Here is a 55,729-nt window from a genome sequence, read left to right as displayed (position 1 = left end):
GATCCAGGGCCAGGACTTCTTCTTCCGGAAGATCGTCCGCAACCAGGGCGCCGCGCTGAACTCGCTCGCCGAGGACATCAAGAAGTTCCTGGCGCTCGGCACCGGCGGCGAGGAGCTGGCGGGCGCCCGCGAGCACCTCGCGAAGGCCGCCGTCGAGCTGGAGGCCATCGTCGGCCTGATGCTGACCGACCTCGCGGCCACCGAGCAGGACGTCAAGAACATCTACAAGGTGGGCCTGAACACCAGCCGCCTGCTGCTCGCCTCCGGTGACGTCGTGGTCGGCTACCTGCTGCTGAAGGGCGCCGCCATCGCCGCCGAGAAGCTGCAGACGGCCTCCGCCAAGGACAAGGCGTTCTACACCGGCAAGATCGCGGCGGCGAAGTTCTTCGCGGCCAACGTCCTGCCGGGCGTCACCCTGGCCCGCAAGATCTCGGAGGGCGTCGAGCTCGACCTGATGGAGCTGGACGAGGCCGCCTTCTAGTACGGCCCCGGTCCGGCCGCGCGCCGGAACACCGGTTCCGCATCCACTGATCGCAGACGTGGGCCCGCTCCTGTACCGGGGGCGGGCCCACGCACGTCGTTAAGGTAAGCCCATGAGCGCACCAGCCCGCTTCGACCGCGGCCACACCGACGACCTGATGTCCTTCCTGGCGGCGAGCCCGTCGCCGTACCACGCCGTGGCGAACACCGCCGAGCGGCTGGAGAAGGCGGGCTTCCGTCAGGTCGCCGAGACGGACGCCTGGGACGGTACGAGCGGCGGCAGGTACGTGCTGCGCGGCGGGGCGATCGTCGCCTGGTACGTCCCCGAGGGGGCCGCACCGCACACCCCCTTCCGCATCATCGGCGCGCACACCGACTCCCCGAACCTGCGGGTCAAGCCGCTGCCCGACACCGGCGCCCACGGCTGGCGGCAGGTCGCGGTGGAGATCTACGGCGGCCCGCTGCTGAACTCCTGGCTCGACCGCGACCTGGGCCTGGCCGGCCGGCTGACCCTGCGTGACGGCAGCACGGTCCTCGTCGACGTGAACCGCCCGCTGCTGCGCGTGCCGCAGCTCGCCATCCACCTGGACCGCGCGGTCAACAGCGAGGGCCTCAAGCTCGACAAGCAGCGTCATCTGCAGCCCGTGTGGGGGCTCGGCGACCACCTGCGCGACGGCGACCTGATCGCGTTCCTGGAGGAGGAGGCCGGCCTGGCGGCGGGCTCGGCGGCCGGCTGGGACCTCATGGTGCACCCGGTGGAGGCGCCGGCCTACCTCGGCCGGGACCGTGAACTGGTCGCCGGTCCCCGGATGGACAACCTGCTGTCCGTGCACGCCGGCACGGCCGCCCTGACCGCCGCCGCGTCCTCCGGCGCCGCGCTCGGCCACATCCCCGTGCTGGCCGCCTTCGACCACGAGGAGAACGGCTCCCAGTCGGACACCGGCGCGGACGGCCCGCTGCTCGGCTCGGTCCTGGAGCGCTCGGTGTTCGCCCGCGGCGGCTCCTACGAGGACCGGGCCCGCGCCTTCGCCGGCACCGTCTGCCTGTCCTCCGACACCGGCCACGCCGTCCACCCCAACTACGCCGAGCGGCACGACCCGACGCACCACCCGCGGGTCAACGGCGGGCCCATCCTGAAGGTCAACGTCAACAACCGCTACGCCACGGACGGTTCGGGCCGCGCGGTGTTCACCGCCGCCTGCGAGCGGGCGAACGTCCCGTTCCAGAGCTTCGTGTCCAACAACTCCATGCCGTGCGGCACCACCATCGGCCCGATCACCGCAGCCCGGCACGGCATCCGGACCGTCGACATCGGCGTGGCGATCCTTTCGATGCACAGCGCGCGTGAACTGTGCGGCGCGGACGACCCGTTCCTGCTGGCGAACGCGCTGGTGGCGTTCCTGGAGGACTGAGCCCGGCCCCGCCGCCGCGGCCCGGCGCCGCCGCTGAACACCCGTCACGGGCCGTCCCACACATGTTCGGGACGGCCCCGGGTACCCGAACGGCACCGGAGATTCCGGAACCGGAAGGGGAGGCGACGACAATGGGCCTCGGCGGTTGCATCATTCTCATCGCCCTGGGTGCCATCCTGACGTTCGCGACGGACTGGCACATGCAGGGAGTCAACCTCGACCTCGTCGGGATCATCTTCATGGCCGTCGGGCTCATCGGCATCGCCACGTTCAGCGGCATCGCCCGGCGCCGCCGGGTCGTGGTGCCCCCGACGCCGGTGGTCGAGGAGGAGCACCACCACCACCATCACGGCCGCGACGGCTACACCGACGGCTACGGCGTGTGAAGCTCTCCCCTGGTCAGGGGCGGCTTTGTGATGACCGCCCGGTGCCGGGGAACGGTCAGCGCATGAGATTCCTCGTACGCGACCGGCTCCTCGGCATCGGTGACGACTACTGGATCGAGGACGAGCACGGCCAGAAGGTGTTCCTCGTCGACGGCAAGGCCATGCGGCTGCGGGACACCTTCGAGCTGAAGGACGCCCAGGGGCGCGTCCTCATCGACATCCACCAGAAGATGTTCGCCCTGCGCGACACCATGGTGATCGAGCGGGACGGCGAAGGCCTGGCCACGATCCGCCGCAAACGGCTGTCCCTGCTGCGCAACCACTACCGGGTGTCCCTGGCCGACGGCACCGACCTGGACGTCAGCGGCAAGATCCTCGACCGTGAGTTCGCCGTCGAGTACGACGGCGAACTCCTCGCCGTGATCTCCCGGCGCTGGCTGCACGTCCGGGAGACGTACGGCGTCGACGTCGTACGGGAGGACGCGGACCCGGCGCTGCTGATCGCGGTGGCGGTGTGCGTGATCCACCTGGCGGAGAAGGAGCGCGAGGACTGAGCCGGGGCCACGGCCGGGTGGGGACCCCGGCCGTGGCCCCACCGCATTCCTCAGTGGCGTGGCGGTTCGAGTCCCATCACGCGGTCCTTCAGGGCCGGGAACTGCTCGCGGGTCGCCGCCACCTTCCCGGGGTCGAACTCCACCGTGAGGACCTCCTCGCCGGCACCCGCCTGGGCGAGCACCTCGCCCCACGGATCGACCACGATCGAGTGACCCGCCTGCGGAACTCCGGCGTGTGTCCCGGCCGTTCCGCAGGCGAGCACGAACGCCTGGTTCTCCACCGCCCGCGCCTGAGCCAGCAGCGTCCAGTGCGCCCGCCGCCGCTCGGGCCAGCCGGCCGGGATCACCAGCGTTTCCGCGCCCGCGTCGACCAGGGAGCGGAACAGCTCGGGGAAGCGCAGGTCGTAGCAGGTGGCGACGCCCAGGGTGGTGCCGGGCAGACGGACCGTCACCACGTCCCGACCCGCGCTCATCAGCACGGCCTCGCCCTTGTCGAAGCCGAAGCGGTGGATCTTTCGGTAGGCCGCGGCCAGCTCCCCGGAGGGAGAGAAGACGAGGGAGGTGTTGTAGAGGGGGCCGTCGCCCGCGGCGGAGCCGCCCTCGGATGCGGCGCGCTCCGGGATGGAGCCGGCGTGCAGCCACACCCCCGCGTCGCTCGCCGCCTTGGCCATCACCTCGTACGTCGGTCCCTCGAGCGGCTCGGCCTCCGTGCCGAACTCCTCGTAGGCGAAAGCGCCGGTGGTCCACAGCTCGGGCAGGACCACGAGGTCGGAACCGGCCTGCTCCCGGATCAGAGCGGCCGCCCGCCGCCGTCGGGAGGCCACCGATTCGCCCTCGTCCACGGCGATCTGGATCAGCGAGGCGCGCACACTACCACCGTCCTGGCATTCGAGTCGTCCATACAGGCCTACGATCGTCACACGAAAGCACTGCCGGGGTGCCTCGGAGCAGCGTAACTTGGGGGTCCCCCGCTCGAGCGAAGTCGAGAGCCGGGGGAGTGCCACGACACCCGCCGAGTGCAGCCACCGTCCGCCGGCAACGCCGCCACAACCTGCCCGTGTACCGACCGCCGAGGGGTCCCGTTCCGTGAGTCTGCATCCCACCCTCCAGCCCTACGCCGACGCCTGGACCCACTCCATCGAAGCGATATCCGAGCTGGTGCAGCCGCTCCCGGAGGCCGAGTGGAACCGGCGGACCCCGTGCCCGGGCTGGTCCGTCCGCGACGTGGTCTCGCACGTCATCGGCCTGGACTGCGAGATGCTCGGCGACCCGCGGCCCATCCACACCCTGCCCCGTGACCTCTTCCACGTCACCAACGAGCACCAGCGCTACATGGAGATGCAGGTCGACGTCCGCCGCCACCACACGGCGCCGGAGATGACGGCGGAGCTGGAGTACACCGTCATCCGCAGGAACCGTCAGCTGCGCAACGAGTCCCGCGACCCCGGCACCAAGGTGCGCGGCCCGATGGGCACCGAGATCACCCTCGAACAGGCGATGCGCACCAGGGCGTTCGACGTGTGGGTGCACGAGCAGGACCTGCGCGCGGCCCTCGCCCGCCCCGGCAACCTCGACTCCCCGGGCGCCCTCGTCGCCCGCGACATGCTGCTGGAGGCGCTGCCCAGGGTCGTCGCGAAGGACGCGAACGCGCCGCGCAGTTCCGCGATCGTCTTCGACGTGCACGGACCCGTCGAGTTCCTGCGCACGATCCGGGTCGACATCCAGGGCCGCGGCACGCTGGAGACCGCGCCCGCCCTCGGCCCGGCGGCCACCCTCACCCTCGACTGGGAGACCTACGTCCGCCTGTCCTGCGGCCGGGTGACCCTGGAGGCGGTGGCGGACCGGGTGAAGACGGAGGGCGACCCAGAGCTGACGACGGCCATCCTGCGGAACCTCAAGGTGACGCCGTAGCGGAACGCGGTCCGCCCCTGGGGCGGGGGCTGCTCGCTGAACGCCGGGACCGCTGGACGCGGGAGGCTCGCTGGACGCGGGGGGGGGCTCGCTGGACGTGGAACGCGTGCGGGTCACGGAGCCGGGCGTGCGGCGGCACCGGGGGTGCGATATTCCGGTGACCGGCGCCGGCCTGCTCACTAACGTGCTCCGCATGACCGACGACGACGGGCCGCCCCGGCTCACCCGCCTCACCTTCCACGGACCCCTCTCCGACGCCCGGGCGACGGCGATGGTCCGCCGGCTGGCCGCCACGCGGCCCCGGACCGTCCTGGACATCGGCTGCGGCTGGGGGGAGCTGCTGCTCCGCCTGCTGGAGGCCGTACCCGGGGCCCGGGGCGTCGGCGTGGACGTCAACGGCGAGGATCTGGCCCGCGGACGGCGGAACGCCGGGGCACGCGGGCTCACGGACCGCGTGGAGTTCGCCGAGGAGTCCGCGCTGGGCACCGGGCGCGGACCCGCCGACCTGGTGCTGTGCCTGGGCGCGAGCCATGCGCTGAGCACGGCCGCCTCCCCGGTCGCCGAGGCGCTGCGCGAGCTGCGGCGGCTGGTGTCCGAGAACGGGCGGGTGGTGCTCGGCGAGGGATTCTGGGAGCGCCCTCCGGCCCCGCACGAGCTGGCCCGGATGTGGCCGGAGGCGTCCGCGGACGACCACTGCGACCTGGGCACCCTGCTCGACCTCGCCGTCGAGGCCGCCTTCCGGCCCGAGTGGACGGAGACCGCGAGCCGCGAGGAGTGGGAGGAGTTCGAATCCGCGTACCAGGCGGACACCGAGGTGTGGCTCGCCGGGCACCCGGAGCATCCCTCGGCCGCCGCGGTCCGCGACCGCCTCGACCGGCACCGGGCCCAGTGGATGGCCTACCGGGGCGTACTCGGCCTCGCCTACCTCACGCTGGTCCCGGTGGCCGGCTGACACGCCTCCAGGAGGCGTCCGCGGGCCCACGCCGCCCCGCGCCCGCCGACCCGCAGCGGGTGGCCGCCGGGCAACCGGTTCACGCGGGCACGTGGACCGTCTCCACCCGGCTCGCCACCAGGCGCTCCCGCTCCCGGCGGGCGGCCCGGCCGCGCAGGCGCAGGATCTGGCTGACGCCGAGGACCTGCAGGACGAACACCGCGGAGAAGGCCACCGTGTAGTCGTCGCCGGTCGCGTCCAGCAGCACACCGACCGCGAACAGCGTCGTCATCGAGGCCATGAAACCGCCCATGTTGGTGATGCCGGAGGCGGTGCCCTGTCGCTCGGGCGGGTTGGCCGGGCGGGCGAAGTCGAAGCCGAGCATCGAGGCGGGGCCGCAGGCGCCGAGCACCGCGCACAGCACCAGCAGCAGCCACATCGGCGCGTGCTCGGCCGGGTAGGCGAGCGTCACCGCCCACACCAGCGCGGTCGCGGCCACCGTGCCCAGCGCCAGCGGCAGCCGGGCCGCGTGGTGCCGGGCCACGACCTGGCCGTAGACCAGGCCGATCACCATGTTGGACAGCACGACCAGGGTGAGCAGCTCGCCGGCCGTGGCGCGGCTGAGGCCCTGCGCCTGGACCAGGAACGGCAGGCCCCACAGCAGCAGGAAGACCATCGCCGGGAACTGGGTGGTGAAGTGCACCCACATCCCCAGCCGGGTCCCGGGCTCCCGCCAGGCCGCCGCGATCTGCCGGCGGACGTAGGCCGCGCCCTGGTGCGCGGACGGCGCGGGCTCGTGCCCCTCGGGGTGGTCCTTCAGGAACAGCAGCGTCAGAACGAGTACGACCGCACCGGCCAGCGCGCTGCCGGCGAACGCGGCGGTCCAGCCGACGCCGTGCAGCAGCCGGGCGATGACCAGGGTGGAGACCAGGTTGCCGGCCATGCCCACCAGGCCCGCGAGCTGGGCGACCAGCGGCCCGCGCCGGGCGGGGAACCAGCGGGTGCCGAGGCGCAGCACGCTGATGAAGGTCAGCGCGTCACCGCAGCCGAGCAGCGCGCGCGAGGCCAGCGCCATGCCGTAGGAGGGCGAGAAGGCGAAGCCGAGCTGGCCCAGCGTGAACAGCACCGCGCCGAGACTCAGCACCTTCTTGGTGCCGAGCCGGTCGACCAGCAGGCCGACGGGTATCTGCATGCCGGCGTAGACCAGGAGCTGGAGGATCGAGAAGGTCGACAGCGCCGAGGCGCCCACGTGGAAGCGTTCCACCGCGTCCAGGCCGGCCACACCCAGGGAGGTGCGGAAGATGACGGCGACGAAGTAGACCGAGACGCCGATCGACCACACCGCGACGGCGCGGCGGCCGCCCGGCGGGTCACCCGGCAGGGTGGCGCTGCTCATCGTGCCTCACCCCGCGCGAGGTGCGAGAACCAGCTCACGTGCCGGTGCACGACCCCGACGGCCGCCTCCGCGTCACCGGAGCTCAGGGCCTGGAGGATCTCCTCGTGCTCGGCGAGCGTCTTGGCGATCCGGTCCGGGTGCGAGTGCATGACGGCGACCCCCATCCGTAGCTGGCGGTCGCGGAGCTGGTCGTACAGCCGCGAGAGGATCTCGTTGCCGCCGCTGCGCACGATCTCGGCGTGGAAGCATCGGTCGGTCACCGCCGCGGCGGCGAAGTCACCGGCGGCGGCCTGCGCCTTCTGCTTCTCCAGCAGCTCCGCGAGCCGCTCCAGCAGGCCCGGCGACGCGGGTACGGCCTTGCGCGCCGCGTGCTCCTCCACCAGCAGCCGGGTCTCGACGACATCGGCGATCTCCTGCGCCGACACCGGCAGGACCAGCGCGCCCTTCTTCGGGTAGAGCCTGATCAGGCCCTCCATCTCCAGCCGCAGCAGCGCCTCCCGGACGGGTGTGCGCGAGACGCCCACCGCGTCGGCCAGCTCGCCCTCGGTCAGCAGCGTCCCGCCCTCGTAGCGGCGGTCGAGTACGCCCTGTTTGACGTGGGTGTACACGCGGTCGGCGGCGGGTGGTTGCTTCACGGGCGTTGCCATGGCCACAGGATAGATACAACACGTACTCAAGAGGGATCGCGTCCACCATGCGGACGTGACGGAAATCGCCCCCAGCGGCCGCACAACCTTCTGTGCTACTTACGTGTCACACTCGTGCGGCCCCACTCGCTCGCCACCTCAACTCGGCCGCATATCAGGGGCATTCCAGACAATCGGGGTATATCGCTTTGATTACCGGCATTACGGGCACCCGCGTCCGCAGAGCTGCCGCCGTCGCCATCACGGCTGGTGCAGTGCTCGCCACCGGCGCCCTCACCGCTGCGCCCGCGCAGGCCCTCACGACGCCCACCATCACCGCCAAGAGCGGGTACGTGATGAACAGCGCGACCGGGACGACGCTTTACAAGAAGTCCGAGAGCACCCACCGGCTCACCGCCTCCACCACGAAGATCATGACCGCGAAGGTCGTGCTCTCGCAGTCGAACCTGAACCTGGACACCAAGGTCACGATCAAGAAGGCGATCAGCGACTACATGGTCCGCAAGGGCTATCCGTCGTCCGCCCACCTGATCGTCGGTGACAAGGTCACCGTCCGTCAGCTGCTGTACGGGATGATGCTGCCGTCCGGCTGCGACGCCGCGATGGCCCTCGCCGACAAGTTCGGCTCCGGTACGACGGTCAACGCGCGCGTGAAGTCGTTCATCTCGAAGATGAACACGACGGCCAAGAGCCTCGGCATGACGAACACGCACTTCGACTCGTTCGACGGCATCAGCAACGGCTCCAACTACTCGTCCGTGAAGGACCTGACGCTGCTCGCCCGCAGCGCGATGAAGAGCTCCACGTTCAAGTCCGTCGTGAAGACCAAGTCGTACACGGCGAAGACGATCGCGAGCTCCGGCGCCACCCGCACGATGGGGACCTGGACCAACACCAACACCCTGCTCGGCTGGAACGGCGTGCTCGGCGTCAAGACCGGCTCCGGCACGGAGGCCAAGTACTGCCTGGTCTTCGCGGCCACGCTGAACGGCAAGTCGATCACGGGCGCCGTGATGACCGCGCCCTCGGCGACCGACCGCACGTCGGACGTCAAGAAGCTCGTCAACTACGCCTACGCCAGGATCAGCTGACCCTCGGACAGCGGAAGGGGGCCCGTCGCGCACACCCGCGGCGGGCCCCTTTCGCATGCGGGCCGACGCCGAGGGGGATGCCCCTACGGGAGCTGGTCGTAGGTTCTGAAGGTGTACGAGGCGTCGTAGGACATCAGGTTCCCGGTGGCCGCCGGTAGGCCGAGGCGTCTGCCGAGGAGCCCGGTCAGCGGTCCGCAGTGTTCGGGCGCGGGCGCCGTGAAGGTGTCGTCGTACGCCGAGAACTCGATCACCGGCGGATCCTGGGAGACCCTCCTCGATGGCCCCGACCGCTTCACCTGGAAGTCGACCGGCTCGCTCGCGCCTATGGCGCAACCGCGCGGCAGCGCGGGGCTCAGCAGCCGGAAGCGCAGGCTGAGCCCTCCGCTGTAGAAGTCCGACCGCCCGCCGTACTCCGGCCGTATCGCCAGGCCCTGACCCGGGGCGTGCTCGCCCGCCGGGGTGCCGGTCAGGCCGCCCGGCACGGCGGTCGGCGCGCTGTGCATCGCGCCCCACACCTGCCCGTTGGCGCCGTCCGGCAGAGGACCCTCGGCGTGCGTCATGGTGATCGGGGCCAGTGTCAGCGTGACCCTGCCCATGGTCAGCTTCGGCGCCGCCGTGTGCACTTCACATCTCCAGCGCGCCGGGTCCACGCCCTCGGGAAGCGCCGGGCAGTCGCCGAACCCGGTGGCGGACCGGGTGCCGGCGGCGGGCGCGGAGTGGGCGACACCCGATGCCCAGACACCGGCAACGCCCGCCAGGAGAGCGGCGGCGGCGACGGGGGCGGCGAGGCGGCGGACGAGAGAGGGACCGCGGCGAGCGGCAGTGGTTTCCGACATGTCACCAGCGTGCCGCCCGCGCCCCACTCGTCATATCGGTGACCTCCCCGGCCCGACCCGGAGGTTCCCCTGACACCTCGTCAGGGTGGGTGTCCAGCGGCCGTGACGACCCTGCCGGGTACCGAAAACCCTTTGTGAGGGCGGAGCCCCGCCACCTACTGTCGGCCCATCGACGTGTAGCTCAGCAGCAGAGCACCGGGCTCTCTACACCCGGAGGGCGCGGGGGCGGAACCCGCCACGTCGGCCATCGACGTGTAGCTCAGCAGCAGAGCACCGGGCTCGGGACCCGGAGGGCGCGGGGGCGGAACCCGCCACGTCGGCTATGAACGACGACGCTGAGCAGCAGCACCTTGCCCAGGCGAACCCCGGATACGCGGCCGGTCAGCTGGCCGCCGCCTTCCGCACGGCCGCCGTCCACCCGGACCCGGAGACCCGCCGGCGCGGCGCGGAACGCGGCCGCAGGTGGCGCGCCGTGCTGGACGGCATGGCGAACGGCCTGCTGACGATCGGTTCCCGCACGCCCGTCGCCGGCCTGCCCGCCTGGGTCACGCCCGAGGTGGTCCGGGGCGGCTTCGCCACCGGCGAGCCGAGCGCGGGCGGCCCGCTGCTCGACCACGAGATCGCCGCCGCGCGCCGCGCCGGCGTGCCCGAGACCCGGCGGGCGCTGTTCGCGCACTTCCTGACCGAGGACGGCCTCGCCCATCTCCACGGTCTTCTCGACAGCGGCCGTTACGAGGTGACCGTTCCCGAGGAGGCCGCGCTGCTCACCGTCGCCTGGCTGGTCCGTGCCGGGGAGCCGGCGGCCGCGCTCGACCTGGTGGAGGAGCTCGCGCCGTTCGCGGACCGGCTCCGCTTCGGCCCGCGGCCCTCAGACCGGCCCGCACCCCGGCCCGACGCCGTGCACCGCTCCACCGTCGCCGACGCCCGCGCGGCACTCGCCGCCCGCCGCCCCAGCACGGCCGTCGAGACACAGCGCGAGGCCCTGGCCGTCTGGCACCCCTTCGGCGACGAACTGCTGCTGCACTGGCTGGAGGTGACCGACGAGCAGGGAGACATACGCGTCCCCGGCCCCGCCGACCCGTGGCACGCCCGCTCCACCGCGCTGCTGCGCCGCTACCACGACCTCGCCCGGCGCCACACGCACTGCACCAAGCATCTGCGGCCCAAGGAGAACCTGGGCATCCTGCGCGCCGCGCTGGAGGAGGCCGTCGCCGCACGGGAGCTCGCGCCGCGGCGGTTCGGGCTGCTGCGGCACGCCGTCGCCTCCATGGTCCGGCGGCGCGGGCGTCCCGGCAGCGCCGAGCACACCGCCCTGCGCCGGCGGCAGGCCGCCCATGCCGCGCTGCCCTCCCACCACGCGCTGGCCGGCGTCGTACTGGGCCGGCTCTCCGGCCTGCCGCAGGACGGCGGGGTCGAAGAGGTGGAGCCCGTCGTGGCCCCGGTGAGCGAGCGGGAGGCGGGCGAGACGGGTGCGCCCGCGGGAGCGGTCGTCCCGGCCGCCGTGCGCCGGCCCGTCGAGGCCGCGCTCAGCGCGCCCGTCGCCACGCTCGTGGAACGCGGCGTCGTTCCGTCGGCGGAGGTCCTGGCCGAGCTGGTCCCCCAGCTCGTCGCCGCCACCACCGCCGAGGCCCACCCCGACCCGGCCCTGCGGTCGCTCGCCGCCGCGCACTACCGTGCGTTCCGCAACCGCCGCTCCCTGCTGCTGCTCGACCTCCAGCGGCAGGTGCGGGTGGAGGAACTGCCGTGGGTGCGGGCCGTCGCCGCCCAGCGGGCCGGCTCCGGGGCGGACGAGGCCGCGGCCGGGACGCTGCGGCAGCTCGGCGGCCTCGCGGTGCGCGCCTTCCCGGGCACGATCCTGCCCAACCCGCTGGTCCGCGAGCTGTCCGCGCTGGCCCGCCAGGCCGAGCTGGGCGCGCCCTTCGTGGAGGAACTCGCGGCCGACATCTTCATGGGCACGTTCACCCCGAAGTTCCTCACCGCCGCGCGCGTCGCGGCCGAACTCCTGGGCGGAGGCTCGCTGTACGAGCGGTACTACGCCATCGACTACGCGGCGGTGCGCAACCTCGCCGTCATCGAGGCGGCCGAATCCCTCCGCCGGTCCGGGGGTGTCCGTACGTCTCCCGGGTTCGCGGCGCTCTGCCGGCAGCGTGCGGCGGAGTTCGCGCCGGGCACGGGGCGGTCCGGCTCCTGGGTCGCGGGGAACGGCACGGTGATCGAGCAGGCGCAGATACTCACCACCCACAACCTGGCCACCCTGGTCCACCGGGTCGGCATCGATCCCGGGGCCGGCTGGGACCACGTGGCCCTGCGCTGCTTCGACACGGTGTGCCGACTGACCGGGCGTGTCCACCACAACCCGCGGCCGCTCGGCACCATAAAGGACGTCGCCTACGCCTGGCGGCAGATGGTGTTCCATCTGTCCCTGTGCACGCCGGACCAGCAGGGTCACACCCTGGACCGCGTCACCGAGGACTGCGCGCGGCAGCCCTGGCACATCGCCGGACGGCTCGCTCCGGCCCTCACCGGACTGCGTCAGGTCATGTCCGGCGAGGAGGCGGAGCGGGGCGCCGGCCGCCGGCTGCTGGGCTGGAGCACGGGCGGCCACTGGTTCCGTGAGGACCCGGCACCCGTGCCGCACCCGCGCTAGACGGCACCGGCTCCGTGCCCACGGCGGCCGGAGCCGGGGCGGAACGGGAGAGGGGGCGGTCGCGAGACGAAGTCGCGACCACCCCCCTCAGCGCTCGGGAACCGCCCGGGCGACAGCCGTCAGGCCCAGGTCATCAGCCGCTTCGGCTGCTCCAGGATCGCCGCCACGTCCGCCAGCACCTTGGAGCCCAGCTCACCGTCGACCAGGCGGTGGTCGAAGCTCAGTGCGAGCGTCGTCACCTGGCGCGGCTTCACCTTGCCCTTGTGGACCCACGGCTGGAGCTTGATCGCGCCGACAGCGAGGATCGCGGACTCGCCGGGGTTGAGGATCGGTGTGCCGGTGTCGACGCCGAAGACGCCGACGTTGGTGATGGTGACCGTGCCGCCCTGCATCGCGGCCGGCGAGGTCTTGCCCTCACGTGCCGTGGACACCAGCTCGCCCAGCGACTCCGCGAGCTGCGGCAGCGTCTTGGCGTGGGCGTCCTTGATGTTCGGCACGATCAGGCCGCGCGGGGTCGCGGCCGCGATGCCCAGGTTGACGTAGTGCTTGAGCACGATCTCCTGGTTCGCCTCGTCCCAGGACGCGTTGACGTCCGGGTTGCGCCTGATGGCTACCAGCAGCGCCTTGGCGATCAGCAGCAGCGGGTTCACCCGCAGGCCCTGGAACTCCTTGTCCTGCTTGAGTTCCTCGACCAGCTTCATCGTGCGCGTCACGTCCACCGTCACGAACTCCGTGACGTGGGGTGCGGTGAAGGCGGAGCCGACCATCGCCGTCGCCGTCGCCTTGCGGACGCCCTTGACCGGGATCCGGGTCTCGCGTGCGCCGTCGTGGGTCACGGCGGCGGGTGCGGCGGCCGGAACCGGTGCGGGGGTCTGAGTGACCGGCGCGGCGGTCTCGGCGGACTGCGGCGCCGCGGCCGCGTGCACGTCCTCGCGGGTGATCACGCCGTCCGGGCCGGACGGGGTGACCGTGGCGAGGTCGACACCGAGGTCCTTCGCCAGCTTGCGCACCGGCGGCTTGGCCAGCGGACGGTTCCGCTCGGGGACCGCCGGGGCGCTGTGGCCGTTCAGCTCGGCCTGGACCGCCTTGGCGGCGGCCGGGACGGTGACCTCCGGGCCCTTGCGCGGACGGCGCTTGGTGGAGGTGGTGGCCACGCCGTAGCCGACCAGGACCGGCTGGCGGCCCGTCGGCTCGGGCTCCGGTGCCTCGGGGGCCTCCGGTGCGGCGGCGGCCGTCTCCGGCTGCCCGGCGGGGGCCTCCGGTGCCGCACCGCCCGACACGTCCACCGTGATGATGGCCGTGCCCACGTCGACCGTGGTGCCCTCGGGGAAGCGCAGCTCGCGGACCACACCGTCGTAGGGGATGGGGAGTTCGACGGCCGCCTTGGCGGTCTCGACCTCGCACACCACCTGGCCGTCGGTGACCGTGTCACCCGGCTGGACGTACCACTTGAGGATCTCGGCCTCGGTGAGTCCCTCGCCCACGTCGGGCATCTTGAACTCGCGTACGGATGCTTCCGTCATCGTCGTCACGAACCCTCTCCTCAGTACGCCAGGGCACGGTCGACGGCGTCGAGCACCCGGTCCAGACCCGGCAGGTACTCCTCCTCCAGGCGTGCCGGCGGGTACGGGGCGTGGTAGCCGCCGACCCGGAGCACCGGGGCCTCCAGGTGGTAGAAGCACCGCTCGGTGATCCGGGCGGCGATCTCCGCGCCGGAGCCGAAGAACACCGGCGCCTCGTGGACCACGACCAGACGGCGGGTCTTCTCCACCGAGGCCTGGACGGAGTCGAAGTCCAGGGGGCTGACCGAGCGCAGGTCCAGCACCTCCAGCGACTTGCCCTCCTCGGCGGCCGCGGCCGCCACCTCCTGGCACAGCTTCACCATCGGGCCGTAGGCGGCCAGCGTCAGATCCGTGCCCTCGCGCACCACCTGCGCCTTGTGCAGCGGGCCGGGGATCGCCTCCGGGTCCACCTCGCCCTTGTCCCAGTAGCGGCGCTTGGGCTCGAAGTAGATCACCGGGTCGTCGCTCTGGATCGCCTGCTGCATCATCCAGTAGGCGTCCGACGAGTTCGACGGGGAGACGACCTTCAGTCCGGCCACGTGCGCGAACAGGGTCTCGGGGGACTCCGAGTGGTGCTCGACCGCGCCGATGCCACCGCCGTAGGGGATGCGGATGACGACGGGCATCTTGACCTTGCCCAGCGACCGGGCGTGCATCTTCGCGAGCTGGGTGACGATCTGGTCGTAGGCCGGGAAGACGAAGCCGTCGAACTGGATCTCCACCACCGGGCGGTAGCCGCGCAGGGCGAGACCGATCGCGGTGCCGACGATGCCCGACTCGGCGAGCGGGGTGTCGATGACCCGGCTCTCGCCGAAGTCCTTCTGCAGGCCGTCCGTCACCCGGAAGACACCGCCGAGCTTGCCGACGTCCTCACCCATGACGACGACCTTGGGGTCCGTCTCCAGAGCGCGCCGCAGCGACTCGTTGATCGCCTTGGCAAGAGCCATCTTCTCGGCCATCTCAGTGACCCCCCTCTGCGTCCGCGAACGACGCCTGGTAGGCGGCGAACTGGGCTCGCTCCTCGTCGACGAGCGCATGCCCGTCCGCGTACACGTTCTCGAAGATGGCGAAGTGGTCCGGGTCCGGCATGGCACGCACCGCTTCGCGCACTCGCCTGCCCAACGCCTCGGACTCGGCCTCGAGTTCCGCGAAGAATCCCTCGTCCGCGTGGTTTGAGGCCTCCAGGAACCGGCGCAGGCGCAGGATCGGGTCCTTCGCCTCCCAGGCCAGCCGCTCCTCGTCGCCCCGGTACCGGCTGGGGTCGTCGGAGGTGGTGTGGGCGCCCATGCGGTAGGTGTACGCCTCGACCAGGGTGGGGCCCTCGCCGTCGCGGGCGCGCTCCAGCGCCCACTTGGTGACCGCGAGGCAGGCCAGCACGTCGTTGCCGTCCACGCGCACGCCCGGGAAGCCGAAGCCCTGGGCGCGCTGGTAGAGCGGCACGCGGCTCTGCTTCTCGGTGGGCTCGGAGATCGCCCACTGGTTGTTCTGGCAGAAGAACACCACCGGCGCGTTGTAGACCGCGGAGAAGGTGAACGATTCGGCCACGTCGCCCTGGCTGGAGGCGCCGTCGCCGAAGTAGGCGATGACGGCCGAGTCGGCGCCGTCCTTGGCCACGCCCATCGCGTATCCCGTGGCGTGCAGCGTCTGGGAGCCGATGACGATCGTGTACAGGTGGAAGTTGTTGCCGTTCGGGTCCCAGCCGCCGTTGTTCACGCCGCGGAACATCCCGAGCAGGTTGGTGGGGTCGACCCCGCGGCACCAGGCGACGCCGTGCTCGCGGTAGGTCGGGAAGACGTAGTCGTCGTCGCGCAGGGCCCGGCCTGAGCCGATCTGCGCGGCCTCCTGGCCGAGCAGCGAGGCCCACAGGCCCAGCTCGCCCTGGCGCTGCAGCGCTGTGGCCTCGGCGTCGAAGCGTCGGGTGAGCACCATGTCGCGGTACAGGCCGCGCAGCTCGTCGGGGGTGATCCCGTCGACGTAGCCGTCGTACTCGGCGTTCTTGACCCGCTTGCCCTCGGGCGTCAGGAGCTGCACCAGCTCCGGGTCGGTGCTCCTCTGGGTGGTGCGGGTGGTGCGCTTGGTGCCGGTGGTGCCGGCCTTGCCTGCGGCGCTGCGTCGCGGCTTGCGCGCGGCACTGCTGTCCACGGTCACGTGTGCTCCTCCGTCGTTCCGGCCCCCGGGGTTGCCGGTAGGCCAGTGCGGCTCACCTGTTCTCGACCACCGGGCACGGGGTGGGTGCCACTCGGCCGGGAACAGGCGTGACAGGTGCCCCGGCGAGCGCCCTGCGACTTTTACGTTACCCAGTGCTCCACATATCTGTGAAACCCCTCCTGACCTGCGTTTTTGCTTGGATTTCCAAGTAAATCCGCAGGAGGCGGAAGGTCGCTGGTCACAGCCTTGCAGGAGGCCGGAGCAACGGCACGTTATCCCGGCGACCCCGGACACGGGAAGAGTCGACTTGTGACTCGTGCCTCGCGGGCGAAAGATGAGAATTCCGGATATGACTGTTGAGCGGTCTCATTATTCGAGACGGAAAGCTGGACATCCGACGGCGCGGTTCACCCCTGTGCGCCCTGTGACCAAATGCGATCGACGATGACTGGCTGTGACAAGCCGCAGCTCACAGGGTCTTTGCGTGCCCTAGCATCTGGCGCGTGCCGCGCTCATGTGTACCACCCCCTGTACCGCACGCGCCCCCTTTGGGCGCCCTGCTGCGCCTGTACGCCGCCGGTACCGCCCTCGCCTGCGAACCCGTCGACCAGGGCCTGCTGAACCGCGGCTACCGGGTGTGCACCACCCGCGGCCGTTACTTCCTCAAACACCACTTCGATCCGGACACCGCCGACCCGGCCGCCATCGAGCGCCGCCACCGGGCCACCCAGCGCCTCGCCGACCTCGGCGTCCCCGTGGCCCAGCCGCTCGCGCACCGCGAGGGCCGCACGGTCGCCGTCGTGGGCGGCCACGCCTACGCCCTGCACCCCTGGATCGACGGGCGGCACCGCCACGGCGGCCAGCTCACCCGTTCCGAGAGCGCACGCCTGGGGGCGCTCCTGGGAGCCGTGCACGCCTGTCTGGAGCGGGTGATGCCCCCCAAGGGGCGCACCCGCCCGGCGACCGGCCCGCATCCGGTCGAGAGCGCCGACCCGGCCGACACGTTCGCGCTGATCGACGAGCTGCTCGGCCACGTACGCCGCCACCGCCCCGCCGACGCGTTCGACGAGCTCGCCCGCCACCGGCTCCTGGAACGCCGTGCCCTGCTGGAGAGCCACGCCGGCCGGCGTCCGCCGCGCGGCGGCCCGGTCGGCTGGGTGCACGGCGACTTCCACCCCTTCAACCTGCTCTACAGGGACGACGGCCCGGCCGCCATCGTCGACTGGGACCGGCTGGGCGTGCAGCCCCGCGCCGAGGAGGCCGTGCGCGCCGCCGCGATCTTCTTCGTACGGGCCGCGGGCGCGCTCGACCTGCCGAAGGTGCGTGCCTACGCGCGCGCGTACCGGCGCGCGGCCCGCGCCACGCCGTCCGAGCTGGCGGCGGCCGTGCACCGGGTGTGGTGGGAGCGGCTGAACGACTTCTGGATGCTGCGCTGGCACTACGAGCGCGGGGACACCCGCGCGGACTGCCAGTTCCCGGCCGCCTCGGCGCTCGCGGTGTGGTGGACGCGCGAGTACGAGGCGGTGTGCGACGCGTTCGCGGGGTGAGGGGCCCCGGGGCGTGGAACGCCACGCGCGCGGGTGAGCCGTGGCCCGCCCGCGCGCGTGGGAGTGGTTCAGCCGGGGTGTCTCAGGGCGACACCGGGGCGGAGGGGGTGACGCCCCCGTCCGAGCCCTCCGTGGCACCGCCGTCGGTGCCGTCCGTGGTCCCCGCGTCCGTGCCGCCGTCCGTCGGGTCCGACGGCGGCGTGTCCGAGGGCTCCGGATCCGACGGCTCGTCGCTCGGGTCGTCGGTGGACGGCTGGGACGGGGTGTACGAGGGGGTGTACGACGGTGTCCCCCAGTTCGAACCGCTGCCGTTGTCCGTCTCGTTCTCGGTGGACGGGTCCGTGGGCTGGTCGGTGTTGTCGTCGGACGGCGACTGGGAGGCCGTCTCGTCCTTCGTGGCCTTGGAGTGGGTCGGCGTCGGCGTGGTCCCACCGCCGCCGCCGCCGTTGTTGTGGTTGAGCGCCAGCGCGACACCGGCCGCGATCGCGATCACGGCGAGCACGGCGAGGATCCACAGCTTGCCGCGGCCGCTGCCCCGGTTGCCGTGTCCCTCGAAGCCGCCGTCTTCGCCGCCCCCGTACCCGCCGGGCAGGATCGGCTGCGGGATCTGCGCGGTGCCGGCGCCGAAGTCACCGGGGTGCTGCATCACGGCCGTCCCCGCGAAGCCCGCCGCCGGCGTGTGCCGGCCGTCGTGCGCGGCCACCGGCCCGGTGTTCCAGGTGCCGGTGTGGCCGCCCTGCTCGTACAGCATCTGCAGGCCGTACTGGATCAGGCCGCGCATCTCCTCGGCGGTCTGGAACCGGTCGTCGGGCTCCTTGGCGAGCGAGCGCATGACCAGGCCGTCCAGCTCCGGCGGGCAGGCGTCGGAGGCCTCGGAGGGCGGGGTGGGGATGTCCTGGACGTGCTGGTAGACCACCGACAGCGGCGTCTCACCGGTGAACGGGGGCCGCAGGGAGAGGAGTTCGTACAGCAGGCAGCCGGTCGCGTACAGGTCGGAGCGGTGGTCGACGGCCTTGCCGAGCGCCTGCTCGGGGGAGAGGTACTGCGGGGTGCCCATCACCATGCCGGTCTGCGTCATCGTCGTCGACGCGCCGTGCAGCGCGCGGGCGATGCCGAAGTCCATCACCTTCACGGCGCCGTTGTTGGTGATGATGACGTTGGCCGGCTTGATGTCGCGGTGCACGATGCCGTGCTGGTGCGAGTAGGCGAGCGCCTCCAGCACCCCGGACACGATGATCAGGGCCTGCTCGGGGCCCGGCGCCTCGGCGTTGAGCAGCAGGTCGCGGATGGTGCGGCCCTCGACCAGCTCCATCACGATGTACGGCACCGACTGGCCGCCCACGACGTCCTCGCCGGAGTCGTACACGGCGACGATCGCGTGGTGGTTGAGTCCGGCGACCGACTGGGCCTCGCGCGTGAACCGGGCCTTGGAGACCGGGTCCTCGGCCAGGTCGGCACGGAGCAGCTTGACCGCGACCGTGCGGCCCAGACGGACGTCCTCGGCCGCGAACACCTCGGCCATGCCGCCCCGGCCCAGCCGGTGGGTCAGCCGGTACCGGCCGTCGCCGACGAGCCCGCCGTTGCCCCACATCTCGGGCGTCTCTGACATGCCGCCGCCAGTCGCCTCGGGGTCGGACGGGCCCTGGGCGCTGTGCGTCTGTGCCATCGGTCCTCGCCGTCGTTTCTGCCCGCGGTGCGCGCGGTGTTGTTACGGTCTCCGTCGGCCACGCTACAGCCTCCGCGTCCGCCTCCGGTCCGGAACCGGAACCGGAACGGGCCCGAGACGGACCGGTCATGAAACCCCTAGCACGCGCTCTCGTGCAAATTCTGTGCACTGCTCGTACGTCCGCTGTAACGCTTGCGCGACGCTTCTTTCGCGTACGGTCACGGAACGGGCACCGAGCTTGACGTGTCAGTGCCCTCGGGCAGACTTGGCCGGGAATGACACATTCGATCAAGGCATGTTCGCCCAGCGACGGCGCCGGACGGCCAGTGGGGGACGCGGAGAGATGAGCCAGGACGGCGCACAGGAGCGGTACGCGGGGCGGACGCTGGCCGGCGGTCGCTACCAGCTGCGCGACCTGCTCGGTCAGGGCGGCATGGCCTCGGTTCACCTGGCCTACGACACCGTGCTCGACCGCCAGGTGGCGATCAAGACCCTGCACTCCGAGCTGGGCCGGGAACAGGCCTTCCGTGAGCGGTTCCGGCGCGAGGCCCAGTCCGTGGCCAAGCTCACCCACACCAACATCGTCTCCGTCTTCGACACCGGCGAGGACGCGCTGGACGGCGCGACGATGCCGTACATCGTCATGGAGTACGTGGAGGGGCGCCCGCTCGGCTCGGTCCTCGACGAGGACGTCCGGCAGTCCGGCGCGATGCCCGCCGACAAGGCGCTGAAGATCACCGCGGACGTGCTGGCGGCGCTGGAGATCAGCCACGAGATGGGCCTGGTCCACCGCGACATCAAGCCGGGCAACGTGATGATGACCAAGCGCGGCGTGGTCAAGGTCATGGACTTCGGCATCGCCCGCGCCATGCAGTCCGGTGTCACCTCGATGACGCAGACCGGCATGGTCGTCGGCACCCCGCAGTACCTCTCGCCCGAGCAGGCCCTCGGCCGCGGTGTGGACGCCCGCTCCGACCTGTACTCGGTCGGCATCATGCTGTTCCAGCTCGTGACCGGGCGGCTGCCGTTCGACGCGGACTCCCCGCTGGCGATCGCCTACGCGCATGTGCAGGAGGTGCCGGTCGCGGCCTCCTCGATCAACCGCGCGCTGCCGCCCGCGGTGGACGCCCTGATCTCCCGCGCGCTGAAGAAGAACCCGAACGAGCGCTTCCCGACCGCCGAGTCCATGCGGGACGAGTGCCTTCGTGTCGCCGCCTCCCTGCAGGCGGCCCCGCCCAGCATCGTGCCGGGTGCCGGACCGACGCAGAGCGGCGCGGGCGTGGGCGCCACGGTGTTCCCGCCCATCGACCAGGCGGCCCCGGCTCCGACCGGCCCGGTGCAGACGCCGTACCAGCCGAACCCGTACGGCACCCCGGCACCCACCCCGGCGTACGGCTATCCCCAGCAGGGCGGCTACCAGACGCCCGCGGCGTACGGGCAGCAGTCGCCCTCGACCCCGCCGCCGTACAACATCACGCCCCAGACGGCCGTGCAGTCCTCGGGCGGGGGCGGCGGCAAGAGCAACAAGCCGGTGATCATCGGCTCGATCGTGGTGTCCCTCGTCGCGGTCGTCGGCCTGATCGTCGCGCTGACCCTGAACAGCGGAGGCACGGACGACCAGGGCGGCAACGACCCCAGCCCCTCGGCGTCGACCCACGCGGCGGGCTACCGGGGACCGGACACGTCGAAGACGGTCAAGGAGACCGACTGCACGGAGCCGGAGGAGTCGTACAACGACCCGAAGAAGATCGAGCTCCCGGACTTCCGGTTCAAGTACATCAAGTCCGTCAAGGAGTGTGCGGCGGCCGCGGGCTGGCGCGTCTCGACCAAGAACGTCGACGAGAACACCTTCGGCCAGGGCGCGATCATCGACCAGTTCCCGAAGGCCGGCACGGACGTCGACCCGAAGAACGTCGAGATCCAGCTCAACGTCTCGACGGGCAACCCCTGACAGCATCCGGCCGCTCGCGCGGCCACGTACGAAGGGCCCGGCGGAACACCGCCGGGCCCTCTGTCTTCCTGGGCGGCTCGGACCGCCCGGGCGGACTACAGGTACGGGCCGCCCGAACGGCCGCCCGCGCGCGGGTCGTCACCGCCCTCGTGGCCGCCCACACCCGGCGGCAGCGCCCGGCGCATCTGCTCCAGCTGGGCGCGCGCGGCCATCTGCTGGGCGAACAGCGTCGTCTGGATGCCGTGGAACAGGCCCTCCAGCCAGCCCACCAACTGGGCCTGCGCGATGCGCAGTTCCGCGTCGCTCGGGGTCGTGTCGTCGGTGAACGGCAGCGACAGCCGTTCCAGCTCCTCGACCAGCTCCGGCGCCAGACCGTCCTCCAGTTCCTTCACCGAGCTGCGGTGGATGTCCTTGAGCCGGGCCCGGCTGGCCTCGTCCAGGGGAGCGACCCGGACCTCCTCGAGCAGCTGCTTGATCATGCTGCCGATCCGCATCACCTTGGCCGGCTGTTCGACCTGGTCCGTCACCGGCGTCTCACGGGAGTCCTCGTCCCCGCCGCCGATCGCCATGCCGTCCTGGCCCACGACCAGGATCTGGGGATTCTCCGGCGACCGTTCGTTCCTCGGCATCTCCATGCCGCCATTGTCTCGCACGCCCTCACCTCATCACCGTGCTGCCCCCTCATGGGGCAGATCCACCCTTTAGCTCCGACGGCGCAATCCGGAATGCCCGTTCTGCACCACGATGTGAGGCTGGCTTGCGTCGATGTTCGACGAATGGGCTCCGGGAGGTCACCGCCGTGACTCCATGGCTGCGACTCACGCTCCGCCTCGTACCACTGCTGCTCGCCCTCGTGGCGGCGGTGCCGGTGTACGGCACCGCTCCCGCGTACGGCGCGCAGGCCGCGCCGCCGGACCCGCCCGCGGCCCGGCCCACCGTGCCGGCCACCCCGGCCGCTCTGGTCTCCGCCACCCCGGCCGCTTCGCACTCCGCGTCCCGCCCCCACGGCCACTCCGATCCGGCCGCCGAGCCGTCCCGGGCCGGGAGCAGGGCGGGTGAGGGCCGGATGCGCCCCGGCCGCCCGGACGGGCCGGCCGCAGAGGAGGAGGGCGACGACGGCTCCGGGACGGTGACCTGGGCTCCCGACCCCTTCGATCCGCAGGAGCCGGAGACCGCCGACATCCCTGCCGGGACCCCGACGGCGTCCGCGCCGCCCGAGGAGGCCGGACTGGATCCCGCCCGGCCCCCGCGGCAGACCGCGGCGCAGAACGACGTTCACCAGGACGCCGCCCCCGCCGAGCCGACGCTGGAGATCCTGCCGCTGGGGACCGGGCTGGTCCTCGTCGGTCTCGGACTGGGTTTGGCGTTCCTGGGCCTGCGGATCCGCCGTACCTGACCGGTCCGATCCGGTTCGGTCGTCGCGAGCCGGTGGCGGGAGTGGCCGAGGCCGTACGGGTTACGGCGCTACCAGCACCACCTTGCCGATGTGGCCACTCTCCTCCACCACCCGGTGCGCCTCTGCCGCCTCGGGCATCGGCAGCTCACGGTCGACGACCGGACGGACGTGCCCGTCGGCCAGCAACGGCCACACATGCTCGCGTACGGCGGCCACGATCGCGGCCTTCTCGCTCAGCGGACGGGCCCGCAGCGAGGTCGCGCTGATCGCGGCCCGCTTGCTCAGCAACGTGCCGATGTTCAGCTCGCCCTTGACCCCGCCCTGCATGCCGATGATCGCTAGCCGGCCGTTGACGGCGAGGGCCTGGACGTTGCGGTTCAGGTACTTGGCGCCCATGTTGTCGAGGATGACATCGGCGCCGGCGCCGTCCGTGGCCTGCTTGATCTCGGCGACGAAGTCCTGGTCGCGGTAGTTGATCAGGACGTCCGCGCCCAGCCGGGCGCAGTAGTCCAGCTTCTCCTTCGTCCCGGCGGTCACCGCGACCCTGGCTCCGAGTGCCTTGGCCAGCTGGACGGCCATGGTGCCGATACCGCTGGAACCGCCGTGCACCAGCAGGGTCTCGGCCGGACGCAGATGGGCGACCATGAAGACGTTGGACCAGACGGTGCAGACCACCTCGGGCAGCGCGGCCGCCTGCCTCAGTTCGACGCCCTCGGGCACGGGCAGCAACTGCCCGGCCGGCACAGCGACCTTCTGGGCGTAGCCGCCGCCCGCGAGCAGCGCGCAGACCTCGTCGCCCACGGCCCAGCCGGAGACCCCGGGGCCGAGCGCGGCGATCCTTCCGGAGCACTCCAGGCCGGGATAGGGGGACGCGCCCGGCGGCGGGTCGTAGAAGCCCTGCCGCTGCATGATGTCGGCACGGTTGACGGCGCTGGCCACCACCTCGACCAGAACTTCGCCCTCGCCGGGCAAGGGGTCGGGAACCTCGTCCCACACCAGCGCCTCGGGCCCACCAGGTTCGGGAATCGTGATCGCATGCATGCCCGTGACGCTACTCCTCGCCGGTGCCGTCCCCGGGGCAGGCCCGCTCAGTCGCTCGGCAGCGGACGGTGGTGCGGGGTGATCTGGGCGCCCGGGCTCGCGCGGACGATGGTGATCAGGCGGTCAGTGAGCTGCAGGGAGCCGATGGACGGATCGTCGTAGCCGAGGACCCGGTGCCCGCGTACCACGCTGACCACGAGGTCGTCCGTCTCGCGCGGGCCCTTGCCCACCTCGGCCCGCACCACGGGCCGTTCCATGATGTCGAGACCGCTGCCCTGCTGGATCAGGTCCTCCATCACCATGCCGGCGGCCGGGCTGAGCACGGAAAGGCCGAGCAGCCGGCCGGCCGCGCCGGAGCTGGTGATGACGGCGTCGGCACCGGACTGCTTGAGCAGCGGGACGTTCTCCTCCTCACGGACCGCGGCCACGATCTTGGCGCTCCGGTTGAGCTGCCGGGCGGTAAGCGTCACCAGCACGGCGGTGTCGTCGCGCTGCGGGGCGATGATGATCTGCCGCGCCTTGTGCACCTCGGCCCGCCTGAGCACATCGCTGCGGGTGGCGTCGCCTATGACGCCCGCGTAGCCCTCGGCCGTCGCGGCGTCGACCGCCTTGGAGCTGGGGTCGACCACGACCACCTGCTCTGCCTTCAGACCTGTGGCACAGACAGTCTGGATGGCCGACCGCCCCTTGGTGCCATAGCCGATGACGACGGTGTGGTCGCGCAAAGTGGACCTCCAGCGGTTCAGGCGCCATTCGTCCCGGGTGCGTTCGGTGAGGACCTCCAGCGTGGTGCCGACCAGGATGATCAGGAACAGCACCCGCAGGGGCGTGATGACGAAGATGTTGGTGAGCCGGGCGCCGTCGCTGACCGGGGTGATGTCGCCGTACCCGGTGGTCGAGAGAGTGACGGTCGCGTAGTAGAACGCGTCCAGCAGGTCCACGGAGCCGTCGGAGTTGTCGTGGTAGCCGTCATGATCGGCGTAGACGACGAACGCGGTGGCGACCAGCACCAGCAGGGCCATGAGCAGCCGTTTGAACACCTGGCGGATCGGGCGCTCCACCACCGTCCTCGGGAGCTGCACCCGGTGAGCCACCAGGTGCTCGTCCGCACGGCGGGCGATGGCGTCATGACCCGGAAGTTTCACGTGAAACACACCCCGATCCCGGCTGCCGCCCACGGCAGGTCCAGCAGCTCCGTCTCCTCCCCCTGCTGTGCCCCGCCCGGCGGCACGACCGCCATCGCGTCGGCGGCGGCGATCCCGCGCAGCATGGCCGGGCCGTTGTAGTGCAGGGGCACGGCACGGTCGCCGCGCAGCACCACGGGGACGAGCCGGGTGTCGTAAGGATGCCCGTGCACCGCCTCGCCGAGCGCCAGCGTGTACGGCTCCGGGGCCGGACGGGCGGCGAGGGTGCGCAGCAGCGGCTCGGCGAGCGTGAGCAGGCCGGAGACGGCCGCGAGGGGGTTGCCGGGCAGGCCGACGAGGTGCTGGTTCTCCGTGGTGCGGGCCAGCAGCATGGGGTGGCCTGGGCGCACCTTGACTCCGGCGACGAGGAGTTCGGCGCCCATGCGCTCCAGGGTGGGGTGGACGTGGTCGACGGGACCCGCGGCGGTACCGCCGGTGGTGACGACGAGATCGGCCCGGGAACCGGTGAGCGCCTTGTGCAGGGCCTTGGCGTCGTCCCCCAGCCGGCGCACGCCGATGACATCGGCGCCCATCGCACGCAGCCAGGGCGGCAGCATGGGGCCGAGCGCGTCCCGGATCAGTCCGTCGTGCGGGCGCCCTTCGGTGAGCAACTCGTCGCCCAGGACCAGCACTTCGACGCGGGGCCGGGCGACGGCGGTGACGGTGTCGTATCCGGCGGCCGCCGCGAGGCCCAGCACGGCGGGGGTGACGAGGGTGCCGACCGGGAGCAGCTGGTCACCGCTGCGGCACTCCTGGCCGCGCGGCCGGATGTCCTGCCCGTGGTTCATCTCGCGGGTGGCGTGCAGCCGCCCCTGGGCGTCCGTGCGGCCGTGTTCGGTGCGCAGCACGGCGGTGGTGTCGGTCGGGATGCGGGCGCCGGTTGCGATGCGGACCGCCTCACCGTCGGTGAGCGGCTCGGGCAGCGCGTGGCCGGCCAGCGCGCCCTGTTCTCGCACCGCCCAGGGACCGGGTCCGGCGACCGCCCAGCCGTCCATCGCGGAGGTGTCGAAGGAGGGCAGGTCGGTGAGCGCGTCGAGAGGGGCGGCGAGGACCAGGCCGAGGGCCTCGGCGAGGGGGACGGAGACGGGGGTGCGGCGGCTGCCCGAGCGGGCGGCGCGGGCGGCGATCTCCCGGGCCCGGGGCCATGGGGTGGCCCGGTGCCGCTCGTGGCGCCGCTCGTCGGGGGTGGCGGCGGGCGCGGCGGGGGCGGCGTAGTCCTTGGGTTCCCTCACGAGGGCCAGGGCCTCCTCGACGTCGAGGTCGTCGCTGTCCTCGGCGGGCGCTCCGGCCCGGGTGCCGGGGGTCATCGCGGGTCCGGGGCGGGCGCGCCCCCGGCGCCGTCCTGATCGCCCCCGCTGTTCCCTTCCTCCCAGCGCAGCGCCAGCGCGGCGGCCTTGCGGGCGGCCTCGGCGACGGCTTCGGGGCCGCCCTCGGCCCGGGCGGCGGCGTAGCCGACGAGGAACGTGGTCAGCGGCGCGGCCGGCCGGGCCACGCCGTGTGCGGCGTCGCGGGCCAGGTCGAGCAGGAGACCGGTGTCGACGTCCAGGTCGATGCCCAGCTCGTCCTTGACTGCGGAGATCCATTCATCCAACACGTGCCCATGCTCCCTGATGCGTGCCCTGGCGTCGGCGATGTCGTCCCAGGTGTCGCAGTCGAAGGACGCGAGCGGGTCCGGGACGCGGGTGAGCTCGAGGGCGCCGGTCAGCCGGCGCAGGGGCAGCCCGGTGAGGCCGCCTTGCCCGGCGGCGAGGGCGGCCAGTTCACGGCGCAGCGCGGCGGTGCGGTAGGCGGCCACGAGTGGCTGGTCCCGGCCCTCGGCGTCGGTGAGCAGCGCACCGTCGGAGCCGGAGTCCCGCAGGGCCGCCAACAGCCGCTCCAGCGTGGCTGATTCGAGGAACGGCAGGTCGGCGGAGAGGACCGCGGTGTATTCGGCGGTGATCAGCCGCAGCCCGGCCTCCAGCGCGGCTACGGGGCCGCCGCCGGACGGTTCCTCGCGCGCCCAGCGCACCGGGCGGGCGGTGGGGCGGGCGCCGGCGACGACGACGGTCGTGGCCGCGCCGGCGCAGGCCGTGAGCACCCGGTCGAGCAGCGCCCGGCCGCCGACCCGCACCGCGGGCTTGTCGGCACCGCCGAGCCGCCGGGCGGCACCGCCGGCCAGCACGACGGCGTCGTACGGCGCGGCGGTCCCGGGTGCGGCGGGGGCGTTCTCGGTCACCCCCCGAGTATGTCCTCTCGGGTCCTCCTTATGGACCCGGCGTAGGTCACAGGGCGCGCAGCAGCACCGCCGGCTGTTCCACGCAGTCCGCCACGTACCGCAGGAAGCCACCCGCCGTGCCGCCGTCGCACACCCGGTGGTCGAAGGTGAGGGAGAGCTGCACGACCTGGCGCACCGCCAGTTCGCCCTCGTGCACCCACGGCTTGGGGACGATCCGCCCCACGCCGAGCATGGCCGCCTCGGGGTGGTTGATGATCGGCGTGGAGCCGTCGACGCCGAAGACGCCGTAGTTGTTCAGCGTGAAGGTGCCGCCGGTGAGTTCCCCGGGAGTGAGCGTTCCGGTCCGGGCCGCCTCGGTGAGCCGGGCGAACTCCGCGGTCAGCGACTCGGCGTCGCGGGTGTGGGCGTCCCGTACGACCGGGACGACCAGTCCGCGTTCGGTCTGCGCGGCGAACCCGATGTGCACTTGCTCGAGCTGGACGACCTCGCGGGCCTCGGTGTCGACGTAGGAGTTCAGCTCGGGGTGACGGGCGAGGGCGGCGGTGCAGATGCGGGCGAGGAGCGCCAGGAGGGAGATCTTCGGTCCTCCGGCAGCGTTCATCGCGGCGCGTGCGCGCATCAGTTCCGTCGCGTCGGCGTCGACCCAGCAGGTGGCGTCCGGGATCTCCCGGCAGCTGCGGGAGAGCTTGTCGGCGACAGCACCGCGGACGCCCTTGAGGGGGATGCGGAGTCCGTCGCGGGCCGCCGGGGAGACCCGGGCGGCGGGCTGCGGCGTCACGGGAGCGGGAGCGGCCTTGGCGCGCAGGGCGTTCTCGACGTCGGCGCGCAGGATCAGCCCTTCGGGCCCCGAACCGGAGAGCTCCCGCAGGTCGAGGCCGCCGTCCCGGGCGAGCCGCCGCACCAACGGGGAGATCACGGGAACCGGGCCCTCGACGGGAGCGGGGGCGGGGGCATGGGCGGGCGCGGGCGTGGGCGGTGCCTGTACGGCCTGCTTCACGTGCCCGTTCGCGCCGGTCGCGCGCACCCTGCGTCGCCGAGCCGGGGCCTCGGAGGTGCCGTAGCCGACCAGGACGTTGCCCGAGCCGGCGTCCTCGCCGGCCGTCGCGGGACCCACGGCGACCGTCAGCAGCGGTGCGCCGACGGGCAGTTCGGTCCCCTCCTCGCCGAAGCGGGCGGTGACCACACCGCCGTAGGGACAGGGGACCTCGACCATCGCCTTGGCCGTCTCGACCTCCACGACCGGCTGGTCGATGGCGACGACGTCGCCGACCCGCACCAGCCAGCGGACGATCTCCGCCTCGGTCAGGCCCTCGCCGAGGTCGGGCAGCTTGAACTCCAGCACCTGTGCCATCAGCCTTCGGCCTCCCACTGCAGGCGGGCCACGGCGTCCAGGATGCGGTCGACGCCGGGCAGGTGGTGCCGCTCCAGCATGGGCGGCGGATAGGGGAGGTCGAAGCCGGCCACCCGCAGCACCGGGGCCTCCAGGTGGTGGAAGCAGCGCTCGGTGATCCGGGCCGCGATCTCACCGCCCGGACCGCCGAACCCGGTCGACTCGTGCACGACGACGGCACGTCCGGTGCGGCGCACGGCGGCGCAGACCGTCTCGTCGTCGAACGGCACCAGGGAGCGCAGGTCGAGGACCTCGAGGTCCCAGCCCTCCGCCCGGGCGGCCTCGGCGGCCTCAAGGCAGACCGGCACGGACGGACCGTAGGTGATGAGCGTCGCGCTGGTACCGGGCCGCCGGACCACCGCGCGCCCGATGGGCTCCACGTCCGTGGGCTGCTCGGGGTTCCAGGTGTCCTTCGACCAGTACAGCCGCTTGGGCTCCAGGAACACGACCGGGTCGTCGGAGGCGATGGCCTGGCGCAGCAGCCCGTAGGCGTCGGCGACCGTCGCCGGGGCGACGACGTGCAGGCCCGGGGTGGCCATGTAGTAGGCCTCGGAGGAGTCGCTGTGGTGCTCGACGCCGCCGATGCCGCCGCCGTAGGGCACGCGAACGGTGATCGGCAGGGGCATCCTGCCGCGCGTGCGGTTGCGCATCCGGGAGACATGGCTGATGAGCTGCTCGAACGCCGGATAGGCGAAGGCGTCGAACTGCATCTCCACCACCGGGCGCAGGCCGTACATGGCCATGCCGACGGCGGTGCCGAGGATGCCCGCCTCGGCGAGCGGGGTGTCGGTGCAGCGGTCCTCGCCGAACTCCTTGGCGAGCCCGTCGGTGACCCGGAAGACCCCGCCGAGGGTGCCGACGTCCTCGCCCAGGACGTGCACGCTGGAGTCGGCGGCCATCGCGTCGCGCATCGCGCGTGTGAGGGCCTGCGCCATGGTGGCGGGCTTGACGGCGACGGTGGTCATCGAAGGTCGCCTTCCTGGTCGTCCTGCTCGGCCTCGAGCTCGGCGCGCAGTTGGGCGCGCTGTTCGCGCAGCTGCGCGGTGGTCTCGGCGTAGACGTGGTCGAAGAGGTCCATGGGGTTGAGCTCGGGGTCCTGGTTCATGCGTTCCCGCAGATCGGCGGCCATCTCCTCGGCGTCCTGCCGGGCGGCTTCGAGGCCGGCGTCGTCGAGCAGGCCGCGCGCGGTGAGTTCTCGCTCCAGCAGCTGGACCGGGTCGTGTGCCCGCCAGGCCTCGACCTCGGAGTCGCCGCGGTACCGGGTGGCGTCGTCGGCGTTGGTGTGCGCGTCGATGCGGTACGTCACCGCCTCCACCAGGGTCGGTCCGCCGCCCGCCCGCGCCTGCCGTACGGCGTCGCTGAGGACCTCGTGCACGGCGGCCGCGTCGTTGCCGTCGACCAGCCTGCCCGGCATGCCGTAGCCGACGGCCTTGTGGGCCAGCGAGGGCGCCGCGGTCTGCTTGGCGAGCGGGACGGAGATGGCGAAGCCGTTGTTCTGCACCAGGAAGACCACCGGCGCCTGCCAGACGGCGGCGAAGTTCAGGGCCTCGTGGAAGTCGCCCTCGCTGGTGCCGCCGTCACCGACCATGGCCAGCGCGACCACGTCGTCGCCCTTGAGGCGGGCGGCGTGCGCGAGACCGACGGCGTGCGGGAGCTGGGTGGCCAGCGGGGTGCTGAGCGGGGCCACGCGGTGGGCCTGGGGGTCGTAGCCGTTGTGCCAGTCGCCGCGCAGCAGCGTGAGCACCTCGACCGGGTCCACGCCCCGGGCGACGACGGCGAGGGTGTCGCGGTAACTGGGGAAGAGCCAGTCGCGCTCCTCCAGGGCCAGCGCGGCGGCGACCTCGCAGGCCTCCTGACCGGTGCTGGAGGGGTAGACGGCGAGGCGGCCCTGCTTGGTCAGCGCGGTGGCCTGGGTGTTGTAGCGGCGGCCGCGCACCAGCTGTGCGTACAGCCGGCGCAGCAGGTCCGGATCGGCCTTCGCGGCCGCCTCGGTGCCGAGGACGCGATACGGCTCGGCGTCGGGCAGCAGCGGCGCGGGGTCCATACGGGGCTGCCAGGCGGGCGGCGGCGATGGCCGGTACGCGCCCCGCTGCTCCATGACCGTCATGACGGCACCTCCTCGTGGGAGTGGCTACGGGAGGCGCGTCGGCTGTGACTCGCCTCACCTACCGATTGTTCGGTCGTCGGCACATTTTGGCTACAGGCCCCGGGAGGCTGTGGACAAACGGTTCTCCACAACCTGCAATGAATGCAGGACGTCCACGACGGTGAAGCGGGGGGACATGACAGCTGAACAAATGGCCGACGGGCCGCAGGACGGCGCCGCCCCGCCGGCCCGCCCACTGGACGCGATCGACCAGGACATCCTGAAAATCCTGCAGGCGGACGGCCGCGCCTCCATACGCTCCGTCGCCGAACGCGTCCATGTCTCCCGCGCCAATGCCTACGCGCGCATCAACCGGCTGATCGACGACGGCGTGATCAGGGGGTTCAGCGCCCGCGTGGACCACGAGCGGGCGGGACACGGCACCTCGGCGTACATCACGCTGAAGATCGTCCAGAACACCTGGCGCACGGTCCGCGAGCAGCTCAGGCAGCTGCCAGGCGCCTCCCACATCGCCCTGGTGGGCGGCGACTTCGATGTCCTGCTCCTGGTGCACACCCCCGACAACAGGGCGCTGCGCGAGCTGGTGCTCACCCGGCTCCAGGCGATCCCCGAGGTGCTCAGCACCCGCACACTGCTGGTGTTCGAGGAGGAGGACACCGAGCCGGAAGCCTGATTCCCGGGTGCGCCGGTGGCCGGAGTCCGGAGCGGACCGGCGCGGCCTCAGTCCCGCCGCAGGCCCGAGAAGGCGAGCCGGACCACCGCGTCGGCCACCTCGCGGCCGCTGACGCCCCGGCTGTCGGGCCGGTACCATTCCACGACGGAGTTGATCATCCCGAAGACCAGCCGGGTGGCCAGGCGCACCTCCACGTCGCCGCGTACGTCCCCGTCGGCGGCCGCGGCCTTCAGCAGGGCGGCGACCCGGTGGTCGAAGTCGCGGCGCCGCTCCAGCGCCCAGCGCTCGGTCTCGGTGTTGCCGCGCACCCGCAGCAGCAGCGTCACGTACGGCAGCTCGGATATGAGCACCTCGACCGTGCGCCGTACGACGTGCTCGAGCCGGTCGGCGGACCGCCCCACGCGCGCGGGCTCCTCCTCGAGGATCCCGAACAGCCCGTCCAGCGCCCGGCTGACGGCCCGCCGCAGCAGCTCCTCCTTGCCACTGACGTGGTGGTAGATCGAGGACTTGGAGATACCGGCGGCCCTGGACAGGTGCTCCATGGAGGTGCCGTCGTAACCGCGCTCGTTGAAGACCTGCACGGCGACCGAGAGCAGCGTCTCGGGGGTGTACGTGTCGCGCTTGGCGGTGGTCATGGGGTGCCCTCCCGCTTGTCGGTGGCGTACGCGTGACGGTAGAGGGCGAGGGACGGCGCGTAACGGCCGGAGGGGTCGCGCAGGTGCAGGTCGTCCAGGAGGTCGTACGCCCAGCCGTGGCCGAGCCTGCGGCTCCACTCGAAGGGCCCCAGCGGGTAGTTGACGCCCAGGCGCATCGCGGTGTCGATGTCCTCCTCGGTGGCCACGCCCTTGGCGACGGCGTCGTGGGCGAGGTCCACGATCCGGGCGACGGTACGGGCGACGATCATGCCGGGGACGTCGCCGATGACGCTGACGTCCTTGCCGAGCGCCTGGAAGAGGCCGATGGCCTCGGCGAGGGTCGCCGGCGAGGTGTCCTGGGAGGCGGACAGGGCGATGCGGGTGGCCCGGCGGTAGTCGAGGGCGAGGTCGAAGTAGACGACGTCGCGGAACTCCACGGACGTCTGGCCGTCGGCGAGCACCAACTGGCCGCCGCTCGGCAGCACCAGGCGGGTGCCGTGGTCCTCGTCCTCCTCGCGGACCGGGATGCCCGCCTCGCGGATCAGGGTGAGCAGTTCGGCGGCGGGGCCGAGTCCGCCCTCGGCGGTGACGTGGGCGGGCGGCTGCCGCTTCTCGGCGGTGTGCGGCTCGGGGCGCTCGGCGCCCTCGGAGTGGTCGTACCAGCCGTGCCCCGCCTTGCGGCCGAGGCGGCCGGACTCCACGAGGCGGCGCTGGGCGAGGGAGGGCGTGAAGCGGACGTCCTCGAAGAAGGACCGCCACACCGAGTGGGTGACGGACTCGTTGACGTCCTGCCCGATCAGGTCGGTCAGCTCGAAGGCGCCCATCCGGAAGCCGCCGCACTCGCGCAGGACGGCGTCGATGGTGGCGGGGTCGGCGGCCTGGGCCTCGTACACCGCGAAAGCCTCGGCGTAGAACGGCCGGGCGATGCGGTTGACGATGAAGCCGGGGGTGTCCGCGCAGGCCACCGGGGTCTTCCCCCAGGCACGCGCGGTCTCGTACGCGCGCGTGGCCGACGTGACGTCGGTGGCGAACCCGGAGACGACCTCGACCAGCGGCAGCAGCGGCGCCGGGTTGAAGAAGTGCAGGCCCACGAAGCGGCCGGGGCCGCGCAGGGCACCGGCGATGGCCGTCACCGACAGGGAGGAGGTGTTGGTGGCGAGCAGGCAGTCCTCGGAGACGACGTCCTCCAGCTCGCTGAAGAGCCGCTGCTTGACCTCCAGCCGCTCCAGGACGGCCTCCACGACCAGGGAGCAGTCGGCCAGCTCGGCCAGGCTCTCCGCAGGGGTGAGCCGGGATCGGGCCGCGTCCCGCTCGGCGGCGCTGAGCCGGTCCTTCTCCACGAGCCTGTCGAGGCGGGCGCCGATCGCGTCGGCCGCCTCCCGGGCCCGCCCGGGCAGGGCGTCGTAGAGCCGCACGGGGTGGCCGGCCACCAGCGCGACCTGGGCGATGCCCTGGCCCATGGTGCCGGTGCCGACGACGGCCACGGGGCTGCTGAGGTCGAGTGCTGTCATGTGCGCGATCCTCCCGCACGGGGTTGTCCACAGATGCGGCAGGCCCCCTTGTCCCGACCGATCGTTCGGTTACTCTAGCCCTGTCCGCCCGTTCCTGCCTCTGTTTCCGCCCAGGTCATGAACTCGAGGAAGAGTTCCTGAGACGAGGAGTTGGTCCCGCATGGCCGCCGAACTGACCGCGCACGACCTGATCGCCAGGCACCGGCCCACGCTCGACCAGGCCCTGGAAGCGATCCGCACGCGCGCGTACTGGTCACCGCACCCCGAGCACCCCAAGGCGTACGGGGAACAGGGCAGCCTGGACGCCGCTGCCGGCAAGGCCGCCTTCGACGCCGTCCTCGGCACCCGCCTCGACCTCGGCCAGCCCGGCACCGACGACTGGGTGGGCGGCGAGGTCTCCCCCTACGGCATCGAGCTCGGCGTGACCTACCCGCACGCGGACCTCGACGTGCTGCTGCCCGCGATGAAGGCCGGACAGCGCGCCTGGCGGGATGCGGGCGCGGAGACGCGCGCGATGGTCTGCCTGGAGATCCTCAAGCGGATCAGCGACCGGACGCACGAGTTCGCGCACGCGGTCATGCACACCAGTGGTCAGGCCTTCATGATGGCGCTCCAGGCGGGCGGCCCGCACGCCCAGGACCGCGGCCTGGAAGCCGTGGCGTACGCGTACGTGGAGCAGGTCCGCACACCAGACAGCGCCGAGTGGACCAAGCCGCAGGGCAAGCGCGACCCGCTGGCGCTGAACAAGCGGTTCACGCCGGTCCCGCGCGGCATCGGCCTGGTCATCGGCTGCAACACGTTCCCCACCTGGAACGGCTACCCGGGCCTGTTCGCCTCGCTGGCGACCGGCAACGCGGTCCTGGTCAAGCCCCACCCGCACGCGGTACTGCCGCTCGCGCTGACCGTGCACGTCGCGCGGGAGGTGCTCACCGAGGCCGGTTTCGACCCGAACCTCGTGGCACTGGCCGCCGAGCGCCCCGGCGAGGGCATCGCCAAGACCCTCGCCACCCGCCCCGAGATCCGCATCATCGACTACACCGGGTCGACGTCCTTCGGCGACTGGCTGGAGGCCAACGCCCGCCAGGCGCAGGTCTACACGGAGAAGGCCGGCGTCAACACGGTCATCGTGGAGTCGACCGACGACTACAAGGGGATGCTGTCCAACCTGGCCTTCTCGCTGTCCCTGTACAGCGGCCAGATGTGCACGACCCCGCAGAACCTGCTGATCCCGCGCGACGGCATCAGCACCGACGAGGGCCACCGGACCTTCGACGAGGTGACCGCCGACCTCGCTCGCGCCGTCGACGGCCTGCTCGGCGACGACGCCCGCGCGAACGCCCTGCTGGGCGCGATCGTCAACCCGGACGTCAAGGCCCGCCTGGAGGCGGCCTCCGGTCTCGGTGAGGTCGCCCTGGCCTCCCGGCAGATCACCAACCCGGACTTCCCGGGCGCGGTGGTCCGCACGCCGGTGATCGTCAAGCTGGACGGCGCCAAGCCGGACGCCGAGGCCGCCTACATGAGCGAGTGCTTCGGCCCCGTCTCCTTCGCCGTCGCGGTCGACTCGGTGGCCGACGCGGTGGAGCTGCTGCGCCGCACGGTCCGCGAGAAGGGCGCGATGACGGTCGGCGCGTACACCACCGACCCGGAGGCCGAGCGGGCCGTCGAGGAGGTCTGCCTGGAGGAGGCCGCCCAGCTGTCGCTCAACCTGACCGGCGGGGTGTACGTGAACCAGACGGCCGCCTTCTCCGACTTCCACGGCTCGGGCGGCAACCCGGCGGCGAACGCTGCCCTCACCGACGGCGCGTTCGTGGCCAACCGCTTCCGGGTGGTGGAGGTCCGCCGCCAGGCCTAGAAGTCCGTGACCGCCGGGGGCGCCGTCGCCGCGCCCCCGGTGGCACTCCAGTGGTACAGCGTCATGGCCACACTGGTGGCCAGGTTGTAGCTGGAGACCTGGGGGCGCATCGGCAGCGCCAGCAGATGGTCGGCCCGCCCGCGCACCTCGGGCGACAGGCCGCTGCGCTCCGAGCCGAAGGCCAGCACGGCGTCGTCGGGCAGCGTGACACCCCGGATGTCCTCACCCTCCGGGTCGAGGGCGAACAGCGGTCCGGCGGGCAGCTCGTCGACGCCGAGCCGCTCCACGGCCGTCGCGAAGTGCAGTCCCGCACCGCCGCGCACCACGGTGGGGTGCCAGGGGTCGAGAGTGCCCGTGGTGACCACACCGGTCGCCCCGAAACCGGCGGCCAGCCTGATCACGGCGCCCGCGTTGCCCAGGTTGCGCGGGCTGTCGAGGACCACGACGGGCGCCGGGCGGGGCGTGCGGGCGAGTGCGCGCAGGTTGGCCTCCCGGGGCGGCCGCACGGCCAGCGCCGCCACCCCGGTCGGATGGGGCCGCGGCACGAGCGAGGCGTACGTCGCCGCGGGAACCTCGGTCAGCAACTCGTCCAGGGTGTCCCTGACGTCCCCGGCCAGCTCCTCGGCGAGGGCGAGCGCCGCCTTGCGGTCGGTGGTGACCGCCACCGGGACCTGAGCGCCGAAGCGCAGCGCGTGCTTGAGGGCGTGGAAGCCGTCCAGCAGCACGGCGGTACCGGCGCTCGCACGCCAGCGGGCCAGGGGATCGGTCATGCGCTGAACCCTACGTGGCCCGGCGCAGGCTTCTCGGCCGAGCCCGGGGCGGTCTCCCCGGAGGCGCGCGGCGCCGGCAGCACGGGGTCACGGTCCGGGCCGCGCCGCACCAGCCGCTCACGCGCGCGTGCCGCCCAGCCGCCGAGCAGCAGCAGGACGGACGTCGGCAGGAAGACGGCGTCCGCCGTGATCATGGCCAGCGAGAAGAACGGCAGCCCGAGGACGACCGCGATGACCGCGTGCTCGAGCATCATCAGCACCAGCAGAACGTTCTTCACCCGCCGGTTGAACAGCGTGAACGGGAAGGCGACCTGCACCATCACCGTGCCGTAGGTGACGACCATCATGATCGTGCCGCTGGAGGACATCAGGTCGGCGAGGGCCGGCCAGGGCGAGAAGTAGTCCAGATGGAGCGGGTAGTAGACGGCGGTGCCGTCCTGCCAGCGCGAGCCCTGGATCTTGTACCAGCCGGCCGTCGCGTAGATCAGGCAGGCCTCCGCCATGATCACGAACAGGGCGCCGTTGTGCAGGACGTTGGCGATCACGTCCAGCAGGATCCGCGGCTCCTCGGACCTCGCCCGGCGCCGTACCACCGCCCACAGGCCGAGGACGGCCCAGACCGTCCACAGCAGCGAGGGCACCAGCCAGCCGTTGTCGAACAGCCGGCCCGTCAGCGTCACCCCGGCGAGCACCAGGCCCAGCACCGCCCACAGCAGCGGCCCCAGCCGGTCGGGGCGGACCCGCTCCCCGCGCGCGCGTGCCGCGGCCTCGCGGTCCGCCCGGCGGGCGTCGAGCGACCACACCTGGCCGCAGCGGGTGAACACCAGATAAAAGGCCATCAGATGCAGGACGTTGTCGCCGCCGTCGCCCATGAAGACGCTGCGGTTCTGCAGCGACAGCACACCCACCATGAACAGCACGGAGGCCGTCCGGGTGCGCCAGCCCAGCAGCAGCGCCGCCGTGGCGAGGATCGCCAGCACATAGAAGATCTCGAACCAGGCACCCGCGCCGGACCACATCAGGGCCGTGAAGGCGTGGTTCTCGTCGGTGAGCTGCCGGCCGAGGTCCCAGCCCCAGGGGCCGTCCGGACCGTACATCTCCCGGCGGTGGGGAAACTCGCGCAGCAGGAACAGCAGCCAGGTGCCGGAGAAGCCGATGCGGATCACGGCGCTCTGGTACCGGCCGAGCGCCGACTCGGTGACGCGGGCTATGCCCCGCGAGAGTGTCAGGGACAGACCGTTCACGCCACACCTCCGGCGGCCTCGTCGGCGCTCACCGTCCACCACGGCAGTACACGGTAGACGGGCTTGCTCGAGAAGCGTTCACGGCTCCACACGGGCGGCTGCACGTTGGTGGTGCGGGAGCGGACCTGCACGCGCTGGACGACTCCCTGCCGGCCGATCGCGTCCTCCCGGTACAGGCGCATCGTCACGATCCGGCGCATGTAGGTCTCGGACAGGGCGCCACGCAGGCCCACCGGCCGGTTGTCGGTGCCGTGCGTGGCGACGAGGAAGTCCCAGGCCCGGCGCAGCTCGTTCTGCTGGGTGTGGCTCGGCAGCAGGTTGCCGTCGATGGCGGCACCGTCGCGGGCGGAGAGGTCCCTCCAGCCGGTGGTGCGCAGATCACCGTCCTTCGTCCGCACCTCGGCGCGGACCTGCACGGCTATGTTCTGCTGCAGCGGGTTCGGTGCGAACAGCTTCCAGTTCTGCTCGAACTCCGGGTACACCCACTCCTCGATCGCCTTGCCGTGCTGCTTGGTCACCGTATTCGCGGGCGCGAGGCTCAGGAACACCATCCCCAGGTGCACGCAGGCGGCGACGGCGACGGCCGCGAGCGCCACCGCCGCGCCGGCCTGGTAGCGGGGGGAGAGGGCGGCGACGCCGCTGCGGAGCGGGGCGGGCGGGGCCACCGCCGGCTCGGCGCCGCCGTCGGCGGGGTCCGTGTCCACGGGCGGCTGCCCGTCAGCGTGCGCGCCCACGGCCGGGGACTCGTTCGCGTCCGTGCCCACGCCCGACGCCTCATTCCCCTCCGCGCCGCCGGTCGGCTTCCCCTCCGCCTCGTCGGTCACCGACTCGTCCGCGGCCGCACCCGTGACGGACGGGCCGCCCTCCCCACGGGCGCCCGGCGGCTCGTGCCCGTCCGTGCCGCTCTCCGGGAGACGCGCCCCCGTCGACCCGTCCGGCCCCCGCCGGTTGTGCGAGTCCTCGTCGTACGCGTCCATTCCGCCCCGATCCCCGATTTCCGCCGACGTCGTACGGCCGCCCGCCACAGGCGCCGCATGGTTCACGGGCGCCACGGCTCGGCGCCCGCACGGAACGGTACTCAGCCGCGCCCACCGGGCGCAGCCCCGGGGAACCACCGGAGACCGTGGCCATCACCACGTCGTCCACCCGGGCGGACGTCCGTCACGTCGGTACGACCAGCCGATCGCCACCGCAAAGACCGCGCGAGGTCCGGCCCGAACCGTTCGCGGCGACCTCGCCCGGAAGGGCCGTCAGGCACCGCCCGGCGCGTTGTCCACAGGACGTTCGCGGGGTTTTCCACAGCGGTTGACAGCGGCACCGGCCCGGCACACCATTAATGCGCACGGACCGAACGATCGGTCGGGACAGTGTTCGCAGCAGAGCCCTAGGTCAGGGGGACCGCATGGCCACAGCAGCCGCGCACCGCACGGCACGCACAGACGCCGACGGCACACCGGACACCGCCGGAGCGCCGGCGGAGTACCAGCACGCCTTCGACGCGGCCGTGGCCGCCGACGAACGCATCGAACCCCGCGACTGGATGCCCGACGCCTACCGCGCGACGCTCGTCCGGCAGATCGCCCAGCACGCGCACTCCGAGATCATCGGCATGCAGCCGGAGGCCAACTGGATCACGCGCGCGCCCTCGCTGCGCCGCAAGGCGATCCTCATGGCCAAGGTCCAGGACGAGGCTGGCCACGGCCTGTACCTCTACAGCGCGGCCGAGACCCTCGGCACCAGCCGCGACGAACTGCTCGACAAGCTGCACAGCGGCCGCCAGAAGTACTCCTCGATCTTCAACTACCCCACCCTGACGTGGGCCGACGTCGGCGCCATCGGCTGGCTGGTGGACGGCGCCGCCATCACCAACCAGGTCCCCCTGTGCCGCTGCTCCTACGGGCCCTACGCCCGCGCGATGGTGCGCGTCTGCAAGGAGGAGTCCTTCCACCAGCGGCAGGGCTACGAACTGCTGCTGGCCCTCAGCAACGGCACCCCCGAGCAGCACGCCATGGCGCAGGACGCGGTGGACCGCTGGTGGTGGCCCTCCCTGATGATGTTCGGCCCGCCCGACGACGCCTCCCAGCACTCGGCCCAGTCCATGGAGTGGAAGATCAAGCGCCACTCCAACGACGAACTGCGCCAGCGCTTCGTCGACATCTGCGTACCCCAGGCCGAATCCCTCGGCCTCACCCTCCCCGACCCGGACCTGCGCTGGAACGAGGAGCGGGGACACCACGACTTCGGCGCCATCGACTGGACCGAGTTCTGGGACGTCCTCAAGGGCAACGGCCCCTGCAACGAACAGCGCATCACCCAGCGCAGGCGCGCACACGAAGAGGGCGCCTGGGTGCGCGAGGCGGCCGCGGCGTACGCGGCCAAGCACACCGGCAGCACCGGCGGAACGGGAGAGACACGAGGATGACCAACACCGACTGGCCCTTGTGGGAGGTCTTCGTACGCTCCCGCCGCGGCCTCTCCCACACCCACGCCGGCAGCCTGCACGCGCCCGACGCCGAGCTGGCCCTGCGCAACGCCCGCGACCTGTACACCCGGCGCGGCGAAGGCGTCTCGATCTGGGTCGTGCCCGCCGCCGCGATCACCGCGTCCTCACCCGACGAGAAGGACCCGTTCTTCGAGCCGGCCGCCGACAAGCCCTACCGGCACCCGACCTTCTACGAGATCCCGGAAGGGGTGAAGCACCTGTGACCGCCACCGTCCCCGCGACCGCCGCGCTCGCCCTCGGCGACGACGCCCTGGTGCTCTCCCACCGCCTGGGGGAGTGGGCCGGGCACGCCCCCGTCCTGGAGGAGGAGGTCGCCCTCGCCAACATCGCCCTCGACCTGCTCGGCCAGGCCCGCGTACTGCTGTCGATGGCCGGCGACGAGGACGAACTCGCCTATCTGCGCGAGGAGCGGGCGTTCAGCAACCTCCAGCTCGTCGAGCAGCCGAACGGCGACTTCGCCCACACCATCGCCCGCCAGCTGTACTTCTCCACCTACCAGCAGCTTCTCTACAGCGAACTGGCCGCCTCCGAAGGCCCGTTCGCACCGCTGGCCGCGAAGGCCGTCAAGGAGGTCGCCTACCACCGCGACCACGCCGAGCAGTGGACCCTGCGGCTCGGCGACGGCACCGACGACAGCCACGAACGGATGCGGCGCGCGTGCGACGCGTTGTGGCGGTTCACCGGTGAGATGTTCCAGCCCGTCGAAGGCCTGGACGCCGACTGGGCGGCCCTGGAGGCGAACTGGCTCCGTTCCGTCACGGACGTACTGGGCCGCGCCACCCTGACCGTGCCCGAGGGACCCCGCACCGGCGCCTGGTCGGCGGGCGCCGGCCGGCAGGGCCTGCACACCGAGCAGTTCGGACGGATGCTCGCCGAGATGCAGCACCTGCACCGCAGCCACCCGGGGGCCTCATGGTGACGGCCACCGCGCTGGAGGCGGAACTGCTGGAGCTGGCAGGTTCGGTACCCGACCCCGAGCTGCCCGTGCTCACCCTCCAGGACCTGGGCGTCGTACGCGCGGTGCACATCCACGGCACCGACACGGTCGAGGTCGACCTCACCCCGACCTACACCGGCTGCCCCGCCATCGAGGCGATGAGCCTGGACATCGAGCGGGTACTGCGCGCCCACGGCATGCGTGAGGTCTCCGTCCGCACCGTGCTCAGCCCCGCCTGGACGACCGACGACATCACCGCCGAAGGCCGTCGCAAGCTCCAGGAGTTCGGCATCGCTCCCCCACGCGCGCGCCGCGACCCCGGCCCGGTGACCCTGACCCTCGGCCCGACGAGGACGGACGAGGACAGCGAACCCGTCCGCTGCCCGCATTGCGGGGCGGCCGACACCGAACTGCTGAGCCGGTTCTCCTCCACCGCGTGCAAGGCGCTGCGCCGCTGCCTGTCCTGCCGCGAACCGTTCGACCACTTCAAGGAGTTGTGATGGCGCGCTTCCACCCACTCCCGGTGGCCGCGGTCGACCGGCTCACCGACGACTCCGTGGCGCTCACTCTCACCGTCCCGCCGGAGCTGCGCGAGGAGTACCGGCACGCGCCCGGCCAGCACCTCGCCCTGCGGCGGCGCACGGACGGCACCGAGATCCGGCGGACGTACTCGATCTGCTCCGCGGCCCCCGACCCGGCCGGCGAGGGCCCGAGCACACTGCGGGTGGGGGTACGCCTCGTCGACGGCGGCGCCTTCTCCACGTACGCGCTGAAGGAGATCAACGTCGGCGACGAGCTGGAGGTGATGACCCCCGCCGGGCGCTTCACGCTGGAACCCGCGCCGGGCCTGTACGCGGCGGTCGTCGGCGGCAGCGGCATCACCCCCGTGCTGTCGATCGTCTCCACGCTGCTGGCGCGTGAACCGCAGGCCCGCTTCTGCCTGATACGCGGGGACCGCACGGCCGCCTCGACGATGTTCCTCGAAGAGGTCGCAGATCTGAAGGACCGCTACCCGCAGCGGCTGCAGCTGGTGACCGCGCTCTCCCGGGAGGAGCAGCAGGCCGGTCTGCCGACCGGCCGGCTCGACCGGGAACGGCTGGCGGGACTGCTGCCCGCGCTGCTGCCGGTGGAGCAGGTGGCGGGCTGGTTCCTGTGCGGGCCCTACGGACTGGTCGACGGCGCGGAGCGAGCGCTGCGCGAGCTGGGCGTGGACCGGGCCCGGATCCACCAGGAGATCTTCCACGTGGACGCCGGATCGGCCCCGTCGGCCGGCATCCCGGCGCCCGCGCACAGCACCGTCACCGCCCGGCTCGACGGGCGCGGCGGCACCTGGCCGGTGCAGGACGGCGAGTCACTGCTGGACACGGTGCTGCGCAACCGGCCCGACGCGCCCTACGCCTGCAAGGGCGGAGTGTGCGGAACCTGCCGCGCCTTCCTGGTCGCGGGCGAGGTGCGCATGGACCGCAACTTCGCCCTGGAGGCGGAGGAGACCGAAGCCGGCTATGTACTGGCCTGCCAGTCGCATCCGGTGACGGAGAAGGTGGAGCTGGACTTCGACCGCTGAGTTCCCGCCCGGCGCACGGAGATAAGGCCCGGTCACCGGCGGCCCGGGGCCGAGCCACCAGGATCCGGCCGACCCGGGGCCGGGCCGACGCGGATCGGACGACGCGGATCAGACGACGGCGCCAGGCGCCCCGGCGTCGGTGACGACGGGACGGCCCGCGGCCTGCCAGACCTGCATGCCGCCGTCGACGTTCACCGCGTCGACGCCCTGCTGGATCAGATACATCGTGACCTGCGCCGAACGGCCTCCGGACCTGCAGATCACATGCACCCGGCCGTCCTGCGGGGCGGCCTCGGTCAGCTCGCCGTACCGGGCAACGAACTCGCTCATGGGGATGTGCAGCGCGCCATCGGCGTGACCGGCCTGCCACTCCTCGTCCTCGCGGACGTCCAGCAGGAAGTCGTCGTCCTTGAGGTCCGTGACCCCGACGGTGGGCACCCCAGCTCCAAAACTCATGCCTCCGACGCTACCGGAAGGACGGCTGGATCAGTCCTGGGCCAGCAGGGCCGCCAGCTCCTTCTCCCGCTGCTCGATGTCCGCGCGCAGCCGGCCGGCGATCTCGTCGAGCAGGCCGTCGGGGTCGTCCGGGGCCAGCCGCAGCATGCCGGCGATGGCACCCTCCTCGAGCTCGCGGGCGACCAGCGTGAGCAGCTCCTTGCGCTGGGAGAGCCACTCCAGGCGGGCGTACAGCTCGTCGGCGGGGCTCGGCCGGCGCTCGGGCGGCACCGGGCCCGCCGCCCACTCCTCGGCCAGCTCCCTGAGCAGCGCCTCGTCACCGCGGGCGTAGGCGGCGTTGACGCGGCTGATGAACTCCTCGCGCCGCTGCTGCTCCTCTTCCTCCTGGGCGAGGTCGGGGTGGGCCTTGCGAGCCAGCTCGCGGTAGAGCTTGCGGGCCTCCTCGCTGGGCCGCACCCGCTCCGGAGGGCGTACCGCCTGGTCGGTGAGCATGGCGGTGGCCTCCGGGAACAGGCCGTGGCCGTCCATCCAGCCGTGCAGCAGCTCCTCGACGCCGGGGATCGGCAGCACATGCGCCCAGGCCTCCTCGGCCCTGCGGATGTCCTCCGGGTCCCCGGTGCGAGCCGCCTTCGCCTCGGCGATCTCCGCGTCCAGGTGCTCGATGCGCAGATAGAGCGGGCCGAGCTTCTGCTCGTGCAGCCGGGAGAAGTTCTCGACCTCGACGCGGAACGTCTCCACGGCGATCTCGTACTCGATCAACGCCTGCTCGGCTGCCCGTACGGCCTGTTCCAGCCGTTCCTCGGGCCGCGGTGCCTGGGACTGCTCAGCTTCCGGGGTCGTCACCCGACCAGCGTAGGCCACGGCCGGAACCCGCCGCCGCGGATGACCCGGTTCACACGCGCGGCACCGCGTCGGGGCAGTCGGCCGGTATCCACTCGGCCACCAGGTCCCGGCAGGCGACCACCAGCGTGCCCGGCCGGCAGGCCAGCTCATGGGTGCAGCCGGCCGGGCCCGGGAGGATCTCGTCGAGGATCACATCACCGAGCGAGGCGGGGTCGCAGCTGCCCAGGACGTCGGACTGGAATCGGGAGACGCCGGTGTAGCGGACGAGGAGGTCCTCGTCGTGCTTGAAGCAGTTGTGCCGGAAGCGGATCTCGAGGTCCCCGCCCCCGCCACGGCGCACCCGTGACGGCCGCAGGTCCTTCACACAGCGCCTGCCACCGAAGTCGTAGTGCCCGGGGTCGGTGGCGAACGCACGGGCGCCCGGCGGCAGTTCGGCCGCGAAGCCGGGCAGCCGCTCGAGGTAGGGCCGGGGGTCGATGAACCCCGCCTCTTCCCCCGCACCACCGCTCAGCTCGACGTACTTCATCGCGCCACCCCCGTCACACGCCCGTCTCGGCCGCGATCCGCCCCGCTCGCACCCCCGCCACCAGTTCCCCGTGGTCCGCCTCCGTGCGGTCGGCGTAGGCGACCGCGAACGCGGCGATCGCCTCGTCCAGCTCCTCGTTCTTGCCGCAGTAGCCGGCGATCAGGCGCGGGTCGGCGCTGTGGGCGTGGGCGCGGGCCAGCAGGGCGCCGGTCATGCGGCCGTAGTCGTCGATCTGGTCGGCGGCGAGCGCGGCCGGGTCGACGCTGCCCTTGCGGTTGCGGAACTGACGCACCTGGAAGGGCCGCCCGCCGACCGTCGTCCAGCCGAGCAGGATGTCGCTGACCACCTGCATCCGCTTCTGGCCGAGGACCACCCGGCGCCCCTCGTGCTCCACCGCAGGCGCCTGGAAACCGGCCGCGGCCAGGTGCGGGACGAGCGCCGACGGACGTGCCTCCTTCACCTGGAGCACCAGCGGCTCCCCGCGGTGGTCCAGCAGCAGGACCACGTACGAGCGCGTGCCCACACTGCCCGTGCCGACCACGCGGAAGGCCACGTCGTGCACCGCGTGCCGGGCGAGCAGCGGCAGCCGGTCCTCGGAGAGCGTCGCCGCGTACGGCTCCAGCGCGGCGGCCACCGCGGCCGCCTCGGCGTCCGGGACCCGGCGCAGCACCGGCGGCGCGTCGACGAAGCGCCGTCCGCCGGCCTCCGTCTCCTCCGTCGACCTGGCCGCGAACCGGCCGCTGGTGTTGGCCCGCGCCTTCTCCGAAACCCGCTCCAGCGTGCCGAGCAGGTCATGGGCATCGGTGTGGGAGACCAGCTCCTCGTCCGCGATGGCGTTCCAGGCGTCCAGCACGGACAGTCCGGCCAGCAGCCGCATGGTCCGCCGGTAGGCGCCCACCGCGTCCTGGGCGGCCTCCCGGCAGGTGTCCTCGTCGGCGCCCGCCTCCCGCCCGGCCAGCACCAAGGAGGCGGCGAGCCGCTTCAGGTCCCACTCCCAGGGGCCGTGCACCGTCTCGTCGAAGTCGTTGAGGTCGATGACCAGGCCGCCCCGGGCGTCCCCGTACAGACCGAAGTTGGCCGCGTGCGCGTCACCGCAGATCTGGGCGCCGATACGGGTCATCGGCGTGCGGGTCAGGTCGTACGCCATGAGCCCGGCCGAGCCGCGCAGGAAGGCGAACGGGGTGGCCGCCATCCTGCCCACCCGTATCGGTGTCAGCTCGGGGATACGGCCGGCGTTGGAGTCCGCCACCGCGGTGACCGCGTCCGGGCGGCCGGCGTCCACGTCGAGGACGCGGTGCGCGTCACGCGGGACGGCGGTCCGTAGAGCCTTGCCCTGCTTCTTGGGCGAACCCTGCGGCGGCCACTGGGCGAAGCCACGCACCTGCGGCAGCCGGGGCGCCGTCACCGCCCGCTCCGCCGCCTCAACACCGGATCCCGTCACCAGGACCGCCTCCCCCGTCCGCACGCTCGAACATCAACTCGTGCAGACCGTACAGCCGTCGGCCGGAACGCGTCAGACCTGTGGACGACCGAAGACCTGTGGAAAACCCCGCCCCCCACACCGCCCGGCACCCCTGAGAGCTTCCTCACAGGGAAGGAACGCCAAAACGACTACGGGCCCACCGTTTTCACGATGAGCCCGTAGCCTCTGTGTGCGCGAGGGGGGAGTTGAACCCCCACGCCCTTGCGGGCACTGGAACCTGAATCCAGCGCGTCTGCCTATTCCGCCACCCGCGCATTGGGTGTGTCTTCCGGCTCCGTCCCTTGCGGGCTGGCCCCTTCCGACATCCAGAACATTAGCACGTCGTTCGGGGTGGATTCACATCCCTTACCTGCCACCCGACCGGGTAGGGAGAGCGCAGGCGACAGCCACGTATCAAGGAGAGCCTGTTCACGTATCAACCTCGTACCGGTCATGGCCATCTCTCCAGGAGGCGGGCCGGGTCCACAGCCGGGTGCGGGACACTGGTCCTTGCCCGCCTCTACGATCCTTGTCTGCAGGAGTTCGAAGGGGAGCCGCTGGGGGAACCGGCTGATTGCCGGACGCGTAGATACGATCAGTGAGCAGTACGGGCGGAACAGCGGCCCACAGCAGGCACAGAGCAGGGCAAGGCATATCGGCAGCGACGGAGGAGGTGCCCCATGGGAGTCCTGAAGAAGTTCGAGCAGCGTCTCGAAGGTCTGGTCAACGGCACCTTCGCCAAGGTCTTCAAGTCCGAGGTCCAGCCCGTGGAGATCGCCGGCGCGCTCCAGCGCGAGTGCGACAACAACGCCACCATCTGGAACCGCGACCGCACGGTCGTACCCAACGACTTCATCGTGGAGCTGAGCGCGCCCGACCACGAGCGCCTCAGCCCCTACTCCGGGCAGCTCGGCGACGAGCTGGCCGGCATGGTGCGCGACTACGCGAAGCAGCAGCGCTACACCTTCATGGGTCCGATCAAGGTCAACCTGGAGAAGGCCGACGACCTGGACACCGGCCTGTACCGGGTGCGCAGCCGCACCCTGGCCTCCTCCAGCAGCCAGCAGGCGCCCCCCGGCCCGCCCGCCGGGCGTCCCGCCCCCGCCCAGGGCGGCGGCTACGGATACCCGCCCGCCGCTCCCGCCGGAGCACCCCCCATGCCGTCCGCCCCGCCGCCCGGCACCCGCCCCGGCGGCTACGGTTACCCGCAGCCCGCCACCCAGCGGCCCGCGGCCGCACCCATGAGCGGCGGACGCACCCGCTACTGGATCGAGATCAACGGCACCCGCCACCAGATCTCCCGCCCGACCCTGGTGCTGGGCCGCAGCACCGAGGCCGACGTGCGGATCGACGACCCCGGCGTCTCCCGCCGGCACTGTGAGATCCGGACCGGAACGCCCTCGACGATCCAGGATCTCGGCTCCACCAACGGCATCGTGGTGGACGGGCAGCACACCACCCGCGCTACGCTCCGCGACGGCTCGCGGATCGTCGTGGGCAGCACCACCATCATTTACCGGCAAGCCGAAGGGTGAAGCGGGGGCAATGTCAGAGCTGACCCTCACGGTCATGCGGCTGGGTTTCCTGGCCGTACTGTGGCTGTTCGTGATCGTGGCCGTGCAGGTCATCAGAAGTGACCTGTTCGGTACACGCGTCACCCAGCGCGGAGCGCGCAGGGAGGCGGCACGGCCGCAGCAGGCCGCCCGGCAGCAGTCCGCGCCCCCTCAGCAGCGCGGCCAGCAGGGCGGCGGCCGGCGCGGCCGCAACGCCCCCACCAAGCTTGTCGTGTCCGAGGGCACCCTCACCGGCACCACCGTCGCGCTGCAGGGCCAGACCATCACCCTGGGCCGGGCGCACGACTCCACGATCGTGCTGGACGACGACTACGCCTCCAGCCGCCATGCCAGGATCTACCCGGACCGCGACGGCCAGTGGATCGTCGAGGACCTCGGCTCCACCAACGGCACCTACCTGGACCGGTCCCGGCTGACGACCCCCACGCCGATCCCGCTGGGCGCGCCGATCCGCATCGGCAAAACCGTCATCGAGCTGCGGAAGTAGTACGTCATGAGTGAGCGCGAGCGGAGCGAGCACGCAGCGGCAGGCCGCACCCCGGTCTCCGGCGCGCTCCCGACCGGAGGGTGGGCAGTGTGGCTCGACACGACCGGCTGTACCCGGAGCCGACGGGCGAGGTGCGCATGAGTCTGTCACTGCGCTTCGCCGCCGGATCGCACAAGGGCATGATCCGGGAGGGCAACGAGGACTCCGGTTACGCCGGTCCCCGCCTGCTCGCGATCGCCGACGGCATGGGCGGCCAGGCGGCCGGCGAGGTCGCCTCCTCCGAGGTCATCTCCACCCTGGTCACGCTCGACGACGACGTTCCCGGCTCCGACATCCTCACCTCCCTCGGCCACGCCGTGCAGCGCGCCAACGATCAGCTGCGCGCCATGGTCGAGGACGACCCGCAGCTCGAGGGCATGGGCACCACGCTCACCGCCCTGCTGTGGACCGGGCAGCGGCTCGGCCTGGTGCACGTCGGCGACTCGCGCGCGTACCTGCTGCGCGACGGGGTGCTGTCCCAGATCACCCAGGACCACACCTGGGTGCAGCGGCTCGTCGACGAGGGCCGCATCACCGAGGAAGAGGCCACCACTCATCCGCAGCGCTCCCTGCTGATGCGCGCCCTCGGCAGCGGCGACCACGTCGAGCCCGACCTGTCCATCCGCGAGGTCCGGGCCGGCGACCGCTACCTGATCTGCTCCGACGGTCTGTCCGGCGTCGTCTCCCACCAGACGATGGAGGAGACCCTCGCCAGCTACCAGGGCCCGCAGGAGACCGTGCAGGAGCTGATCCAGCTCGCGCTGCGCGGCGGCGGCCCGGACAACATCACCGTCATCATCGCCGACGTGCTCGACCTGGACACCGGCGACACCCTCGCCGGGCAGCTGTCCGACACCCCGGTCGTGGTCGGCGCCGTCGCCGAGAACCAGCACCACCTGCACGACAACGGCATCATGCAGACCCCGGCCGGCCGGGCCTCCCACCTGGGCCGCCAAGGCCACCCCGGCGGCGGCGGCGAGTTCGGCCCGCCCGGCTCCGGCGACACCACCGGCTACGTCCCCGCCGACGGCTACGGGGACTACACCGACGAGGACTTCACCAAGCCGCGCAAGAACCGCAGGTGGCTGAAGAGATCGTTCTACAGCGTCCTCGCCCTCGCCGTCATCGGCGGCGGCCTGTACGGCGGCTACCGCTGGACGCAGACCCAGTACTACGTCGGCACCAACGGCGAGCACGTCGCCCTGTACCGCGGCATCAGCCAGGACCTGGCCTGGGTGTCGCTGTCAGAGGTGGAGAAGGACCACCCCGAGATCGAACTCAAGTACCTGCCGCCCTACCAGCAGAAGCAGGTCAAGAACACGATCACCGCGGGCGGCCTGGACCAGGCCCGGGCGAAGATCGACGCCCTGTCCGTGCAGGCCTCCGCATGCCGCAAGCAGGCGGAGCGCGCGGCCGCCGAGACCGAGAAGAACGCCAAGACCGGCGAGGGCGAGGCCGGAGGCACCACGGGAACCACCCCGGCCTCCTTCACGTCCAAGGCATCACCCACGCCGAACCCGTCGGCGTCGTCGAAGTCCCCGTCGTCCCCCTCGAAGTCCCCGACCGCCAAGCCCAGCCCCGGCCCGAGCCTCTCCGAGAATGAGCAGAAGGTCGTCGATCAGTGCGGCAAGCAGTAAGCACGCCGTGAGAGGCCCTGTCACACGATGAGCAGTACTTCGAACACACCGACGCACCACACGTCCACGATCGGCGCCATCGGCGCACCGAGCCGCCGCAACACCGAGCTGGCCCTGCTGGTCTTCGCGGTGGTCATCCCGGTGTTCGCCTATGCCAACGTGGGCCTCGCCATCGACGGGTCGGTCCCGGCCGGCCTGCTCGGCTACGGCCTGGGCCTCGGCCTGCTGGCCGGCATCGCCCACGTCGTGGTGCGCAAGTTCGCCGCCTACGCCGACCCGCTGCTGCTGCCGCTGGCGACCCTGCTGAACGGGCTCGGACTGGTGGTCATCTGGCGGCTGGACCAGTCCAAGCTGCTGCAAAGCATCGGCGTCGCCGGCGGCAAGGCGACCAACCAGCTCATCTACACCGCGCTGGGCATCGCGCTGTTCGTCGCTGTGCTGATCTTCCTCAAGGACCACCGCACGCTCCAGCGCTACACCTACATCTCCATGGCGGCGGCGCTGGTGCTGCTGCTCCTCCCGCTGGTGCCGGGCCTGGGCGCCGACCTCACCTACGGCGCCAAGATCTGGATCAAGGTCGGCAGCTTCACCATCCAGCCCGGTGAGTTCGCCAAGATCGTGCTGGCGGTGTTCTTCGCCGGCTACCTGATGGTCAAGCGTGACGCGCTGGCCCTGGCCAGCCGGCGCGTCATGGGCCTGTACCTGCCTCGCGGCCGCGACCTCGGCCCGATCCTCGTCGTCTGGGCGATCTCGATCCTCATCCTCGTCTTCGAGACCGACCTCGGCACCTCGCTGCTGTTCTTCGGCATGTTCGTGATCATGCTGTACGTCGCCACCGAGCGGACCAGCTGGATCGTCTTCGGTCTGCTGATGTCCGCCCTCGGCGCCGTCGGCGTGGCCAGCTTCGAACCGCACATCCAGACCCGTGTGCAGGCATGGCTCAACCCCATGCACGAGTACCTGGCCAGCCGCTCGGGTGTACACGACGGAAAGGTCCACTCCGAGCAGCTCCAGCAAGCCCTGTGGGCCTTCGGCTCCGGCGGCACCCTCGGCACCGGATGGGGCCAGGGCCACTCCGAGCTGATCCGGTTCGCCGCCAACTCCGACTTCGTCCTCGCCACCTTCGGCGAGGAACTGGGCCTGGCCGGCGTCATGGCCATCCTCCTGGTCTACGGCCTGATCGTGGAACGCGGCGTGCGCACCGCCCTCGCCGCCCGAGACCCGTTCGGCAAGCTGCTCGCCATCGGCCTGTCCGGCGCCTTCGCGCTCCAGGTGTTCGTCGTGGCCGGCGGTGTGATGGGCCTCATCCCGCTGACCGGTATGACGATGCCGTTCCTCGCCTACGGCGGTTCCTCCGTGATCGCCAACTGGGCCCTGATCGGCATCCTCATCCGGATCAGTGACACCGCGCGCCGCCCGGCACCCGCCCCCGCCGCCAATCCCGACGCCGAGATGACCCAGGTGGTCCGCCCGTCATGAACAAGCCCCTGCGCCGGATCGCGATCTTCTGCGGCCTGCTCGTCCTGGCCCTGCTGATCCGCGACAACTGGCTCCAGTACGTCAAGGCCGACCAGCTGCGCACCGACACGGCCAACCGCCGGGTCGCCATCGAGCGGTACGCCAACCCCCGGGGCGACATCGTCGTGGACGGCGACCCCATAACCGGGTCGGTCGAGTCCAAGAGCGGCGACTTCAAGTACAAGCGCACCTACAAGAACGGGCCCATGTGGGCCCCGGTCACCGGCTACTCCTCGCAGGCCTTCGGCGCCAACCAGCTGGAGAGCATCGAGGACGGCATCCTCACCGGCAACGACGACCGGCTGTTCTTCCGCAAGACCCTCGACATGATCACCGGCAAGGACCAGCAGGGCGGCAACGTCGTCACCACCCTCAACGCCGCCGCGCAGAAGGCCGCGTACAACGGCCTGAGCGCCCAGGGCGGCAAGGGCGCCGTGGTGGCCCTCGAGCCCTCCACCGGCAAGATCCTCGCCCTGGCCTCCTACCCGTCGTACGACCCGTCGAGTTTCGCGGGCAACACGGACAAGGACTCCAAGGCCTGGAACAAGATCCTCAAGAAGAACAACCCGTCCGACCCGGCGCTCAACCGGGCGCTGCGCGAGACCTACCCCCCGGGCTCCACCTTCAAGGTGGTCACCGCGGCGGCCGCGCTGGAGAACGGGCTGTACAAGTCGGCCGACGAGAAGACCGACTCACCGCTGCCCTACATCATGAAGGGCACGACCACCGAGCTGAAGAACGAGGGCAACATCCCCTGCAAGGACGCCGACATGCGCGAGGCGCTGCGGGTGTCCTGCAACACCGTCTTCGGCAAGATCGGCGCCGACCTCGGCAACGACAAGATGCTGGACGAGGCGAAGAAGTTCGGCTTCGACGCCGAACAGTTCACCCCGATCCGCTCCAGCGCCTCGGTGTTCTCCGACGACATGAACCCGTCGCAGACCGCGCTGTCCTCCATCGGCCAGTACAACACCGCCGCCACCCCGCTGCAGATGGCCATGGTCGCCTCGGCCGTCGCCAACGACGGCAAGCTGATGAAGCCGTACATGGTCGACCAGCTGCAGTCCTCCAACCTCGACCCGGTCGCCAAGACCGACCCCGAGGAGCTGAGCCGGCCGCTGTCTCCGCAGAACGCGCAGATCCTGCAGTCGATGATGGAGACGGTCGTCAAGAGCGGCACGGGCCAGAGGGCGCAGATCGGCGGCGGAGTCACCGTCGGCGGCAAGACCGGTACCGCCCAGCACGGCGTGGCGAACAGCGCGAACCCCTACGCGTGGTTCATCTCATACGCCAAGCTCAGCGACAACAGCTCGCCGGTCGCCGTGGCCGTGGTGGTCGAGGACGAGAACGCCAACCGTGACGACATCTCCGGCGGCGGCCTGGCCGCGCCGATCGCGAAGAACGTCATGGAGGCGGTCATCAACTCCAAGAAGTGAACCCGCTCACGTCCCCTTCACATCGTTGCACGTTGCGATACCGGTCCTGTATCGGGTTCCGGGCTTGGCCAGGGCACACGGAGCGAGCCGGGTACGGTAGGCCCGGACGGCAGCCTCCGACCGCACACGACATGTGCGCGGCCGGGACCGACGGAGAGGGCTGGTAGGTAGCTATGGAAGAGCCGCGTCGCCTCGGCGGCCGGTACGAGCTGGGCCAGGTGCTCGGTCGTGGTGGCATGGCGGAGGTCTACCTCGCGCATGACACCCGCCTCGGCCGCACCGTGGCGGTGAAGACGCTGCGCGCGGACCTCGCGCGCGATCCGTCCTTCCAGGCCCGGTTCCGCCGGGAGGCCCAGTCGGCCGCCTCGCTCAACCATCCCGCGATCGTCGCGGTCTACGACACGGGCGAGGACTACATCGACGGGGTTTCGATCCCGTACATCGTCATGGAGTACGTCGACGGCTCCACGCTCCGTGAGCTCCTCCACTCCGGCCGCAAGCTGCTGCCGGAGCGGACGCTGGAGATGACCATCGGCATCCTCCAGGCCCTGGAGTACTCGCACCGGGCCGGCATCGTCCACCGTGACATCAAGCCGGCCAACGTCATGCTGACCCGCAACGGCCAGGTCAAGGTGATGGACTTCGGCATCGCCCGCGCCATGGGCGACTCCGGCATGACCATGACCCAGACCGCGGCGGTCATCGGCACGGCCCAGTACCTCTCCCCTGAGCAGGCCAAGGGCGAGCAGGTCGACGCCCGCTCGGACCTCTATTCGACCGGCTGCCTCCTCTACGAGCTGCTGACGGTCCGCCCGCCCTTCGTCGGCGACTCCCCCGTGGCCGTGGCCTATCAGCACGTGCGCGAAGAGCCGCAGGCCCCCTCGGTCTTCGACCCGGAGATCACGCCCGAGATGGACGCCATCGTCCTGAAGGCGCTGGTCAAGGACCCGAACTACCGCTACCAGTCGGCCGACGAGATGCGCGTCGACATCGAGGCCTGCCTCGACGGCCAGCCGGTCGCCGCCACGGCCGCGATGGGCGCCGTGGGCGCGGCGGGCTACGGCGGCTACCCCGACGACCAGCCGACGACGGCGCTGCGCTCGGACGCGGGCGCGGGAGCGACCAGCATGCTCCCGCCGATGAACCCGGACGACGGCGGCTACGGCTACGACGACCGCCCGGACCGCCGCCGCCAGCAGAAGAAGAACAACTCCTCGACGATCCTCCTCGTGGTCGCGGGCATCCTGGTGCTGGTGGGCGCGGTCCTCATCGGACAGTGGATCTTCAGCGGGCACGACGGCGAGAACGACACCTTCGCCGCCCCGACCTTCGTCGGCAACAGCTACGGCACGGCCCAGAAGATGGCCAAGAACCGGGGCCTGAAGCTGGCGCCGCCCACGCGCAAGCCCTGCGAGGACCAGCCGAAGGGCAACGTCTGCGACCAGGACCCGACGCCGGGCTCGGACGTCAACAAGGGCGACACCATCACGCTGGTGGTGTCCACCGGCGCGCCGAAGGTCACCGTCCCGGACGTGCTCGGCATCCAGTACGACCAGGCCGAGGCCCAGCTGAGGAAGAAGGGCTTCGAGGTCCAGAAGAAGACCGAGGTGTCCAGCCAGACGCCCAACGTGGTCACCAAGCAGGACCCGGACGGCGGCACCAGCCGGCAGAAGGGCTCCACCATCGTCCTCACGGTCGCCAAGGCCGAGGAGAAGGTCGCGGTCCCGGACGTCACCGGCAAGACCTGTGACGAGGCCAGGGCCGAGCTGCAGTCGAAGGGCCTGGCCCCGAACGCGACCTGCAACGACACTCCCACCGACAACCCCGACGACGACGGCAAGGTCCTCTCGACCACCCCGACGGCGGGCAGCGAGGTCGCCAAGAACACCCCGGTGGCCATCAACGTCGGCAAGGTGCAGAACCAGCAGGTACAGGTCCCCAACGTCCAGGGCCAGAAGCTCAAGGACGCCAGGAAGCTGCTGGAGCAGGCCGGCCTGCAGGTCGGCAACATCACCCCGACCCAGGACGACAACGCGATCGTCTTCACGTCGAACCCGGGCCAGGGAAGCACGGTCCAGCGCGGCTCGACCGTCGACCTGGTCACCGTCGGCGGCCAGAACGGCAACAACGGCGGAAACGACGGCGGCACCAACTTCTTCGGCGGCGCCGGAGGCTGACGCCTGACACACACGAGTGGGCCCCTGCCGGACAGTTCCGGCAGGGGCCCACTCGTTCTCACACCGTCAAGGCGCTGTCGCTGCTGCCGGACGGGATGCGTGTGACGACGGCGATGGTGGCGGCATATCTCGGGGTAGGACTTGAAGCCGTCAAGTCGCTGGTCGAGGACCACCGCAGGCAGGTTGCGGCTTCGGGCCCAGTCATGCCGGGTGACCGGCCCCCAATGGAGGCCGGTCACCTCAACGCAGCTCCGCCGGCGGCGTCCGTCTGCTGTTCACCTTGTCCACGCGGACCAGTTCGCCCCACACCACGTACCGGTAGCGTGAGGTGTATACGGGGGTGCAGGTCGTCAGGGTGATGTAGCGGCCCGGCTTCTTCCTGCCGGATTCCTCGGGGACCTGGGAGAGGACCTTGACGTTGTACTTCGAGGTCTCCGGGAGGATCGAGTAGACCTTGTAGACGTACCAGTCGTCCTTCGTCTCGAAGACGATCGGATCGCCGTCCTTCAGCTTGTCGATGTTGTGGAACTTCGCGCCGTGGCCGTCCCGGTGGGCGGCGAGGGTGAAGTTGCCCTTCTTCCCGGTGGTGGGCAGCACGGCCTTGAAGGGGTCCGTGTAGTAGCCGGCCACACCGTCGTTGAGGATGTCCTCATCGGTGCCCTTCTCCACCAGCACCGCGCCGTTCCGCATCGCCGGGACGTGCAGGAAACCGATGCCGTCCTTGGTGTCCAACGCGCCGGGACCCGTGGCGGCGGACCGGGCCCAGTGGTCGCGGACCCGGTCGGCCTGCCGGTCCGCCTTGCGGTCCGCTATGACGTTCGTCCACCACAGGGAGTAGACGACGAACAGACCCATCACCACGCCTGCGGTGATGAGCAGTTCACCGAAGAAGCTGACCGCCAGCGCGACCCGGCCGGGGCCGCGGCGGCCCGGGACGGGCGTCGCGCCGGACGCGTCCGTGTGGTCTTCGGTCTCGTCGGCGGTCGCTGCCACAGTCTTGTCTGCCCCTACTCGATGAGCGCGTCCGGCTTGCCCTTGCTGCGCGGGCGTTCCTCGACCATCTTGCCCCAGACGATCAGCCGGTACTTGCTGGTGAACTCCGGCGTACAGGTGGTGAGGGTGATGTAGCGGCCCGGCCCGGTGAGCCCGGAGCCCTTGGGCACCGGGTTCAGAACGCTGGTGTTGGACGGCGGAGTCACCGGCAGCATCGAGGTCACCTTGTACACGAAGTACGTGTCCTGCGTCTCGACCACGACCGGGTCACCCGGCGTCAGCCTGTTGATGTACCGGAACGGCTCGCCGTGCGTGTTCCGGTGCGCCGCCAGGCCGAAGTTGCCCGTCTTCGCGTCCGGCATCGCCGTCTTCAGCGGAGCCTCGCCGTAGTGCC

Annotated in this window: 51 protein-coding genes and 3 tRNA genes (2 of these 54 cut by a window edge); 26 read left to right on the top strand and 28 right to left on the bottom strand. The window is 71.8% G+C overall.

The window, feature by feature from the left end; translation table 11 throughout:
* The 4 genes from ACZ6B1_RS18710 to ACZ6B1_RS18695 form a co-directional block, all read left to right on the top strand.
* Positions 1 to 481: the end of an acyl-CoA dehydrogenase gene (locus ACZ6B1_RS18710; protein WP_468779662.1), read on the top strand. It extends 1,346 nt beyond the left edge of the window; only the last 481 of its 1,827 coding nucleotides appear in the window; its start codon lies off the left edge, out of view; it ends in the stop codon at positions 479 to 481.
* A 112-nt stretch (positions 482 to 593) separates the two neighbouring features.
* Positions 594 to 1,892, top strand: coding sequence for a M18 family aminopeptidase (locus ACZ6B1_RS18705; protein ID WP_468779660.1), 1,299 nt, complete (start codon positions 594 to 596; stop codon positions 1,890 to 1,892).
* 131 nt (positions 1,893 to 2,023) lie between these two features.
* On the top strand, positions 2,024 to 2,278 hold the full coding sequence (locus ACZ6B1_RS18700) for a DUF6458 family protein (RefSeq protein WP_468779658.1): 255 nt from the start codon (positions 2,024 to 2,026) through the stop codon (positions 2,276 to 2,278).
* Between the two features lie 62 nt (positions 2,279 to 2,340).
* Positions 2,341 to 2,832 (top strand): LURP-one-related/scramblase family protein, encoded by a 492-nt coding sequence (locus ACZ6B1_RS18695; protein WP_383015291.1) that lies wholly within the window; start codon positions 2,341 to 2,343, stop codon positions 2,830 to 2,832.
* Between the two features lie 50 nt (positions 2,833 to 2,882).
* Here ACZ6B1_RS18695 and ACZ6B1_RS18690 read toward each other — a convergent pair whose 3' ends face one another.
* Positions 2,883 to 3,701, bottom strand: coding sequence for a carbon-nitrogen family hydrolase (locus tag ACZ6B1_RS18690; protein ID WP_468779656.1), 819 nt, complete (start codon positions 3,699 to 3,701; stop codon positions 2,883 to 2,885).
* Between the two features lie 217 nt (positions 3,702 to 3,918).
* Here ACZ6B1_RS18690 and ACZ6B1_RS18685 point away from each other — a divergent pair, with 217 nt between their 5' ends.
* Together ACZ6B1_RS18685 and ACZ6B1_RS18680 are read left to right on the top strand one after the other, a co-directional pair.
* Positions 3,919 to 4,743 (top strand): maleylpyruvate isomerase family mycothiol-dependent enzyme, encoded by an 825-nt coding sequence (locus tag ACZ6B1_RS18685; protein ID WP_468779654.1) that lies wholly within the window; start codon positions 3,919 to 3,921, stop codon positions 4,741 to 4,743.
* A 193-nt stretch (positions 4,744 to 4,936) separates the two neighbouring features.
* A complete protein-coding gene (locus ACZ6B1_RS18680; protein WP_468779652.1) occupies positions 4,937 to 5,695 on the top strand; it encodes an SAM-dependent methyltransferase in 759 nt (252 codons plus the stop codon).
* A 79-nt stretch (positions 5,696 to 5,774) separates the two neighbouring features.
* Here ACZ6B1_RS18680 and ACZ6B1_RS18675 read toward each other — a convergent pair whose 3' ends face one another.
* The gene (locus ACZ6B1_RS18675; protein ID WP_468779650.1) at positions 5,775 to 7,070 is read right to left on the bottom strand and encodes an MFS transporter; all 1,296 of its coding nucleotides are present in this window, start codon (positions 7,068 to 7,070) and stop codon (positions 5,775 to 5,777) included.
* Positions 7,067 to 7,717: a GntR family transcriptional regulator gene (locus tag ACZ6B1_RS18670; protein ID WP_468779648.1), complete on the bottom strand. Its 651-nt coding sequence runs from the start codon at positions 7,715 to 7,717 to the stop codon at positions 7,067 to 7,069. The genes ACZ6B1_RS18675 and ACZ6B1_RS18670 overlap by 4 nt, the downstream gene beginning before the upstream one ends.
* 188 nt (positions 7,718 to 7,905) lie before the next feature.
* On the opposite strand from ACZ6B1_RS18670, the gene ACZ6B1_RS18665 reads away from it, so the two are divergent.
* Entirely contained in the window at positions 7,906 to 8,808 is a 903-nt protein-coding gene (locus ACZ6B1_RS18665) for a D-alanyl-D-alanine carboxypeptidase family protein (protein ID WP_468779646.1), read from the top strand.
* 83 nt (positions 8,809 to 8,891) lie between these two features.
* Here the strand turns inward: ACZ6B1_RS18665 and ACZ6B1_RS18660 are convergent, their stop codons facing one another.
* Positions 8,892 to 9,644, bottom strand: a complete 753-nt coding sequence (locus ACZ6B1_RS18660) for a hypothetical protein (RefSeq protein ID WP_468779644.1) — start codon at positions 9,642 to 9,644, stop codon at positions 8,892 to 8,894.
* A 170-nt stretch (positions 9,645 to 9,814) separates the two neighbouring features.
* Here ACZ6B1_RS18660 and ACZ6B1_RS18655 point away from each other — a divergent pair.
* The 3 genes from ACZ6B1_RS18655 (at position 9,815) to ACZ6B1_RS18645 (ending at position 12,291) form a co-directional block, all read left to right on the top strand.
* Positions 9,815 to 9,891, top strand: a tRNA-OTHER gene (locus tag ACZ6B1_RS18655).
* Position 9,892: 1 nt separating this feature from the next.
* Positions 9,893 to 9,964: transfer RNA gene (locus ACZ6B1_RS18650), tRNA-Pro, on the top strand.
* A gap of 2 nt (positions 9,965 to 9,966) precedes the next feature.
* Positions 9,967 to 12,291: a hypothetical protein gene (locus tag ACZ6B1_RS18645; protein ID WP_468779642.1), complete on the top strand. Its 2,325-nt coding sequence runs from the start codon at positions 9,967 to 9,969 to the stop codon at positions 12,289 to 12,291.
* A gap of 119 nt (positions 12,292 to 12,410) precedes the next feature.
* On the opposite strand, the gene ACZ6B1_RS18640 is transcribed toward ACZ6B1_RS18645, so the two are convergent.
* The 3 genes from ACZ6B1_RS18640 to pdhA (ACZ6B1_RS18630) are packed head-to-tail and all read right to left on the bottom strand — an operon-like array spanning position 12,411 to position 16,001.
* The gene (locus tag ACZ6B1_RS18640) at positions 12,411 to 13,823 is read right to left on the bottom strand and encodes a dihydrolipoamide acetyltransferase family protein (protein WP_468779640.1); all 1,413 of its coding nucleotides are present in this window, start codon (positions 13,821 to 13,823) and stop codon (positions 12,411 to 12,413) included.
* A gap of 11 nt (positions 13,824 to 13,834) precedes the next feature.
* On the bottom strand, positions 13,835 to 14,812 hold the full coding sequence (locus ACZ6B1_RS18635; RefSeq protein WP_468779638.1) for an alpha-ketoacid dehydrogenase subunit beta: 978 nt from the start codon (positions 14,810 to 14,812) through the stop codon (positions 13,835 to 13,837).
* 1 nt (position 14,813) lies between these two features.
* Positions 14,814 to 16,001, bottom strand: a complete 1,188-nt coding sequence (gene pdhA / locus ACZ6B1_RS18630; protein WP_468779636.1) for a pyruvate dehydrogenase (acetyl-transferring) E1 component subunit alpha — start codon at positions 15,999 to 16,001, stop codon at positions 14,814 to 14,816.
* 548 nt (positions 16,002 to 16,549) lie between these two features.
* Here pdhA (ACZ6B1_RS18630) and ACZ6B1_RS18625 point away from each other — a divergent pair.
* Positions 16,550 to 17,548: a phosphotransferase gene (locus ACZ6B1_RS18625; RefSeq protein ID WP_468779634.1), complete on the top strand. Its 999-nt coding sequence runs from the start codon at positions 16,550 to 16,552 to the stop codon at positions 17,546 to 17,548.
* 82 nt (positions 17,549 to 17,630) lie between these two features.
* On the opposite strand, the gene ACZ6B1_RS18620 is transcribed toward ACZ6B1_RS18625, so the two are convergent.
* Positions 17,631 to 19,214: a protein kinase domain-containing protein gene (locus tag ACZ6B1_RS18620; RefSeq protein ID WP_468779632.1), complete on the bottom strand. Its 1,584-nt coding sequence runs from the start codon at positions 19,212 to 19,214 to the stop codon at positions 17,631 to 17,633.
* 343 nt (positions 19,215 to 19,557) lie between these two features.
* On the opposite strand from ACZ6B1_RS18620, the gene ACZ6B1_RS18615 reads away from it, so the two are divergent.
* The gene (locus tag ACZ6B1_RS18615) at positions 19,558 to 21,165 is read left to right on the top strand and encodes a protein kinase domain-containing protein (protein WP_468779630.1); all 1,608 of its coding nucleotides are present in this window, start codon (positions 19,558 to 19,560) and stop codon (positions 21,163 to 21,165) included.
* Between the two features lie 95 nt (positions 21,166 to 21,260).
* Here the strand turns inward: ACZ6B1_RS18615 and ACZ6B1_RS18610 are convergent, their stop codons facing one another.
* Positions 21,261 to 21,800 carry a bacterial proteasome activator family protein gene (locus ACZ6B1_RS18610; protein WP_199213592.1) on the bottom strand — a complete coding sequence of 180 codons (540 nt, stop codon included), beginning with the start codon at positions 21,798 to 21,800 and terminating at the stop codon, positions 21,261 to 21,263.
* 164 nt (positions 21,801 to 21,964) lie between these two features.
* Between ACZ6B1_RS18610 and ACZ6B1_RS18605 the strand changes: the two genes are divergently transcribed.
* Positions 21,965 to 22,561, top strand: a complete 597-nt coding sequence (locus ACZ6B1_RS18605; RefSeq protein ID WP_468779628.1) for a hypothetical protein — start codon at positions 21,965 to 21,967, stop codon at positions 22,559 to 22,561.
* A gap of 60 nt (positions 22,562 to 22,621) precedes the next feature.
* Here ACZ6B1_RS18605 and ACZ6B1_RS18600 read toward each other — a convergent pair whose 3' ends face one another.
* From ACZ6B1_RS18600 to pdhA (ACZ6B1_RS18570), 7 genes are read right to left on the bottom strand one after another with little or no spacing between them, the layout of a single operon-like run.
* Entirely contained in the window at positions 22,622 to 23,602 is a 981-nt protein-coding gene (locus ACZ6B1_RS18600) for an NAD(P)H-quinone oxidoreductase (RefSeq protein ID WP_468779625.1), read from the bottom strand.
* A gap of 47 nt (positions 23,603 to 23,649) precedes the next feature.
* Entirely contained in the window at positions 23,650 to 24,756 is a 1,107-nt protein-coding gene (locus tag ACZ6B1_RS18595) for a potassium channel family protein (RefSeq protein ID WP_468779623.1), read from the bottom strand.
* Positions 24,744 to 26,093: a molybdopterin molybdotransferase MoeA gene (locus tag ACZ6B1_RS18590; protein ID WP_468779621.1), complete on the bottom strand. Its 1,350-nt coding sequence runs from the start codon at positions 26,091 to 26,093 to the stop codon at positions 24,744 to 24,746. Before ACZ6B1_RS18590 ends, ACZ6B1_RS18595 begins: the two co-directional genes overlap by 13 nt.
* Positions 26,090 to 27,001 (bottom strand): NTP transferase domain-containing protein, encoded by a 912-nt coding sequence (locus ACZ6B1_RS18585; protein WP_468779619.1) that lies wholly within the window; start codon positions 26,999 to 27,001, stop codon positions 26,090 to 26,092. Before ACZ6B1_RS18585 ends, ACZ6B1_RS18590 begins: the two co-directional genes overlap by 4 nt.
* Before the next feature lie 46 nt (positions 27,002 to 27,047).
* Positions 27,048 to 28,352: a dihydrolipoamide acetyltransferase family protein gene (locus ACZ6B1_RS18580; RefSeq protein WP_468779617.1), complete on the bottom strand. Its 1,305-nt coding sequence runs from the start codon at positions 28,350 to 28,352 to the stop codon at positions 27,048 to 27,050.
* On the bottom strand, positions 28,352 to 29,356 hold the full coding sequence (locus tag ACZ6B1_RS18575) for an alpha-ketoacid dehydrogenase subunit beta (protein ID WP_468779615.1): 1,005 nt from the start codon (positions 29,354 to 29,356) through the stop codon (positions 28,352 to 28,354). The genes ACZ6B1_RS18580 and ACZ6B1_RS18575 overlap by 1 nt, the downstream gene beginning before the upstream one ends.
* Complete coding sequence (gene pdhA / locus ACZ6B1_RS18570; protein WP_468779613.1) at positions 29,353 to 30,498, bottom strand: pyruvate dehydrogenase (acetyl-transferring) E1 component subunit alpha; 1,146 nt, start codon at positions 30,496 to 30,498, stop codon at positions 29,353 to 29,355. The genes ACZ6B1_RS18575 and pdhA (ACZ6B1_RS18570) overlap by 4 nt, the downstream gene beginning before the upstream one ends.
* A 175-nt stretch (positions 30,499 to 30,673) precedes the next feature.
* Here pdhA (ACZ6B1_RS18570) and ACZ6B1_RS18565 point away from each other — a divergent pair, with 175 nt between their 5' ends.
* Positions 30,674 to 31,171 carry an Lrp/AsnC family transcriptional regulator gene (locus tag ACZ6B1_RS18565; protein ID WP_468779611.1) on the top strand — a complete coding sequence of 166 codons (498 nt, stop codon included), beginning with the start codon at positions 30,674 to 30,676 and terminating at the stop codon, positions 31,169 to 31,171.
* A gap of 47 nt (positions 31,172 to 31,218) precedes the next feature.
* On the opposite strand, the gene ACZ6B1_RS18560 is transcribed toward ACZ6B1_RS18565, so the two are convergent.
* The gene (locus ACZ6B1_RS18560) at positions 31,219 to 31,806 is read right to left on the bottom strand and encodes a TetR/AcrR family transcriptional regulator (protein WP_468779609.1); all 588 of its coding nucleotides are present in this window, start codon (positions 31,804 to 31,806) and stop codon (positions 31,219 to 31,221) included.
* Entirely contained in the window at positions 31,803 to 33,317 is a 1,515-nt protein-coding gene (locus ACZ6B1_RS18555; protein WP_468779607.1) for a 3-hydroxyacyl-CoA dehydrogenase, read from the bottom strand. Before ACZ6B1_RS18555 ends, ACZ6B1_RS18560 begins: the two co-directional genes overlap by 4 nt.
* Before the next feature lie 160 nt (positions 33,318 to 33,477).
* Between ACZ6B1_RS18555 and paaN the strand changes: the two genes are divergently transcribed.
* Positions 33,478 to 35,169, top strand: a complete 1,692-nt coding sequence (gene paaN / locus ACZ6B1_RS18550; protein ID WP_468779605.1) for a phenylacetic acid degradation protein PaaN — start codon at positions 33,478 to 33,480, stop codon at positions 35,167 to 35,169.
* On the opposite strand, the gene ACZ6B1_RS18545 is transcribed toward paaN, so the two are convergent.
* From ACZ6B1_RS18545 to ACZ6B1_RS18535, 3 genes are read right to left on the bottom strand one after another with little or no spacing between them, the layout of a single operon-like run.
* Positions 35,166 to 35,939, bottom strand: coding sequence for a TrmH family RNA methyltransferase (locus tag ACZ6B1_RS18545; RefSeq protein ID WP_468779603.1), 774 nt, complete (start codon positions 35,937 to 35,939; stop codon positions 35,166 to 35,168). The genes paaN and ACZ6B1_RS18545 overlap by 4 nt on opposite strands.
* The gene (locus ACZ6B1_RS18540) at positions 35,936 to 37,183 is read right to left on the bottom strand and encodes an HTTM domain-containing protein (protein WP_468779601.1); all 1,248 of its coding nucleotides are present in this window, start codon (positions 37,181 to 37,183) and stop codon (positions 35,936 to 35,938) included. The genes ACZ6B1_RS18545 and ACZ6B1_RS18540 overlap by 4 nt, the downstream gene beginning before the upstream one ends.
* Positions 37,180 to 38,160, bottom strand: a complete 981-nt coding sequence (locus ACZ6B1_RS18535; RefSeq protein ID WP_468779599.1) for a DUF5819 family protein — start codon at positions 38,158 to 38,160, stop codon at positions 37,180 to 37,182. Before ACZ6B1_RS18535 ends, ACZ6B1_RS18540 begins: the two co-directional genes overlap by 4 nt.
* A gap of 425 nt (positions 38,161 to 38,585) precedes the next feature.
* Between ACZ6B1_RS18535 and paaA the strand changes: the two genes are divergently transcribed.
* From paaA to ACZ6B1_RS18510, 5 genes are read left to right on the top strand one after another with little or no spacing between them, the layout of a single operon-like run.
* On the top strand, positions 38,586 to 39,605 hold the full coding sequence (paaA, locus tag ACZ6B1_RS18530; protein WP_468779597.1) for a 1,2-phenylacetyl-CoA epoxidase subunit PaaA: 1,020 nt from the start codon (positions 38,586 to 38,588) through the stop codon (positions 39,603 to 39,605).
* The gene (gene paaB / locus ACZ6B1_RS18525; RefSeq protein ID WP_094218582.1) at positions 39,602 to 39,889 is read left to right on the top strand and encodes a 1,2-phenylacetyl-CoA epoxidase subunit PaaB; all 288 of its coding nucleotides are present in this window, start codon (positions 39,602 to 39,604) and stop codon (positions 39,887 to 39,889) included. Before paaA ends, paaB begins: the two co-directional genes overlap by 4 nt.
* Complete coding sequence (gene paaC, locus ACZ6B1_RS18520; protein WP_468779595.1) at positions 39,886 to 40,605, top strand: 1,2-phenylacetyl-CoA epoxidase subunit PaaC; 720 nt, start codon at positions 39,886 to 39,888, stop codon at positions 40,603 to 40,605. Before paaB ends, paaC begins: the two co-directional genes overlap by 4 nt.
* On the top strand, positions 40,599 to 41,123 hold the full coding sequence (gene paaD / locus ACZ6B1_RS18515) for a 1,2-phenylacetyl-CoA epoxidase subunit PaaD (protein ID WP_468779593.1): 525 nt from the start codon (positions 40,599 to 40,601) through the stop codon (positions 41,121 to 41,123). Before paaC ends, paaD begins: the two co-directional genes overlap by 7 nt.
* Positions 41,123 to 42,187 (top strand): 2Fe-2S iron-sulfur cluster-binding protein, encoded by a 1,065-nt coding sequence (locus tag ACZ6B1_RS18510; RefSeq protein ID WP_468779591.1) that lies wholly within the window; start codon positions 41,123 to 41,125, stop codon positions 42,185 to 42,187. Before paaD ends, ACZ6B1_RS18510 begins: the two co-directional genes overlap by 1 nt.
* Before the next feature lie 108 nt (positions 42,188 to 42,295).
* Here the strand turns inward: ACZ6B1_RS18510 and ACZ6B1_RS18505 are convergent, their stop codons facing one another.
* From ACZ6B1_RS18505 to ACZ6B1_RS18485, 5 genes are all read right to left on the bottom strand, one after another.
* Complete coding sequence (locus tag ACZ6B1_RS18505) at positions 42,296 to 42,625, bottom strand: rhodanese-like domain-containing protein (protein WP_351662161.1); 330 nt, start codon at positions 42,623 to 42,625, stop codon at positions 42,296 to 42,298.
* Between the two features lie 48 nt (positions 42,626 to 42,673).
* The gene (locus ACZ6B1_RS18500; RefSeq protein WP_468779589.1) at positions 42,674 to 43,486 is read right to left on the bottom strand and encodes a hypothetical protein; all 813 of its coding nucleotides are present in this window, start codon (positions 43,484 to 43,486) and stop codon (positions 42,674 to 42,676) included.
* 49 nt (positions 43,487 to 43,535) lie between these two features.
* On the bottom strand, positions 43,536 to 44,012 hold the full coding sequence (locus ACZ6B1_RS18495; protein WP_468779587.1) for a hypothetical protein: 477 nt from the start codon (positions 44,010 to 44,012) through the stop codon (positions 43,536 to 43,538).
* Positions 44,013 to 44,025: 13 nt separating this feature from the next.
* Complete coding sequence (locus tag ACZ6B1_RS18490; protein ID WP_468779585.1) at positions 44,026 to 45,453, bottom strand: DUF2252 domain-containing protein; 1,428 nt, start codon at positions 45,451 to 45,453, stop codon at positions 44,026 to 44,028.
* A gap of 212 nt (positions 45,454 to 45,665) precedes the next feature.
* A tRNA-Leu gene (locus tag ACZ6B1_RS18485) sits at positions 45,666 to 45,749 on the bottom strand.
* 405 nt (positions 45,750 to 46,154) lie between these two features.
* Between ACZ6B1_RS18485 and ACZ6B1_RS18480 the strand changes: the two genes are divergently transcribed.
* From ACZ6B1_RS18480 to pknB, 6 genes are all read left to right on the top strand, one after another.
* Positions 46,155 to 47,009: an FhaA domain-containing protein gene (locus tag ACZ6B1_RS18480; protein ID WP_468779583.1), complete on the top strand. Its 855-nt coding sequence runs from the start codon at positions 46,155 to 46,157 to the stop codon at positions 47,007 to 47,009.
* Positions 47,010 to 47,019: 10 nt separating this feature from the next.
* Positions 47,020 to 47,535, top strand: coding sequence for an FHA domain-containing protein FhaB/FipA (locus ACZ6B1_RS18475; RefSeq protein WP_061922349.1), 516 nt, complete (start codon positions 47,020 to 47,022; stop codon positions 47,533 to 47,535).
* Between the two features lie 89 nt (positions 47,536 to 47,624).
* Complete coding sequence (locus ACZ6B1_RS18470; protein ID WP_468779580.1) at positions 47,625 to 49,211, top strand: Stp1/IreP family PP2C-type Ser/Thr phosphatase; 1,587 nt, start codon at positions 47,625 to 47,627, stop codon at positions 49,209 to 49,211.
* A 27-nt stretch (positions 49,212 to 49,238) separates the two neighbouring features.
* On the top strand, positions 49,239 to 50,690 hold the full coding sequence (locus ACZ6B1_RS18465) for an FtsW/RodA/SpoVE family cell cycle protein (RefSeq protein ID WP_468779578.1): 1,452 nt from the start codon (positions 49,239 to 49,241) through the stop codon (positions 50,688 to 50,690).
* Positions 50,687 to 52,165 (top strand): penicillin-binding transpeptidase domain-containing protein, encoded by a 1,479-nt coding sequence (locus ACZ6B1_RS18460; protein WP_468779576.1) that lies wholly within the window; start codon positions 50,687 to 50,689, stop codon positions 52,163 to 52,165. Before ACZ6B1_RS18465 ends, ACZ6B1_RS18460 begins: the two co-directional genes overlap by 4 nt.
* Before the next feature lie 173 nt (positions 52,166 to 52,338).
* The gene (gene pknB, locus ACZ6B1_RS18455; RefSeq protein ID WP_468779574.1) at positions 52,339 to 54,342 is read left to right on the top strand and encodes a Stk1 family PASTA domain-containing Ser/Thr kinase; all 2,004 of its coding nucleotides are present in this window, start codon (positions 52,339 to 52,341) and stop codon (positions 54,340 to 54,342) included.
* A 240-nt stretch (positions 54,343 to 54,582) separates the two neighbouring features.
* Here the strand turns inward: pknB and ACZ6B1_RS18450 are convergent, their stop codons facing one another.
* Entirely contained in the window at positions 54,583 to 55,335 is a 753-nt protein-coding gene (locus ACZ6B1_RS18450; protein ID WP_468779572.1) for a class E sortase, read from the bottom strand.
* Between the two features lie 14 nt (positions 55,336 to 55,349).
* Positions 55,350 to 55,729, bottom strand: the end of a protein-coding gene (locus ACZ6B1_RS18445) for a class E sortase (RefSeq protein WP_468779570.1). The gene runs 679 nt beyond the window's last position; 380 of the gene's 1,059 nt are visible here — the last part of the coding sequence; its start codon lies beyond the right edge, outside the window; its stop codon occupies positions 55,350 to 55,352.

Source organism: Streptomyces sp. NPDC041129, assembly GCF_055592265.1.
This window is presented reverse-complemented; position numbering and strand designations above follow the sequence as displayed.

What these genes read in the sequence shown, in the direction of transcription:
- ACZ6B1_RS18660 (WP_468779644.1), bottom strand. Translation starts at nt 9,644, where the DNA reads ATGTCGGAAACCACTGCCGCTCGCCGCGGTCCCTCTCTCGTCCGCCGC.
- ACZ6B1_RS18600 (WP_468779625.1), bottom strand. Translation starts at nt 23,602, where the DNA reads ATGCATGCGATCACGATTCCCGAACCTGGTGGGCCCGAGGCGCTGGTG.
- ACZ6B1_RS18560 (WP_468779609.1), bottom strand. Translation starts at nt 31,806, where the DNA reads ATGACCACCGCCAAGCGCGACACGTACACCCCCGAGACGCTGCTCTCG.
- pknB (WP_468779574.1), top strand. Translation starts at nt 52,339, where the DNA reads ATGGAAGAGCCGCGTCGCCTCGGCGGCCGGTACGAGCTGGGCCAGGTG.
- ACZ6B1_RS18510 (WP_468779591.1), top strand. Translation starts at nt 41,123, where the DNA reads ATGGCGCGCTTCCACCCACTCCCGGTGGCCGCGGTCGACCGGCTCACC.
- paaB (WP_094218582.1), top strand. Translation starts at nt 39,602, where the DNA reads ATGACCAACACCGACTGGCCCTTGTGGGAGGTCTTCGTACGCTCCCGC.
- ACZ6B1_RS18705 (WP_468779660.1), top strand. Translation starts at nt 594, where the DNA reads ATGAGCGCACCAGCCCGCTTCGACCGCGGCCACACCGACGACCTGATG.
- ACZ6B1_RS18695 (WP_383015291.1), top strand. Translation starts at nt 2,341, where the DNA reads ATGAGATTCCTCGTACGCGACCGGCTCCTCGGCATCGGTGACGACTAC.
- ACZ6B1_RS18635 (WP_468779638.1), bottom strand. Translation starts at nt 14,812, where the DNA reads ATGGCCGAGAAGATGGCTCTTGCCAAGGCGATCAACGAGTCGCTGCGG.
- ACZ6B1_RS18620 (WP_468779632.1), bottom strand. Translation starts at nt 19,214, where the DNA reads ATGGCACAGACGCACAGCGCCCAGGGCCCGTCCGACCCCGAGGCGACT.
- ACZ6B1_RS18480 (WP_468779583.1), top strand. Translation starts at nt 46,155, where the DNA reads ATGGGAGTCCTGAAGAAGTTCGAGCAGCGTCTCGAAGGTCTGGTCAAC.
- ACZ6B1_RS18575 (WP_468779615.1), bottom strand. Translation starts at nt 29,356, where the DNA reads ATGACCACCGTCGCCGTCAAGCCCGCCACCATGGCGCAGGCCCTCACA.
- ACZ6B1_RS18495 (WP_468779587.1), bottom strand. Translation starts at nt 44,012, where the DNA reads ATGAAGTACGTCGAGCTGAGCGGTGGTGCGGGGGAAGAGGCGGGGTTC.
- ACZ6B1_RS18535 (WP_468779599.1), bottom strand. Translation starts at nt 38,160, where the DNA reads ATGGACGCGTACGACGAGGACTCGCACAACCGGCGGGGGCCGGACGGG.
- ACZ6B1_RS18590 (WP_468779621.1), bottom strand. Translation starts at nt 26,093, where the DNA reads ATGACCCCCGGCACCCGGGCCGGAGCGCCCGCCGAGGACAGCGACGAC.
- ACZ6B1_RS18670 (WP_468779648.1), bottom strand. Translation starts at nt 7,717, where the DNA reads ATGGCAACGCCCGTGAAGCAACCACCCGCCGCCGACCGCGTGTACACC.
- ACZ6B1_RS18565 (WP_468779611.1), top strand. Translation starts at nt 30,674, where the DNA reads ATGACAGCTGAACAAATGGCCGACGGGCCGCAGGACGGCGCCGCCCCG.
- pdhA (WP_468779613.1), bottom strand. Translation starts at nt 30,498, where the DNA reads ATGACGGTCATGGAGCAGCGGGGCGCGTACCGGCCATCGCCGCCGCCC.
- ACZ6B1_RS18680 (WP_468779652.1), top strand. Translation starts at nt 4,937, where the DNA reads ATGACCGACGACGACGGGCCGCCCCGGCTCACCCGCCTCACCTTCCAC.
- ACZ6B1_RS18465 (WP_468779578.1), top strand. Translation starts at nt 49,239, where the DNA reads ATGAGCAGTACTTCGAACACACCGACGCACCACACGTCCACGATCGGC.
- ACZ6B1_RS18555 (WP_468779607.1), bottom strand. Translation starts at nt 33,317, where the DNA reads ATGACAGCACTCGACCTCAGCAGCCCCGTGGCCGTCGTCGGCACCGGC.
- paaD (WP_468779593.1), top strand. Translation starts at nt 40,599, where the DNA reads ATGGTGACGGCCACCGCGCTGGAGGCGGAACTGCTGGAGCTGGCAGGT.
- ACZ6B1_RS18645 (WP_468779642.1), top strand. Translation starts at nt 9,967, where the DNA reads ATGAACGACGACGCTGAGCAGCAGCACCTTGCCCAGGCGAACCCCGGA.
- ACZ6B1_RS18615 (WP_468779630.1), top strand. Translation starts at nt 19,558, where the DNA reads ATGAGCCAGGACGGCGCACAGGAGCGGTACGCGGGGCGGACGCTGGCC.
- ACZ6B1_RS18610 (WP_199213592.1), bottom strand. Translation starts at nt 21,800, where the DNA reads ATGGAGATGCCGAGGAACGAACGGTCGCCGGAGAATCCCCAGATCCTG.
- ACZ6B1_RS18700 (WP_468779658.1), top strand. Translation starts at nt 2,024, where the DNA reads ATGGGCCTCGGCGGTTGCATCATTCTCATCGCCCTGGGTGCCATCCTG.
- ACZ6B1_RS18460 (WP_468779576.1), top strand. Translation starts at nt 50,687, where the DNA reads ATGAACAAGCCCCTGCGCCGGATCGCGATCTTCTGCGGCCTGCTCGTC.
- ACZ6B1_RS18580 (WP_468779617.1), bottom strand. Translation starts at nt 28,352, where the DNA reads ATGGCACAGGTGCTGGAGTTCAAGCTGCCCGACCTCGGCGAGGGCCTG.
- ACZ6B1_RS18675 (WP_468779650.1), bottom strand. Translation starts at nt 7,070, where the DNA reads ATGAGCAGCGCCACCCTGCCGGGTGACCCGCCGGGCGGCCGCCGCGCC.
- ACZ6B1_RS18545 (WP_468779603.1), bottom strand. Translation starts at nt 35,939, where the DNA reads ATGACCGATCCCCTGGCCCGCTGGCGTGCGAGCGCCGGTACCGCCGTG.
- ACZ6B1_RS18475 (WP_061922349.1), top strand. Translation starts at nt 47,020, where the DNA reads ATGTCAGAGCTGACCCTCACGGTCATGCGGCTGGGTTTCCTGGCCGTA.
- paaN (WP_468779605.1), top strand. Translation starts at nt 33,478, where the DNA reads ATGGCCGCCGAACTGACCGCGCACGACCTGATCGCCAGGCACCGGCCC.
- paaA (WP_468779597.1), top strand. Translation starts at nt 38,586, where the DNA reads ATGGCCACAGCAGCCGCGCACCGCACGGCACGCACAGACGCCGACGGC.